We start from the raw sequence: 57,671 nt of genomic DNA, 5'->3' as shown, positions 1-57,671 counted from the left end.
GGAAACCGTATCCTTATGCATGGGCTTACGTATTGCCCAGTTCGTTCCGGTCTGCTTTACGACCATCTTGGTTTTTACACCGTCTTTCTCCACATACTTTTCATAATAATTGGTTGCTTTATTGATCACACGGAGATTCTGTTTAAAGCTTACAACAATCGTTTCCAGCTTATTCCTGGCATCAACAGTAAAACCATTCCAAGGCTTTAAAAATTTTTTCGGAACTCCCCTTTCTATTCTCTTTCCGGTTTGAGGATCGTTGTAAACTGCTTTTTCAAACTGCATCAGCTTCCTTTTCAAATCATAACGTCCGGTATCCGATTTTGCCGACTGATTGTTAAGTAGATTGACATGATCTCTGGTAGCACAGGCAATGACCAAAGCATCCATGGCATGATGGCGATGGTCTATCCTCTTCTTTGAAAACCCTTTTGAATATTCAACAGGAACGGTGGGCAAAAACTTCTGATGTCTTTCGTTCCAGGCGGTAAAGTCTTCAGAGTCGGTTAACCGGTTCATTCTTTCAAATCGCGGCAAAACCAGATCATTCCAGACATCATTCAATCCCCAATCCTGTTTTAATTGGGTAGTGATTTTTCCGTTGCCGGGAATAATGTTTTTAGAATTGACACCCTCATCCTTACCGTCTTCCTCTCTGACCATATTCGACAGAAGGCCGGAAATATACTTGCTGATGTATCGTGTATCATTAAGCTGGCGTTCTATCATCTTTTCCGGAATCTCTTCCATAAGAAGCTTATTCCTTTTACTGCGGTTATTGGCATAATGCTTTTTAACGAAATCTTCGTATTCACCTGTTTCAAAAACTTTCACTGTTTTTCCGAAACCGCATTCGACAATCGTCCCGCTGAACTGTTTGATAAACCCAAGCCCGATGTAATTGTCTTTTAGTTTATTGACTGCTGATTCACAAATAACTTTATTGCTGAAACTGTCATCAAAATACCGGCTTTGCGGAATGATATGCTCAATTTCATATTCTGGTGTAAACAGTTTATTTAACGGGATAATCTGTCCTGTATAAGGGGATTTGTATTTCTGTTCCAGCCACAGTTTATATCGTTTTAAATCTGAAGAAGAAGGCTGTGCCGTTTTGCTGATTTTCAGGATATCATCTTCAATTTCGATATCCGATTTTAAAATTCCGTCTTCATAAATTTTCAGGATTTCCTGCTGCATCGGAGAATAAGGACGGACATTTTCCACCGAATGATCATCCATCATTTCAGCCAGTAAAGCCTTAATGCGGAGATTCGTATTTTCATTTTCAGAAATCTGCCGGGTAAGACGTTCTCTTTCTTCTGCGGGAAGTTTCATCTCTCTCGCCAGTTCAACATGAATTTCACTAAAGAAATCTTTCGCCCCGTTTCCGTATTTTACCCAGATATCTTTTACTACACGAAGGGTTTCCGTAATCACTTGTTCTACAATCGGATTCCGAAGTGAATGCTGCTTAAACTCTTTTAAAAATCCTTCAAGATCATCCGCAGAATTCCATTTGCCGGTTATTGATGCTTCCGAATGCCTTCCGTAAACAATGTATTGGGCCAGCCACAATTGTAATCCCTGAAAATCATCTTCAGACTTAAGATGAAGCGTTTTTTCCCTTACTTTATCTTTAATATTTTCGTCATATTCTCCAATGATGATTTTCTGAATTCTTTCTTTTGAATTTCCATCAATAGCAGCATAATTCCAAAATTTTCCCAGACGCATGAGGGGCAAGAGTTTTTTAACGGCTTTTTCAGAAAAAGAGCCATACTCGCTTCTGAACGGCGGGAATTTCCTGAAAGCCTCAGAAAATGAATGTTCATCGAGATTATTTTTACGGGCGAATGATTTTAACGCTTTTTCAAACTCGGTTTTGTCATTTACAGAATAAATGATATGCCAGATCTTCTGTTCAATTTCTCTTGTCAGAAAATTATTAGTGATCCCTTCAACCTTGTCCAATCTTGATGAAATCATTGTTTTGGTTTCGTTGCAGGGGTATTTTTTATCTTCTACAAAATTCCATCGATGGGTTTTCTCAGTGATCTTAAAATGTTTGAGTAAAGCTTTTTGGTCAACTTCTTTTCGATTGTTCAGAAACTCAAAAAGATTTTCGTAATCTTTGGTTGTGCTTAGAAATTCTTTTGTGACGTTATCCTCATTTTCCTTTTCATAAATATTCAGATTAAAAACCCACTGCCAGATCCGGAATTCCTGATAGTAAGGGTTGGATTTCGGAATCGCCTTTAAATACTGAATATGTTCCAAACCATTTTCAACCTTGTATTTTCTGAATTCCAGCGTGCAGTTTGAAACTGAAGATTTCTGGCTTCTTAAGGGTCGCTGATAAAAAATCAGATCTTCCATCAAAAGATGAACGAAATCTTTTTTGCTCAGGCTCAGTTGATGCACTTCGTTATTGCGGTACAGTTCCCGGATACAATCGTTATAGGTATCTTCGTCCTGCAATTCTGGATGAAATTCCTTCTGTTTTTCCAGGATCTTTCTCAATTCTTCTTTATAAAATTTCCTTTCAACCGTCCGGACCAGTTTTCCTTTGATTTTCTGTTTCGGGTTTTGAAGTAAGGTTTCGTAAATATAGGTTCCTACGGTTTTATGCGATTTTTCGATTTCCTGTTCGGTTTTCTTTTTAACAAGAGTCCAGTCGTTTTCACTTGGAGCACGGAAACTTCTTTTTTCATTTCCGTCTTTATCGGTTTTAATGCTTCCGTCATCATTCAGATCAGTTGTCACAATGAAATCCCTTGTTTTATCTTGCCAGTCGAATAAAGGGAGCTTGCTTGAGCGCCTGTAAATCCATCCGTTTTCCAAAACCAGGGAATACCAGAGGTCAGTCTTTCCTTTTTGCGGTTCGTCGGCCAGTACATCCACAATTTTTAACGAATAGAATTCAACCCTTTTATTTGGATTTTCCTCCTCTTCTTCACCCCGCAGTTGATAATATCCTCTTTTCTGATTAAAATTCAGGAGAATCCAGACCAGTTCCTCTTTTCCTATTTTTTGGGAAAGTGCTTTTTTACGGAGATAATAGAGGGTCCAGTCATAAGGAACCTTTAAATCTTTTCCGCTTATCTTAAAATCTTCAAGCATTTCATTGAAGGAAGCCTGAAACAGAAATGAAAATTTTCCATCGGTATTTTCCCACGCAAGCTTAGGTTCTGTTTCCGATTTGAATTTCCCGAAACGTTTTTCAAAATCGATCTGAGCGTCATAATGCTCAGGAAGAAAATTCAGAACATGCAGGACACGGTGAAGCCGCTCTCTTCTCAGTAAAAACCGTTCACGCAACCTTCTGACACTCCTGTATCTTGTCCGTTCTGCCGTTTGAGAAACAGAATTCCCTTTACCGAAATCTCCGAGGATATCCTGGGACATTGGAATGATCCGGCTTCCCATCCCAAGTATATTACCTTGCTTATTTTTGAAATCCTGCTGAACTAAAGCCCATCCGATAGAATTTGTTCCCAGGTCCAGTCCTAATATCGTTTTCATAATTTCAGTTTTTATTAATTCTTAAATGTATAAAAATTCTTTATTACAAAAATTACGGGAAACCACAGTTGCGGGAATAAAAAATTATTCTATATTTGAATTATAATTTTGAAAGCAATTCACAATAAGGATTATTCCGTTGTGAAAACATTTAGCGCCTCGACTATCTTCGGGGCATTTTTTGTCTATACCCGCAAGTTAAATACATAAAAAAAGCCACCCTACGTATAGGGCGGCTTCATTGAGAATTTATCTAACAATAATATTATTTCTTGGCTTTTACATCCACGGCGATTTCGATGTCTTTGCTGATCATCCATTCTGCCGGGTCTGCTTCGGAAGTCCCGAACTTGATGCCCCAGTCGGCTCTGTTGACCGTGAACTTGGCCTGTACAGAGGCGGCCCCTTCGGTAACGTCTACTTTTGCAGGGAATGTTACATTCATGGTTTTTCCTGACAGGGTAAGGTTTCCGCTTACAGTCTTGTTGGCTCCGGCTATTGCATCGGCCGGGGCAGCTTTAAGATCGGTCACGCTGGTAATCTTGAAATCCGAAGTCGGGTTTTTCTTGGTATCGAAGAAATCCGGGTTCTTTAAGTGCGCTTCAAGGTCGGCAGGCTTTTTATCTTTTTCCGTTACGGAAGCAGGGTCTACCTTAAGGGAGTTCATATCGATCACGAAGTTTCCGGCAGTTACCTGTCCGCCTTCGATGCTCAGGTCTCCCGACTGTACGCTTAATGTCCCCCAACGCGGCGCCATTCCTCCTTTATGGAAGGCTTTCCAGTTCACCACGGAAGTGGCAGCGTCCACCATCAGCTTTTCGCCTTTGCTTTCTGCTACCGTCTGCTCCTGGGCCGTTTTTGCGTTTTCCGCAGATTTTTCCTTGTTACAAGAGGCTGCCAGCATGCCGACAGCCACTAATGCCATAATACTTAATTTTTTCATATGATATAATTGTTTAAAAAGTTTATTTTAAATTGGGATTGACGAGGATCTTTTACAACAGCTCCTGCCGGTACCAAAAATAGGAAACTTCATCCCCTGTGCCCGTTACCATACATCAAGAAATGAGGTCCCGGTTTTCCGAACCCAATGCTAAAATAACAAAAAGATGGTACATCCGGATACATGCCCTGTTAAAATTTGATTATTTTAGCGTTTTGAATTTAAAATGAACGCAACCCTTTATATCCGGCAGGCGCTTACGGTGCCTGAAAAAAGCATCAATGCCACTTTGAAATTACTTTCGGAAGACTGTACCATTCCGTTTATCTCGCGGTACCGCAAAGATGCAACGGGAAACCTGGACGAAATACAGATCGAGCAGGTTTCAAAGCTCAGCAAACAATTCGAAGACCTTGTCAGACGGAAGGAAAGTATTTTAAAATCAATTGAAGAGCAGAATGCCTTAAGCCCTGAATTAAAACAAAGGCTGGAAGAAAGCTTTGACCTCCAGGAACTGGAAGACCTGTACCTGCCGTTCAGAAAACGCAGGAAAACCAGGGCGGATGCTGCCAAAGAAAAAGGGCTGGAACCTCTGGCTAAAATCATTATGAGCCAGAAAGCCGGCGATCTGCAGCACGTTGCTTCAAAATACCTCAACGGCCAGGTTTCATCGGAAGAGGAAGCCCTGCAGGGTGCCAGGGACATCATGGCCGAATGGATCAATGAAAATATGTACGTCCGCAAGAACCTCCGCCGCCTGTTTCAGCGGAAAGCGGTCATCACTTCCAAGGTCGTTAAATCAAAAAAAGACGAAGAGGGAGCGCAGAAATTCTCACAGTATTTTGAGTGGGAAGAAAGCCTTAGCCGGACCCCTTCCCACCGGCTGTTAGCCATGCTGAGAGCGGAATCGGAAGGCTTTGTGAAGACGCATATCGGCATTGATAAGGAAGAAGCTGTTGATTTTATCGCGAACGCCGTTATTAAATCCGATAATGAAAGTTCGGAGCAGATTTCTTTAGCCATTAAAGATGCCTATAAAAGGCTCCTTGAACCGGCTATTTCAAATGAAACCCTGCAGGAAGCCAAAGAAAAAGCAGATAAAAAAGCCATTGAGATCTTTTCTGAAAACCTGAGCCAGCTCCTTTTGGCCCCGCCCTTAGGAGAGAAAAGGATTTTAGCGATTGACCCCGGTTATAAAAGTGGCTGCAAAGTCGTCTGTATCGACGAAAAGGGTGATTTACTCCATAATGAAACGCTCTATCCCCACGCGCCGCAGAACGAGAGCGGAATGGCGATGAAGAAGATCCGTTCGATGGTGAATGCCTATAACATCCAGGCCATCTCCATCGGAAACGGGACGGCAAGCCGGGAAACTGAATTTTTCATTAAAAGAATCGCTTTTGACAAGCCGTTACAGGTTTTCGTGGTTTCGGAAGCGGGCGCTTCCGTGTATTCTGCCAGTAAAATTGCAAGGGATGAATTCCCGAATTATGATGTGACGGTCCGCGGCGCGGTGTCCATCGGGAGAAGGCTGGCCGATCCGCTGGCAGAACTGGTGAAGATCGATGCCAAATCAATCGGCGTCGGCCAATACCAGCACGATGTTGATCAGACGCAGCTGAAAAAGGAGCTGGATTCTACGGTGATGAAATGCGTCAACTCCGTCGGCATCAATATAAATACGGCAAGCAAATCCCTGTTAAGCTACGTCTCCGGAATCGGTGAAAAAATGGCCGAAAACATCGTGGATTACCGTGCGGAAAACGGGGCTTTTGAAGACCGGAAACAATTAAAGAAAGTACCGAGGCTGGGGGAAAAAGCCTACCAGCAGGCGGCAGCCTTTATCCGGATTACCAATGCTAAAAACCCTCTGGACAATTCTGCGGTTCACCCCGAAGCGTATGGAATTGTCGAAAAAATGGCGAAAGACTTAGGGATAAAAACCGATGAGCTGATTGCCAGCAAAGAGAAAATCGCGCTGATCAATCCTGAACAGTACATCAATGAAACCATCGGTATCCTGGGCATCAGGGATATTCTGAAAGAACTTGAAAAACCAGGACTGGATCCCAGAAAGGCAGCTAAGATTTTTGAATTTGACCCGAATGTAAAAAGCATCAGAAACCTGAAAACCGGAATGGTTCTTCCCGGAATCGTCAATAACATTACGGCTTTCGGATGCTTTGTAGACCTGGGCATCAAGGAAAGCGGGCTGGTCCATATCTCACAGCTGAAAGAGGGTTTTGTCTCCGACGTCAATGAAGTGGTAAAGCTGCATCAGCACGTCCAGGTAAAAGTGACGGAGGTGGACGAGGCGAGAAAGAGGATCCAGCTGAGTATGATATTATAATAAAAAACTCATGAAAATTTCAGAACTGAAAGAAAGAAAAATAGTTCGGAGGGCAACAAGAAATTTTGACTTTGAAGGTAAGCGTATTTATAATGAATTTGAATATGATTTACCTTACAAAGTAGATTTTTATGGAAGTGACCAGAAAAGAAAAGTTGCGAAGTTTATTGATATGACTCCATTCTTTTTGGTTTTATATTTTATTTTTCACCTGCCTGTAATGTATTCCTTTATGAGTTCGATTCCTCTAGTTATGATAGTCGGAAGTATCACCGAAACTCATTGGGGAACGACTTTAGGTAAGAAACTTTTTAAAATGAAAGTAATTGATGATAATGGAAATTATCCGGAAATCTCTAAATCTTTAAAGAGAAATTTTCTTTGTCTGGCAAATTTTTATCCTAAGTTCTCAGAACGAACCATCAAAGATGTAGCAATGGGAACCCGAACTGTTATTGAGACCCGTTTAAGTATGTTTATGAATAATAAACTGTGTCATACTTATACCGTAAAAGAAAGTCAGGTTTGGAAGCTCAGAAAAATGCTTGATCAATCAATAACACAAGCATTTACGGAAATAAATCCGTGAAAACCTTCATAATATGCGGGAAATATTCAACCGCAAATCACACAGACTTTCACGGATTCATAAATAAACTTTTACAAAGGATATGGTATCGCTTTATCCAATTCAATCGGGTTATTGTACTTTCTGACCGATTCTCTCAAACGCTCATTCACTTCACGGGAATTGCTTTGTCCGACTTTTGTCCCGTCGCTGAGGTAGAATTCTTCATTGGTTTTGATTGAGCCGCTATTGTTTCTCAATGCATTGACGGGAGAATCGTAGTATTTCAGTTTTGCAGCGGTGTATTTTTCTTCATTGACCGGAACACTTTGCTCGATCACATAGCTGATGTACTGATTGACATAAGGTTTTGTCAGCTTCTGGGTTTTCACCAGGTCAAATTTGTAATTGTTTTGGTCATCATAAAGTTCAACAATCAATCCCGGAAGACCATGAAATTTATAGGGACCTTCCTGAAATGGAATATCAGAAGTAAACCAGGCAATCCAGTTTCTTCCGCCCCAGGTGGTGGTGGCTTTCTGGAGATTGAAGTCTTTCACTTTCTTTTTCTCATCCGTCAGTTTCCAGTTCTGTTTATTTTTTGACGGAAGTTTTAAAATAATATTTTCTAAAACATCATAATATTCATAATCATCTGTTCCCGGTTTATGGGTAAGAATATTCGAGGTATTAAAATCTGCGCTTTGCGGTATCGCAAGATTATGGGTAACCAAAGAGTCTCCGACAAAAAAATCGCGTGGATAATATTTTATTTGTTTCGGTTCAATATCCAGATGATAGTTTTCTTTGGCAGTCAAATTTTGTATAGAATCTTTCTTGTATTCTACATCATAAATAAAGCGGTGCGTCTGTGCATTTGATGCAAATGAAGCTAAAATAAATGCTGGTAAAAGGATGTTTTTCATAGTCTGTTATTCTGATTGATAAATTCCTGTTCTTCTCTTGAAAGTAAAATTGTAGTTTCTTTATCTTCTTTTACAGGAATATTTTCCCATATGCTTTTATTGAAATCAATTTTAGATTCCAGACCTTTTTGATCAGACTTTGAAAAACTGTTATAGACAATTTCCCGGCTGGCTTTTTTCGTATGGACCTGGTCTTTATAGAAAATAACAAAATTATCTGTATTCAAACTATTCAGGGAAGGCAGATATACCCCATCTTTTTTGTAAAATTCAAATTTTATTGTTGCATTGCCAAGCTTTCTGCTAAACTCTTTCCCATCGGCAGTTACTTTCTTTTCTGTCGGAAAATCGCCCTGCAGATAAGTGAATTCATACCCTGTAATGACTTTATCCTTTTTATTGTATCTGATTTCTCCACTGATATCAGTCCCATAACTTGATTTTATTTTACAGTTAATAACCTGCTCTTCACCATCATCAGAAATTAAATTACCGGAAAATCTGGTCGCTTTATTTCTCAAGTTCAATAACGTGCGGTAGATTTCAAAATTAAAAAAGAAATTCCCGACAATCTCATGGGAGAACTCATCCGTTTTTTGGCTGAAAATGCTGTCTGATTTACTATTTTTCAAATATTTAATATTATTCAGTTGGATCTGTACAATATCATCATAATTCTTTTTAATGCCGTTTTTCCAGTTGTACATGTTGTTTCCGCTCCACAATTTGGCCTCTGCAATGACCATAAAGTGTAATTTATCATTGTCAAAAGCCCGCTGTTTTAAGGTGATATCGTACAGCGAAGGATCGTCAAAATATCTTTTATGATAATTTTTAAAGACATCCTCGAAAATCGTCTTGATATCAACATTCACCATCTTTACCTCTTCAATATCTTTAAAGCTGGGTTTCAATTTTACCAGCGCAGTAAATGAACTGAGATTTTGTTTCTGGAAACCGGCCGCAGAGATCTCAAGATTCTTCCCGGTAGGTTCTACCGGAGCAAAACCGTCATCATTGGTGTAAACCACTTTATTCTCAAGAATAATCCGGGCATTCCCAATGGGTTTGTTGTTTTCGGCATCAATGACCTGTATTTTCTGTGCCGGGAGAAGTGTTGAAATAATGGAAAATAAAATAAAAATTCGTTTCATATAAATTTGTTCATGTTTATTAATACGACAAATATATATTTCAAATACGATACAATTCAATACGGAATGAGTTATTTAATAATAAATTATCAATATTTAACTAAAAGCCGTGAAATTTGGGAATAACAATCGGGATGTTTAAATTTTTTAACAAAAAATTTTTTCCGTTTATAAAAGAAATAATTGACGGTGTCAATGAAAGTGCAGTCAATAAAATAAGTCAGGTCATAAAAAAAACCGGCTTTTTCAAGCCGGTTTTGGAAATTAACTATTTTTTAGATTCTTCAACAGAAACCTTTCTGAAGTCTTTGAACAGTTTGCTCAGCTCTAAAGCTGATTTACGGGCTCTTGTCCCTGCTGCCTTGTTCCCTTTTTCTGCCTGTTGGTTTGCTTCGTTGGTGAAAGCTTCAAATTCTGCGTTGATTTTTTCGATAAGTTCTTTCATTGTTTCTTAAAATTTAGGCTGCAAATATAGGTTTTATGGCGGTTCCAGCCTAACAGAGCATAAAAAAAATGCACCCATTCATTAAAATTTATCGCTTTTCTGCCGTTTTATCTGATTTTCCGGCTGAAACGTAGCGATATCAGCAACGGTAAACAAAAAAAGTCCCTTCAAAAGGGCTTTGAAAATAATATGATCATAATGATGAATACAATGTTGATAAAAAACAGAAAGTCCACAGAAATCCTGCGGCCAGCAGACAATCCTAAATAGTCCTGAATCAGTGGGAACAGCGTTAAAAATCAGGCTTTAAAAATTTATAAAGTTTTATCCGTCTATAAAATATCATGCTTCAACAGTCTGCTTCAGGCCATTCCTGTCATGCCCGGTCAAATCAAACGGCAGAGATTCCGACTAAAATGGTCCGCTTCTTTCTGTGGATTCATTTGGGCATGTAAGTTGCAAATCACTTTGACTTATATTTGATACTCATTTAAAACACAAATTATGGACAACGAAAAATTTTTCAAAGTATTGGGATGGGTAGCCACGGCCACCGCTATGGCCATGTATGTCTCTTACATTCCGCAGATCCGGAGCAATCTAGCCGGCAACAAAGGGGAATGGCTGCAGCCGCTGGTGGCCGCTGTGAACTGTACCCTGTGGGTCGTCTACGGGTTCATGAAAAAACCTGAAAGGGATATGCCGATTATCATGGCCAATTCACCGGGCATCATATTCGGGCTTTTTGCCTTTATTACGGCAGTATAAAAGGCGGTGTTCATCCATACTTAAAACGATAAGAAATATCAACAGGAATGGGTTCAGAGCTTTTTAGCGGCCCCTGCTTCATTCTTCCTGATGACGGTAAGCACCAGCATAAAAAAGCCTATGGCGAAAAGGAGGTTTCCTATAAAGGTAATTGTCCCCAGCACCCCATAATACAAGGACACCTCATCCATTGGCATATGCCGGCTCCAAATCAGGTAAGGCATGAAAACGGCAAATACAGCAGTCACGAAAACAAGTATTGAGCCGGCCGTTAAAAGTATGGCTTCCGTATTGAAGCGTTTGGACGCATAATAGATACTGATGGCTGTCATGATGAAAGGAACGATCAGAGACATCATGCTGAAAGGGGAAATATTTAAATTTTCCATCGTTTTTTTATAGAGTGGAGATACAATTATGCTGCCATGATTGTATACCAATACGCCTGGACCTATCTTCCCTTTTTCATGGATGACTTCCGGATGATACGAAGCTGTTACTGAACGGGTTTCCGGGTATCCGACTTGAAAATGCTCCCGGCATTGAAAACAAGTACGGCAAAGAATATGAGTGCATAAGCCCCTGTCTGCAAGGCGCCTAACGGCTCGTGATACACCACTCCGGCCAGAACAAAGGCAATAATAGGGTTGATGTTCAGGATCATTCCCACCTTTGACGAGCTGATGCCCGTCAGCGCATACAGGTTTAACAGTAATGGGATAATGGTGTAAACGACAGCAATAATCCCGACATAGAAATAAAACTTCAATTCCGAAGGCGCAGGCCCGGAAAATGAAGGAAAAAAAGGCAGCAGGACCAATGCGGATATCAGGATGTGAACATTGAGGACCAGAAATTTATCAAACTGACCGTTTTTTTTCTGACTGACCAGATAACAGGCATAGGTAAAGCCGATCAGGCTGCTGTATACCATATCAGCCATATCTGCATAAGACAGCAGGATGCATCCCATCCCGCTCAGCATTACGGAAAACCACTGGAGTTTCGTCAGCCTGTCTTTCAGTACAAAGAACGCAAGGATCGTGGTCATGATGGGGCAGACCAGATATGCCACTGAAGTGGCCCTTACGCTGATATGGTTCATCACATAAATAAAAGAAAACCAGTTGGCGGCCAGTAAAATACTGCTTCCGACATGCAGGAAGGCAACGCTCCGCCTGGCTTTTCGCGGCAAAGACCTGAAATGCTTTAAGTTCTCCCTGAGCGCATTCCTCTTAAAAAGGACCGTGATCAACGACATGACCAGTGCACCGATGAATACCCGGTAAAAAAGGATATCCAGCGCGCTGTAGGCATGTAGCGGCTTCAGCACCAGGCTGAAAGTGCCCCAGATAGAGAATGCCAGCACCGCGGCAAGATTATATTTCAGTGTATTCAATGTTTCAGTACGGGATTCATCAGATTAAACTTACCGATTTATTATATCAGACAGTCCGGGAGAAATGGAACGCATAACCGGCGCACATCCCAGGTTCCGGACGGTCCGGCAAAGATAACCAGAAAACTGAATTAGGATAAGGTCCCCTATCTATTTACAGGATATCTATTCGGTACTCCCACGATGAACGGAATGTTAATTCTTGACAGAAAATAAATAAAACTTAAAAAAAATTTGCTTTTCAATAAATTATACGTACATTTGTAGAATAATCAGGCTACTGCCAAATGCTTCTTCTGAAATTTCAGAGTTTACTCTTTTCTATCAGTCTTCGCTTTATCAGCCGCTAAGTTTGTCATCATTATATCAGATGAATCATTTTTTTCACCTTGAACCGTTCAAGATTCTAAAAAATATCCCCATCATTTTTGTTAACAAATCGATTTAAACCCGTACTGATGTAAAATCAGCCCGGTAACGGCAAAAGCCAAAAATTTAATACAATAATTTTATAATATATTACAATGCAACAAGGAACAGTAAAATTCTTTAACGATGCCAAAGGATTTGGTTTTATTACACCATCAACAGGTGGACAGGATGTTTTCGTACATACTTCAGGTTTAGTAGATAACATTCGTGAAAATGATGTCGTAACTTACGAATTACAGAACGGTACAAAAGGCGTTAACGCAGTTAACGTACGTTTAGCATAATTTTGAAGAAAGGTTAAACTTTCTTTATTTTATTACAATAGCAGATAACAGCAGTGTTATCTGCTATTTTTTTTGTCCGGATTATCAATAATCCATCGGATGCTGAAATACTTCTTTTCAGCGGTATTTATAAGTAGGTTTTCGAACAAAACCATCCTATCCTGTTAACACCGGTGATCATAGATTATCTTTACGGTGATGTAATACAACCTAAGCCGGTATTGTTATACCTATAAAATACTTCAGATGAACCTTATAAAAATATGTTCCTTATTTTTCGTTATCTTTTTTTCCAACCGGGTTTCGTCACAGAAAACTCCGGACAGCATCGATCTGTATATTAAAGATAAAATGGCCCGGATGAAAATACCGGGACTTCAGCTGGCGGTGATCCGAAACGGGAAACTGGTTAAACTCAGCCATTACGGGCTTGCGAATATTGAACAGCAGGCTGCGACAAAAAACAGTACCGTATTTTCTATCAACTCCATGACCAAGGCTTTTGTAGGGGTGGCCGTTATGCAGCTTCAGGAACAGGGAAAGCTGAAGGTAGACGATCCTCTTTCCCTGTATATAAAAGACATGCCGGCCGGATGGGAAACCGTTACGATCAGGCAGGCACTCAGTAATGTTTCAGGACTTCCGAATAATATTGACCAAAAGGAACAGGTTTTAGGCGACGGCAGTGAAGAAAGCAACTGGGAAGCTGTTAAAAAGCTTCCTGTGGAATCCGCTCCCGGGGAAAAATTCAGTTATAACCAGACCGGCTATCTCATTTTAGGAAGAATCATCACCCGGCTGAGCGGGAAACATTTTACACAGTTCATTGAAGACGGTCAGTTCACGCCATGCGAAATGACAGTTACCCGGTTCGGGGATTCAAATGACATCATCCCGAACAGTGCCGGAGCCTATTCTACCCTGATCAACACCGACGGAAAATGGATCAATGACGGAAAGCTGCACAATATATTTGCTACTTTCCCTGTTTTCTTCAGGACTGCCACAGGAATCATTTCATCGGCTGAAGACCTCAGCAAATGGCTGATCGCCCTGGAAGACGGGAAATTACTGCATAAGAAAGAGAGCCTTGAGGAACTATTCACCACGACAAAACTCAATAACGGCCATGTTGACGGCTTTAACAAACTTACCAACGGCTATGCACTGGGGTGGCCTACGGTAGTACGGGATGAACATCCGGCAGCCGCACCGGTCGGCGGCATGCGTTCGGCTTTATTCGTTTATCCGAAAGACCGTTTATCGATTATTATTTTAACCAACCTCCAGGGTTCCAATCCCGAATGGATGATTGATGAAGTAGCCGGGTATTATATCCCGGATATGAAAGCAGAAAACGGTTTCGGACTGAGCCCGGATATGAAGCTATTGCGGAGTGGCCTGATGAGAGAAGGGTTTCAAAATATAGATTCGGTCTACAGGCAGCTTAAGAAAAAGAATAAAACGTTCAGACTGACAGAAGATGAAGTGAATGCGTGGGGCTATCAGCTACTGGGTATGGGTAAAAAGGATGAAGCTCTGTCTGTTTTCAGGTTAAATACTTTATTATTCCCTAACAGTGCCAATGGGTATGACAGCTATGGGGAAATACTTGAAACCGTGGGGCGGCGTAAAGAAGCAGTCCTCAATTATAGAAAATCGCTCGAATTAAATCCCGGGAATACGAATGCGGCGGATTATCTTAAGGGGAAATAAGCTGAAATCTTTTTCAGAACATTTTATGCTTTGAACCCTAAAATAAAAACAGCATGCTGATCATTGTTTTGATTCTGCGGATTCATCTTTCAGGATTTCAATTTCCTTTTCAGTTCGCGGAGTTTCGGAGTAATCACTTTCCGGAGGCCGTCGTGAAACTGTTTGTAGTCTTTAATGCTTTTTTCAAGCTTCTTTTTATTGGTTAAATATTCTTCATACAGATCCATTAATTCAGACGACTTTGACACAATATCCGATGTCCGGGCCTCATGGTCTTCAAGGGCTTCGGTCAGACACCGGTACACTTCGATGCGTTCGGCAAGACTGTTGTGAAACTTAGGCTCTATTCCCTGCATGTCCGCTGAAGATTATCTTGCCGTTCCGGCAAAAGGATTGTCACTCTGAAATAAGACTTTCAGCTTCTGATCATCGTCTGAAACCTGTCTGTCATGGGATGGTTTTGAATAGATCTTATGTAAAGCCGACGCCAGCAAAGTCTCTTCAGGATCACCCAGAGGCAAAAGAGGCAACATATTGTACTCGTCAACGGACACCTGCGGAGCAATCCCACTGCTGTAGCCGCCTGCTCCGGATGCATTGAAAACTTTATAGATAACGGGGTGGATCTGCCATGAAATCTTCTTGGGCTTCCGCCTGTCTTCAATGGCAAAGCCTGCCATATCTTTCCCCAGCGTCTTCTCTCCGACCTGAATCACCTGCAGGTAAGGCTTTAAATTATTGATGACAATCTCCGAAGCTGAAGCTGTACTTTCCGAGGTAAGGATATACACTTTATTCAGTCCTAATGAATTGGCATGAAGCGTATTAAAATCGAGCGCATTGGGATCGTAAGCCATCTGCTGTGAAAAGGTACGCTTCACTTCTCCCCCGTTCTTGTTTCCTTTATAGGTGATGAATGGTGAGCCGGCTGATATTCCTGAAGGGATCAACGAGCACAGGGCGGCCGCTGATGAAACCGAACCGCCGTAATTGTAACGGAGGTCAAGGACAAGTTCCTGGACGCCTGCCGCTTTAAAAGCACTGAATTTCTGATTCAGGCTCTGCGTCATGCCGTCGGGAAAATCGTAGATATACAGGTATCCTGTTTTTTTACCTGCCTCTTCAATAATTTTAGACTGAACAGGCTGTGCTAAAGAATATCCGTAATATACCGTCACGTCCTTTTCATGAACCACCGTATCATCCTGCCAGTCGCCCACCGTCAGCTGAATAACGGTCTGATCCTGAAGCGAGGAGGTCAGCGGTCCCGCATTGGAAGCTGTAATTGCGGTACCGTTGATTTTTTTTATGACCATCCCTCTTTTTAGCCCTGCATTCATTGCGGGAGAACCGGTAAGGACGAGTTTGATAACGGTAACGACCTCACCGTTTCCGAGCTGTAAAACCGCATAGTCGAAACCATACATTCCCCGTATGGAGCGCGGGTATGAGGAAGCATCTTTGGTATCCACGATATAGGAAAACAGGTCCTGGGAGGATAACAGGCTTTTGAAAAAATCTTTTACGGGAAGGTGGTAATCCGGTTTAGCAGGCATCTGCTCTGCCCAGTAATAATACCGCCTCATGCTGTCCTGAACCCATACGTTGACCGATTCGGTGCTCCCTTCGGGAAATTCCGGTAAGCCGTCATCGGTTTCACTGCACGACATTACGGCCATACCTGCTAAAACAGCCAGCAATATGCAAAATGTAAAAAATATTTTTATTACTTTCATTGTTTTACAGATAATCGGCTACGTCAATATCTCCTTTTAGCACTACTATTCCGTTCTCCATTTTCTCCTGAATCACCATCATATTCGCTCCGATGTCCTGCTTGATCTTCACCTGGATCAGGCCGGAACCGGTGTAGGGTTCCATGGTTCCCGGCTTGTATAATTCCAGATAAACCGGAGCGGAAGTACTGAAGAAATTATAGATTTTTACCGCTGTAAAATTCTCTTTCCCGATGTTGTCGAACTCAGCCAGCACTGCTCCGTTTTCTCTTTTCAGAACCCCTTTAACATTCGTCAGGGAAGAACCTGAGAATTCCCCCAAGTTGGGGAAAATAAATTCAAACCCTACTTTCCCAAGGTTTACCTGAGGTTTTACGGCATAGGTCTTCAGGAAAATCCCCGGAAGATTAAAGAAACTCAGGCTTTTGTAATCATTGATGTTATCGTATGTTATACTGTATTTTGCAACCTGGGCTCCTGTTTCGCTGTTATAGATCCCAAGTTCACTGCTTTCATCTTTATCCAGCACGAACTGAAGCTGGGTTTCTATTTTGTCGGTGTAAGAAGCTTTCCCGTTGATCGGTACCGGCGACCCGTTAAGCCTCAATTGAAGAATATCCGGCTTGGAATATCCTTTAATATTGACTTCTGCAGGTTTTTGCGCTTTATCATATACCTCTAAAGTATTATCATCGGTACAGGAAAACAGTAAGGTAAAGAGGGTCAGAGCTATGATCTTTTTCATCGAAAATATATTAGAATAATAAAATTTGAATTAAAATTGCCCCACCCGAAAGCAGGGCAATAAGGATTATAAAAAAACTAAATCGGATACGTCAGTTGGGTAAGCATACCATTATTTTAAAAGTTTTCATGGTTATTTTTTCAAAGCTATGGGCTTGCTTAAGACCAATTATTTCTTAATGAATTTCAATTTTTCTGATATTTTTCCGTCTGAAACCTCAGCGATGTAAAGTCCTGCAGAAAGTGCCGAAACATTCATGTTTTTTGAATATTTAGACATCCAGACTTTTTGCCCTGCCCTATTGTAAACCGTCACTGTGGCTGTATTTTCTTTTAAAGCCGGATTAAGCTGTAACTGTAAAGAACTGTTTACAGGGTTTTCCATTACTCTGGTTAGATTTTTAACGGTTTTTACGTCATTTGTTTTTAAAACGGATGAATAAATAGCCATTTCATCAATATTGATATTCTGCGAATTTGCAGCGCCGCCGGAAGTGATTCTGTTTGACCACATGCCCAGATAGATCTTTTTTCCTGCAAAAGCTGAAATATTGACCAAAGATTCCGCAAACTGGGTAAGGTCGGACGGCAACGTGGCCGTGGTAGCGCTGAACTTATATAATGCTCCGCCCGCATTTTGCGCCTCGGTTGCCAGTTGCTGGAAATCAGACAGTTCAGGCACCTGCTTTTGAGGCGTGCTTACGAAAATATAAATATCTCTGCTCACGCTTGCATGGGTGGATCTCTGTCTTCCGATATAACCGGCCAGTGTGATGGTTCCGCCTGCACCCGTAAGATCGATCTCAGGGGAAATGATCCAGTCGTTTTCCGTTGCAAAACCGGTGGCATTCCCGGAGGGAACCAAGTTAATGGAATGGCGGAGAACTCCTGCAGTTCCATATGCCAAAGCAGTTCCGTTATGATAGATATTCTGTCCCTGAACCCACCCGTTTCCGTTTCCGTTCACATCATGGAAAGTCCATCCCTGTAAAGAAGCCGGGGTATCAAAAGAATTGCTCCAGACAGGAAGTTGTGCCCATACGGCCTGGGATAAAAACAGAACAGAAAATAAAATTAATTTTTTCATAATACCAATTATTAAAGTTTTTTAGTTTGAAATAAAAGCAGGGAATGGCTATAATACCATCCCTGCATTTTAATTGAGCTTATTATTCTACAATTGAGAAATTATATTTTGTCCAGATACCTGTGAAATTTCCACAGTTTCTTGGTGACACATTCCATCCTCCATTGTTAAAGAATGGCTGAGATATTCCGAAAGCACTAGCTGTTGACGAAACCACCAAGTTCGCAGCAGGAATTCCTGCAGTCCCTGTACCTGTTACAGCAGTTGTGAACCCATGTACTTTGATCGAGCTGTACGTAGAAGCTGAAGATAACTGGGAACCTACCCCTTCTACCCTGATCCCTGTAGGATATCCTGTAACTACGGCGTCATTTAAAGTTAATAAACCGTTTCTTCTGATATGGATACCGTTTTCATAGGCTAAACCTTGTCCGGCAACACCTGAACCGGCTCCTATGATCGTAAGGTTATTGATTACCGGGTGCGTAAGCAATGCAGTAGCAGTACCCCCCGCATTGTTATCCAACTCGATACCGTTGGAATCAGGACTTCCGCCGCTTACTGTATGACTGGAATTATAATCTGCCAAAGAAAGTGCACAAGAGATCGTTCCTGTATAGCCATTATCAAAATCAAAATTGTCATCTTCTGCAGCAAAAGACACCAAGTTGGTAGCGTTTACCGTACCTCCGAAGAATTCGAAAGAATCATCCTGACCGTAAGAAACCTGGATGTGATCTAAAGTAGTCCCGCTTCCGACACCGGCCAATGTTAGACCATTCACCTCGTTACCGGAATTAGCACCAGCGAAATCATAACCGGCGAACTCAATACGCACGTATTTCATGATCCCTGCATTGTGATTAGAGACCGTACCTCCAAACTGGAAATCTGCTCCGGTTAATCCTTCTACAGTAGTTGTAGTCGGTACATTGGTAGGAGCAGTCCCTAATAAAACGACCCCTCCGAAATCTCCGGGAACGGCAGTAGTATCTTCATTACCATCCAGTAATCTGTAGCTGGTAAAGATGATAGGCTGAGATTCTGTACCCGTAGCATCAATTGAACCTGTTTTTGTAACGATTAAAACCCCTCTTCCTTCTCCGGAAGCGTTTGGTTTCGCTTTGATAAATGTTCCGGGCAGGATGGTTAGTTTGGCACCATTTTTCACCGCTATATTACCGTCAAGCTCTACTACTCCACTCCAGGTAGTATTGGTAGTAATATCAGCATTTACCGTAGTCACAGGAAGGGACGCTGCAGTGATATACTCAGCCGAAGCCGACTTCATATCGAAAGCGTTTGAAGAATCTGCTAAAGAATCATTCTGACAGGCAGTAAGAGATAAAACTGCTGCTGCGATTAAAGTTAATTTTTTCATTGTTAAAAATTTTATGGCCAGGCCGGTTGGTTATGTTTCAGACCTGAAGTTTTTTATATTAGAAATACCCGCCTCTGTATTTCTGCGATTTGGTTAATTTTTTACGCCTGCACCGCATGAGGAGCTGCCTTGCAGAGTTTCCCGATAATCATAAGCCGTTGTCCGGGAAAAACAGCCGGCCTCCGGTTTCTGTCTGAATCTTTACTGCTGCTGCGCATCACCAGTACTGTTGATCTGATTCATTCTCAGGCTACCGGAACCTGTACGTTGCTATACTGAGCTCTTTTCTTTATTCTTTAATGATTTGCTTAGGTTCAGAACGTGTAATTCACGCTTAATCCCAACATTCTCCCGCTGTAGGCACGGAACAGGATCTTGTCAATATTTTTGTCGTATTTGTCAGTGGCACCGGGCAGAAGTTCCCACATTTCTCTGTCTGTCTGGGAAGCTCCCTCTTTTGATACCGAATAAGAATTATAATTGTTATAAAATTCCTTCACCCTGTTGAAAAGGTTCCTTGCATTAAATTTCACTTCTAAATTCCTGTCTTTTAATAATTTATATGAAATCTGTGCATCTGCCACTGCGTAGGGACGCTGTATTTCCTCTCCGTTGTAGGCATATCCCACCGTGATATACTGATCGCCCTTGGCATTGTATAAAAAACTTAGCCCCAAACGTTCCCCGTCATACATCAGACCCAGATTATAGACATAGGGAGTCTGCCCGTAAAGCGGCCGGTCTACTTCATAAGTCTCATCTGCATCCGTTGTTTTTTCCCTGTTCTTAAAAGAAATTACCTTAGTATCGTTATAGGTGAAATTTCCGCTGATAAAAAGCTTTTCGAGGAAAGAATCCGTGGCGATGAAACCCAGGTTTTTTCTCACTTCCGCTTCAAAACCTTTCAGCTTTGCGTTTTTTGAGTTTCCGTTAAAGAGGAATAAATTCCCTTCATTTGAGATATATCCTTCCCGCTCAATGGGCCGTTCGATATTTTTGTAATACAATCCTGCCGAAAAAATCTCCCCTAATCCCGGAAACCATTCCAATTTAAAATCATAATTATTGACTACTGATGAAACCATTTCTGTGTTATAAATCAATCCGTTGGCAACAGGGTCAAAATAGGGCAATCCGGTTCTTTCATTAAACTGGGGCCGGATTACCGTTTTACTGTAGGCAAGCCTTACATTAATTTTACCGGTGGGACTATAGGTAAAGTTGGCAGAAGGCATAAACTGCCACGGCTTATCTTCAACATCTGCTTTGTCATCATTCTGCGGATCATTCGTATCCAGCTGCTGAGAAATAAGGTCATACTTAAAATACTCTGCACGCAGTCCCCAAACCAGCCTGAATTTATTCCACCGGTTATCAAACATGATAAATCCTGCATGCTGATCTACTTTCCCTTCATATTTTTCGTCTTCATAGAGTGGCCTCGTCTCCCATCCGATTCCTCCCGGTACGTATTGTGATCCGTTAAACCATTCAGAAAGCCCTCCGTGCATCTTCAGGATACCTTTGTCTCCTCCGTTGGGAACATTTCTGTTTTCATCTACTCTTAATAAAAATTTCTGCTGGATGTTGGTATTGGATTTTGATGCCCCGGCATATCCCACTTTTATATCGTTTTTGAAGTTGCCTTTATCCAGATTTAATTTAAGAGAAGCGCCGTAATTATAATCGGTCTGCCTGTTTTCAATATATCCCCTTGCGAAATCACTTGATGAATTATTAATTTCATGATAGTTTAAAATTTCATTTCCTATAAAATCATAATAGGTCTGATGCATCGTATAGTCTTTGGTGTCGGAAGAAACTCCGGTTCTTGCCGCAAACCAGTCGACGTCTACATTCCCTATTTTATGGTTTCCTTCCAGTTTATTCTGCAAAAGGGTCTGATATATAGGATAATCGGTATTGTCTGTGTAAGGTTTGTCTAACGATTTGATCTGAGAAGGGTCATTGTTCGGAATAAGTCCGTTGTAAAAATAATTGTAGGATAATTCTGCATTCCCCGGCAATCCGCTTCCGCCGGTATATTCGTTCCAGCCGGTAATCCTGGTAAGCGTATTGTCATAGATATGGGTGTAAGAATTACGGAAGGAAAGCCTGCTTTTCCCCAACTGCAATCCGAAATTCAACATTCCTGCGATGGTGGAATTATAAGAATAGGAAGCCCCTTTATTCTTAAAGTCATAAAACTTTATAGGGGCGGTTCCATGATCTTGCCATCCCTTGATGTCCTGCTCGGTCGTATCCAGCCAGTTCCCCCTTCCGGTATGGTCGATCTGAAGTTTATTCTGTTCGTTTCTTAGGGTCAATGCTCCCGCAAATCCCCATTTGTTATTATTTTTAAGCTGAAAAGTCCTTCCCAAAGCCAGCTGCATATTTGAACCTAAATCTGCAGTGGTTCCGTAGGTGGTGAAATTATCATTGGTGAACTGTTTCGACTGATCGAAAAACAAAGGATTTTCCCAGTTCATGGCTTTGAGGCCCTTCGGGAAATCCCGGGTTCCGTCGTCATACCCGAAATAATCATATTTTCCGCGCTGGCGGGTCAGAGATTCTTTAAAAGTCGAAATATCATTGTAAGAGGTTCCCATACTGACCGTGGTAAAATTCCGGCTGGGAATATCTTTCGTCCTGACTTCTACGTAGCCCCCTGCAAAGTTGGCATTCATATCCGGCGTTGCGGTTTTGCTTACCACAATACTTTCCACCATGGCGGTGGGAATAATATCGAATGAAAAATTCTGGTTATACGCTTCCGTACTCGGAAGGCTGATCCCATCCATTGCAGCCGTATTCCAACGTTCTCCCATGGAGCGGACCACGACATATTTATTATCGATTGTGGTAATTCCCGTTACCCTTTTCAGTGTTCCGCCGACATCATTATCAGGGGTTCTGGAAATCTGTTCGGCAGAAATACCGTCGCTCATCTGGGCCGCTTTTTTCTGCTGGGCCAGTAATCCCGCCTGGGTATCCGCTTTACGGGATCCCGTGATCACCACTTCTTTGATATCTTTGATCTGATCTGAAACCGGCTTCATCGCAAATGAAACGGTATTGGTTTCATGATCGCCAACTGATAATTTTTCGACTCTTAATGTGCTGAATTTGGCGGCTTTAACCGAAAGAGTATACACTCCGGACGGTAGATCGACGGCAAACTCACCGTTATTATCGGTGGTGACGGTCTTTCCGGCAACCATTACCTGGGCGCCCACCACAGGATTTCCGACTTCATCAACGATTTTCCCGGAAAGCCTTCCGTTTCCCAATACGGAAACCCGTTCGCCCTGATATTTTACCGAAATAAGATCCCCGCGCAGCCGGAAGACTACCGGAAGTCCTTCTGTCATATCTTCAAGACAGTTGTTTACTGAAATATTTTCGCACTTTGCCCCTTTTACCTTTAATTCTTTAATATCGGATTTAGAATAGGCCAGCCTTGCGCCTGTCTTTGCTGCAAATTCTTCCAACACTTCAATCAGCGGCCGGCTTGCCGGAACAGAGAATGATACTTTCTGTACCAGCTCCTGTGCCTCTGCTGCTGACGTAAAAAACAACACCGCGATGGTAAAACTACATTTCAAACTTTTCATCTTCTTTTCAGTTAAAATTTTTCTGGATATTTGTTTTGTTTTAATGTTTACAGATTTTATTATTTTAAAATATAGGTATGGTTTTCCTTCTCAACCCTCAATCCTAATATAAATGCGAGTGCGTCTATATTTTCATCTGTGCTTCCCCCTGTAAAATCTGCCGTGATTTTTTTGCCTGAAACGCCTTCAGGATATCTGATGTTGACCTGATGGTTTTTCTGTAACACTTCAACAACTTCTTTTAAAGAGACGTCATTAAAGCTCAGGGATAACAAGGCCGATGCTTTCTTCCCCGGGTTTTTCTCAGCGGCTACCGAAAGAACGGCAGCGGTTCCGGAAATTCCGAAATTGGTCCATTTCTGATGGGGTTTCAGGAAATAAACAGGTACGCCCTGAGAGGAAACCGCCACTTTACCTTCATACAAGTCTACCGCTTTATCATTGCCCGACTGGGAAATCTTAAAAACCGTTCCCAGGACCTTCGTGCTGAAGCCGTCAGCGTTGACAATAAACGGATGGGTTTTGGATTTTGCTACGGAAAATATAGCATCTCCTTTTAAAGCAACGATCCGGGTTTCGGCCGGGAAAGATTTTTCTACCGTAAGCTCCGCACCCGGAAACAGGTTTACGGATGAACCGTCTGCCAGATATACTTTTCGGTTGACGGATTCTGCGATATAGACATCCGGCTTAAAGAAAGTAAAATAGGTAAAAATTCCCCCTAAAGATAACAGGAGCAGGATAACCGCCGCAACCCGGTATAAGTATGGGATAAAACCGATTTTATGATCTGTTGTTATGGCTGACTGGGCAAAGTAAGGCTCTAAAGCGATCAGAATCCTTTCCTTGGATTCATTGATGTGATTTTGATCCAGGTCTTTTTCAACATGCATTTTCCATTTTTCCAAAATCTCAGTTTCTTTCGGGGAAATCTTTTCTCCTGAAACTTCCCTTTGCCAAAGTCTGAAAACCAATGCCTCCGCTTTTTTATATTTTAAACTCTTCATAACCTGTTTAATTCTGAATTCTCTTCGTTTACTATTGATAAGACTGCGAAAACAAAAAACTTCCCCGGAACCTTTTTAACATCTTATTCATATTGAAACCCGGTTGTTAACAATTTTGGGCATTCCCGGTGCTTTATCAACATTGACGTCATATTGGCGTACGATTTCCCGGAAATAATTAATGTTGGATTTACGAAAGTTCACAAAAAGTTAATTTTACATTAGGTAATTTTGCGGGGTAATTATGAGACCGACAGATCAGACTTTACTGAATACCATACAATCAGGTGACCGTCCTTCTTTCATGCTGCTGTATGAAAGATACTGGGACCGCCTGTACGGTTTTGTCTTTGGCAGGACGAGGAATAAAGAAACGGCAGAAGAAATCCTGCAGAATCTGTGGATTAAAATTCTAGAAGATCCCGGCAGCATACAGACCGATGACTCGGAAAGCGCAAAAGGCTATTTATTGCGCCACCTCCACTACAGGATCCTTGATTTCTATAACCAGTCCAAAAAAGACCCGTCAACCGTAAGCATTGACGAATCAGACCTTCCGATCGAAATAACGGACACCGAATATTTTGAGATTCTTGAAGAACATGATATTTCAGCTTTATTCGGAATGATCGACCAGGTGGTTTCGAAACTTCCGGCTACCGAACAAAAAGTATTTGAAATGAGAATCCGGGAAAACAAATCCGTTGATGAGACCGCAGAAGCGCTGGGCCTAAGCAACAAGACAGTGAGCAACAAATTAAGCAAAACGCTCGGCGAAATACGCGAACAGCTGAATCCCGATTACCAGTCCTCCAAAAAGTTTATTACCCTATTGATGCTGATGGAGATCATTGCCAAACAATAAGGCCATCTTTAAATACTTCAGATCCGGCATGGTCAATATTATCTTAGAGGGAAAAAAGACGTAAGTTAATATATCTCTTTTCACATACACAAAAGTTCAATATATTTGTGATTAGGATAAACTTCATCCGTACATCGATTAACCAACCATCATTTCATGAGAATATACTTTGGATCTCTAGCTTTACTGGTATTACTTCCGTTAAAAATATATGGACAGCAAAGCCCGTCTGCTGACGAATTATTTGTAAAGGCAAGGACAGCCGCATTTGAAAACAAAGATTATACGACCTCTATTACACTGGCTAAACAGGCACTGGAAACAGCGCCCAACTACACTGATATTTCCGTTTTTCTGGGAAGGGTATACACCTGGAATAAAGATCTGGAATCAGCCAGAGCGGTTTTCGACGGACTTGACAAAAGGGCGGTTCAGGATGAAGATTATTTTATTGCCTATGCTTCTCTGGAATACTGGAATGACCAGTACCCCAAAGTCATTGAGATTATTGACAAAGGCCTGGCCTATCATCCCCAATCCGAAGCCCTCTGGCTGTTAAAGGCAAAAACCTATTATGCCGACAAGAACTATGATGAATCTCAAAAAGCCCTTAAAACTCTTTTGGCGATTAATCCGAAGAATACGGAAGCCAACAGCCTGGCTGTTAAAATAAACGAACTTACTTCTAAAAATGCCATCAGCCTTACTTATAATTATTCCCATTTTGACCGGCAGTTTGATGATGACTGGCACATTGTAGGGCTGAGCTATAAAAGGGTGACGCCCATCGGATCCGTCATCATCAGAGGAAATTATGCCAATAAATTTGCACAGGACGGAACACAGATCGAGCTGGAGGCCTATCCAAGGATATCCAATACGTTCTATCTGTATGTAGGCGGGGCTTATTCCAATGATGTCGGGCTGTTTGCGAAATACCGCACAGGCGTTTCCCTGAATGCCAACCTCCCGCACAGCTTCGAGGCAGAAATCGGTTACCGGCAGCTTTACTTCAGCAACAGCATCTGGATGTATACCGCTTCGGTAGGAAAATATTATAAAAACTTCTGGTTCAATCTCCGGACCTACATTACTCCGGACAGCAAGAATATTTCGCATTCCTATACGGGAACCGTGAGATATTATACTAAAAGTGCCCAGGATTATGTTGCCTTCCAGATCGGAACGGGAATCAGCCCGGAAGAAAACCGCAACAATCTTCTGGAAAATGAAACCTTTAAGCTGAAGACCTTTAAAGTAGGCGCCGAATATAATTTCTCCGTAAAGACCAATGCCTTTTCTCTGGGAGCCATGTATTATAACCAGGAATACCGCCCGAATGAAAAAGGAAACCAGTTCGATGTTACATTAGGCTATACGAGAAAGTTTTAGAATGCGGTTTATTTTGATCTTCTTTTCTTCATAAAATTGATCATCACTGAATCCGGCATCAGTTTACCGGAAGTATAAAACCTTGAGTTCATGCTTTTGAACCGCCTAAACTGTTTGCTGACCTTTTTCAGGGCGGCAGCGTCCTCATCAGGTTCTTCATCGGAATTGGCAAGGGTAAACAGCTTATCATTGTGGAGATAATATTTCCCGGAAACAAAATCGACCATCATGTCTTTGCTCTGCATAATCGGAATGTCTGCCTTACTGATCTCCTGATCAGGAGAAAAACCTCTCCCCATCCACGTCACGGTTGACGGAGTCTGTATTTTGTAATTATTTCTGTAAAAAGCCAGAACGGAAGGGGCAATATCAAAATGACTCGTCGTTTTATGGAAACGTTTCGGTTCCTTCAGCAATGGAGAATAGATCATTAACGGAACATGGAACCTGTCAATATTGGACTGCAGGGTAATTTCCGGCATACTGTGATCCCCTGTAATGACAAAAATGGTATTTTCAAAATCAGCGCGTTTACGGTAATTTCCGAAAAAGCTTTTCAACGCATCATCCGCATTAAGCATGGAAACCAGCTGATTTTTAAAGCCGGAAGCCCATTTTTTCTGTTCCGGAGACAGAAGATCCGACTGTAATCTCTCATTATACAGTTTTTCATAATACGCTCTTTTATTGATCAGAAAAGGGTTATGGGTGGAAAGCGTAAGGAGCATATTGAAATAAGGTCTTTCCTGTAATTTCTGCATTTCCAGCATTTTGCTGAAGACCGCCTGGTCTTCATATCCCCAGCTTTCGCCGTTATTAGCCGGAAGCTTCCGGTAAGGGCTGCTGAATGACGGTTCATCTACAATATGGTCCACCTTGCTGTATTCCAGGAATTCCCGGTACCGGTCAAACGATACGTGGCCGCCGTAATAGAATCCTGTTTCGAATCCGTTTGCTTTCAGGATGTTATACAGGTTAAAGTTTTCCGGGGTCTTGCCGATTTCCAGAAACCCGTTTTTCCCGAAAGGAAGCGACCCGGTAATGGAGGGCAGGGCCCCGAACGTCCTTCCTGCCGAGCTTAAATTGTTTTCCCAATACAGGCTTTTATAAGACAGAGAGTCCAGAAAAGGGGTGAAATTCCCGATGTATCCCTTAGGGGAAGTATAGGCATGACCGAACCCTTCCAGGACTACCAGGACCAGATTGGGAATCTTCGGAGACCGGTTAAAATGGCTCCCCAGAAAGTCCGGCGTCTTCTCTTTCCGCCAGAAAGGAAATGCGTCGTTCAGCATTTCAGGATCTGCGGAAAAGTCTTCTGTATCCCCCCATAACTGGGCAATTTCCGGATGGTCATTGATAAAATTATCTTCATTGGAAGTAAAGAAATAAGTCCATTTGCTTTTGGCAGCCGTCTGGCTGAATGTATTGGCATGGCTTAATTCATCGGACTGTACCATATGGCCCGGAACAAAAAAAGCAATTAAGCCAAGGGAAAGGAATGCAGCACCTGCATATACTGATCTGAAAGCAGACCTTCCCGCAAACCATAACGGCGTGACTGATACTGCGATCAAAATTCCCAGCAATGCAAAATTTTTGAAATTAAGCATCCCGCTTGCCTTCATGATCTGTTCTATTTCATCCCTGCTGTAGTATAGAAAGTCGGCCCCGAGCATATTCTGGGTCTCGGAAAAATATAAGAACAGAATATACTGTATAATGGTGACAAAACCGAGCACGACCAGGGCCATGGTCCTTGCCCAGCCCTCTTTTATAAAATTAAGAATGAGATAGATGATACCTAAACCGAATATGAGTCTGAAAGCAAATAAAATATTTTCGATGAACAGGCTGGTTATAACGGCATTTGTATCCAGCCCCGGAAAGGAATAACGGTACCAAAGCCATTCGGCGACGGTTCCCAATAAAAACAATACCAGGAAAACCACAGACAGCATCCCCCATTTTTTGAGCCCGTCCTGAAGCATCGCTGAAATCCTTTCTTTTAAAGGTAAATTTTTGGTATTCTGATTAAAGCCCTGCCTTGTCATTTCGCCCCATCCGTGGGATTTTTTAAAATAATCTATAAATCCGCTCACGCCTGCTTTAACCACAATGGGATGAAAGTAGAAAGGCTCTGAAAAAGCAGTCGCGATCAGGGAAAAAAAATCTTTTCTTTTGGTATAGACCTGATAGCTGACGAGGTCTACCAGTATGCCATAAATAGAATACAGGAAGCCCATTGAGACAACCAAGGCAAACAGGATGAAAAAAAACTGCCAGTTAATGATGCCCAGCAAAAGAAAAACAATAAAAATAATGTAGCCTAAAAATTCCACCAACGGGCCCAGAAACTCAAAAAAGAACCAGTAAGGCAGGCTTACCATTCCCAGTTTGCCGTATTTCGGGTTAAACATCATTTTCCGGTGCTTCCATAGGGTTTCAATGGTACCGCGCATCCAGCGGTTCCGCTGCTTCTTAAGAATATCCTTGCTTTCCGGAACTTCCGTCCAGCATAAAGGATCAGGAATGGTCAGCACTTCATAAGGTTCTCCCCTTTCTTCCATATATTTCCGCATACGCACGACCAGCTCCATATCCTCGCCCACCGTAGTTTTATCATAACCGCCGCATTCCAGCACGATTTTCCTGTCAAACACGCCGAAAGCACCGGATATCAGAATCAATCCGGAGGCCCGTGACCAGGCCATCCTTCCGAGTACAAAAGCCCGAATGTATTCCAGTGCCTGTGTCCTTCCCAACAGTGTTTTGGGCATATTGACACTCACGACTTTGCCATCTTCAATGACACAGTTATTGGCAAGACGGATCACCCCTCCACAGGCAATATATTTTTTATCAGTCTGCTCCAGAAACGGTTTGGCCAGCTTTAAAATGGCATCCTGCTCCAGGATACAGTCTACATCAATGCACACCAGATATTCCCCGGAAGAAACATTGATTCCTACATTTAGCGCATCTGCTTTCCCACCGTTTTCCTTATCCACCACAATAAGTTTTTTAAAAGCCGGGTTTTTGCTTTTATATACTCCTTTTATGGCATTGGTCTCAATTTTTCCCTGAACGAAAAAAGAGATGCATTCCAGCTCATAGGCTTCGATCAGCTTCTGGATGGAATCGTCTTTGCTTCCGTCATTTATAATAATAATTTCAAGATTATGGTAATACAGGGACAATAAAGACCTTACATTCTCCACAACGGTCATTCCTTCGTTATAAGCCGGGGCCAGCAGGCTGAACGTGGGAGCATTGGGATTGGCCGCGATCAGGCTGTAGTCGGTGAATGTATTTTCTTTTTTATACCGGAGCACAGCTCCCAGCGCATAAATCCCTACCCAGCCATAAATAATCGCTACGGCCGTTCCATACACAAGAAATAACCATATGACAACTTCATAGATAATGTGTGAGAATTCTAACATACTTTTTCCTGGAGTGCGTATTTAACAATTTGAATTAATTCGTCAGATGAAGATTCATCCTGAGCCAGTTGTGAAAGATATGGATGGTGCCCCAGTGAAAAAAGAGCTTCTGCCGCCTGGACCTTGATTCCCGGATCGGTATTTTCTGACAATTCTTCCTTAAGCAGATCCGTACAGTACTGGTCTTTTGAAATCTTCATCACGCGAAGAATTTCAAGCTGCACCTCAAGAGGCTGATTTGGATAGACTTCAGTAAGGAATTGGATGGTTGAAGGGTTTTCAAGGGACAAAAGCGTCTGTACAGCCTGTACCCTAACCTCATCAGACGGATGCTCCAGCAGACCGACCACATCAGGGTAAAGGGAAAGCATCTGGAATTTCCTTAACAGCTTAAGGGTAAAAATAATAACGGAGTCATTCGTGCTTTCCAGCCAGTTCCCGATGGCTGAGCCGGCATGTTCCGGTATGCTGGTGATGGAGAGGAGCAGCCTCATCTGCTGCCATTCTGAAATTTTAACTGAAGCCGTATTCAGGAATCCAAGCCCTTCGAAGCCTTTAAAGCTGACCATAGCATATTGTGCTTCCTGGTACACCTTTACAGAAGGATGTGATACGAAAGAAGCAATTTTGGGAAGGGCTTCCCGGGCATCCATTACCGTAAGCTCCTGTATTCCTCCGGCAATCAGGTAGGGTTTTTTATGATCCAGCTTCTTGAAGGCTTCACGCTGCAGGTTATACTGTGTAAAAAGGTTTTTAATTTTGTCTTTTGCAGCTCCCGAAAATTTCTTTTCGGAATCCACCAGACTGTGCAGAAATAAATTTCTGAATGAAGAATTGACCGAAAATGCTGCAAACCCGGGATCAGCAGGCACTTCTTCGTCCTCATACACGATAGCTTCGGAAATTTTCCGGTTGATCACCTTCAGCCAGCCAGCCATGCGCACAGATTTTTTATACTCGAAAAAACCGTAAATAAGCACCCCGATAATCAGCGAAAGTACCAATGATAACATTACGATAAAGACAAGAAAAAGAAAATGTACAGAAGTCGTTAACAGCATTTTTATCTATTTGGGGATAAATCTTTTAATCCTTAACATTAGTTCATTGGGACTGAACGGTTTCACGATAAAATCAGAAGCCCCCAGGCTGAAAGCGTTCAGCACTACTTCTTCCTGTCCCATACTTGACAGCATAATGACCGGGATCTGTTTTCCCATCCCCTGTATGGCGGAAAGTATTTCTATTCCTGAGGCAAAGGGCATCATGATATCGGTAATGGCAAGATCAACATCTTTTTCCTTTAGGGTTTCGATGGCTTCCTTACCGTTACGGGTCAGGATAACCTCATGGCCCTCTTTTAATAATTTGTGTTCTATGGTTTTTAGAATCAGTTCATCGTCTTCGGCGATCAGAATCAACATAGTTTTCTTTTTATTTTATTAAACCTTTTATCAAATTCAATCCAATTGATATTTCTTGTATAATTTCCTGTTGCGCAGAGAGAAAATCTATGTCCCCGGCCGCTTCTTTTTCCCAGTGTGAAGCCGTTTTTGCCAGTTTTACAAGGCCGGCCGTTCCGGCGGTGCCTTTAAGTTTATGAAGAATCGTCTTCAGTTCATCCGCATTCTTTTGTGCAACGGCCTCTTTTACATTGTCTTCCGCCTGTTCAAGCTGCTGGATGACCAGGTTCAGAAACATTATTTTAAAATCTTCATCATCTTCTCCCGTCTGCTCATTGAGAACATTGATATCGAAATAAGCTTCCTGTTTTACAGAGGCTTCGTTTTCTTTGGTACCGTTTGAAACATATTTTTTCAGCATTTCCAGAAGGTCAGCCTGCCTAAGGGGTTTCGGCAGAAAATCATTCATCCCTGAATCCAGGCATTTTTCTTTTTCCCCGATGATGGTTCCTGCCGTCACTCCGATGATCGGAACATCCGCATATGCCGGCAGCAAACGAATCTGTTTGGTGGCTTCAATACCATCCATCACCGGCATCTGTACGTCCATCAGCACAAGGGAAAAACGCCCGCTTCTGCAGTGCTCCAGAGCTTCCAGGCCATTCACGGCTTCCGTGAGCTGTACATCCGGGATGAGGGATTTCACCATCCTGTTGTTGAGGACCATGTTTACCGGGTTGTCATCCGCCAGCAAAACCTGAAGCCCTGATGTAAATGAAGAATATTCTGTTTTTTCCGGTTCTGCTATGGATATTTCTTTCTCATTGTCTTCCACCGCACGCCTCAGGGTTTTGTATAATTCCTCAGATTTTATAGGTTTCAAAAGGAAATACGAATTTTCTTCCTGGCGGAAAGAGTTGATGACATCGTGTTCTTCCGAGGAAGTATGAAGGATAACCAGGGGAGAAATCTCGTTCTTTTTATCAAATAACTGTTTGATTTTTTCAATGGTTTCAAGCCCGGAAATAACCGGCATATGATAATCCATCAAGATAACATCGAAACGCTCTCCGGCCAGGAGGATCTGCAGGGCTTCCATTCCGTTGGCCGCCAGTTTAGATTCAATATGCTTATAAGCCAGCATATGCTCAAGGATAATCCTGTTGGCTTCATTGTCATCAACAATAAGCACTTTTTTAATTTTCAGTTCATCATCGTCGTTCAAAGAAGATAATTCATAAGGAACTTCGATATCAAAGAAAAATACGGAACCTTCCTCCAGCTTGCTGGTTAATGAAAGGTGGCTTCCCATATATCTCAAAATATTGTTTGAAATGGTGAGGCCTAGCCCAGTACCGCCATAGCGCTTGCTGATGGAGCTGTTCTCCTGGGTGAACGCATCAAAAATATGCTGCTGTTTCTCAACCGGGATCCCGATTCCCGTATCCCGCACTGAAAACCTCAATGTGATGTTTTCTTCATTGCTGCTGAGCTTTTCCACTTTCAGTTCGATCTCCCCTTTTTCTGTGAATTTTACGGCATTGCCCAAAAGGTTGATAAGAATCTGCTTTAAACGGGATTCGTCAAGCAACAGCGTTTTCGGCAATCCCTGCTCAATGTTCAGCAGCAGTTCAATATTTTTTCTCTGCGATTGGTAAAGAATAACATTGATCACCTGGCTTACCAGGTCATATACATCAGATTTTTCAATGAGAAGATCCATCTTCCCGGATTCTATTTTAGAAAAATCAAGAATATCATTAATAATGGTCAGCAGGTTTTCTCCCGATTCGTTAATATAATTAAGATACTGCGTCTGCATTTCATTCAGCGGAGTCCGCAGGAGAAGGTCGGAAAATCCGATGACCCCGTTCAGCGGCGTACGGATTTCATGGCTCATGTTGGCCAGGAATTCAGATTTGGCTTTGCTGGCAATATCGGCTGTTTTCTTTGCATTTTTAAGCTCTTCATTGGCTTTTACGATATTTGTAATATTCTGTACAGATACCACGACCCCGCCGATCACTTCATCTGAAATATACCACGGGCCTACCCTGACACTGTAATTCTGGGGCTCTTCTTTATGTTCAAGCTCCAGGGTAAAGTTTTCATTTTTATACGCATTGCCTTTTAATGCATCTCGGTATATGGATCTTCGTTCTTTCGGAACATTCGGTGAAATCGTAAAAATATTTTCTCCGATAAGTTCAACATTGTTCATATTGAATTCTTCCTTCCATTTGCTGCTTACCGAAACATAATTAAGGTCTTTGTCAAACATGGCCACCGCAACGGGAACGTAAGTTGCAAACGACTGCATCATCGCCTCGTTCTTAGCCAGCTCGAGATACATGTTTTTAAAGGTATCAATATCCTGAATGATCCCGAATACCCTTTTACAGACCCCATCTTCAAATTCAGGAATTCCTTTCAGCCTTACCCATATGGTAACTCCGTCATTGCGGACAAGCTGCAGTTCTTCATCATAGGGAACCCCTTCTGATATCGCTCTGTCCAGTAAAAATCCTATTTTTGCCCGGTCTTCTTCCTTGAAAAAACGAACGGCATTTTCAAAATCCGGGTTAAAATCCGGGTCTACTTTATGAATTTCTTTTGCCGTCTGTGACCAGAATACGGAATTATCTTTAAGGTTCAGTTCCCAGCCTCCTACCTGTGCAGTAGAACTGGTCTCTTCCAGTATTTTTTTTACATGAAGAAATTCCCTTTCCAAAGTCATTCTTTCGGTGACATTCAGGGCTGTACTGACTACATAAGATTCGCCGTTTTTATTGATTTCTACCAGGTTATGGTACATCCAGATCAGTTCTTCACCATCTTTTGTTGTGAGGATCATGGTCCCGAAATCTTCCTTATTGTCATTGATACGCTGCAGATATTGCTCAAGCAAAGGCCAGTTGGCTTCAGGTACCAGATCTTTTAGATTCAATCTGTTCACCTCTTCTGCAGAGTACTTCAGGGTTTCCCGTCCTTTTTCGTTAACTGACAGAATATTGCCTTCCATATCATGCATACTCATTAAACCGATCGCATTTTCGAAAAAACTTCTGAAACGGCGTTCAGAATCCTCAAGCTGCAATCGTTCCTCGATATGCTGGGTAATATTGATTCCGAAACAGAAAATTTCAGACTGGTTCCGGTTTCGCTTCAGATGCCATTCTATAATGACAGGAGCTGCCTCGTTGATCTTTGTAGAAGTGGTAAAAACCAGTTCTTCATCGGTTTTCAGATTTTCAATATCCAATACCAACGCCGGGTCCTGTTCTCCTATAAGCGTCAAAAAGTTGACATGGAACGCATGATCCCGGTGGATGCTGAATGTTCTTTCAAAAGCAGGATTAATATCATTAAGTATAAACTCATTATCCAGCACACAGATCAGATTATTGGAAATATTATAGGTCTGCTGAAAATATTCGGCCTGAATATTTTTCCTTTTGCCCATAAACAGCTTTGTAATGATCTTTCCCAGTTTTTTAAGCGTTCTGACCTGATCCTCTGATATATTTTTAGGCTTATAATCTATCACGCAAAGCGTTCCCAGTGCAAAACCTTCATCATCAATCAGCGGAACTCCCGCATAAAAACGGATTCCGCCTTCCAGAATCAGGGGATTACTTGACGATCTTTCATCGGCAAGCGTATCATTGATGATAACGATATCCCCGCTCGCAATGGAATACTGGCAGATGGTGTCTTTCCGGTCTACGCTATCGATAGACATGCCTACACAGCTTTGTATGGTCTGGATCTGGCTTTCCATTACGGTAACCAATGCACTCGGACAGTCAGTAACCAGACAGGCCGTTTCTGCAAAAATATCTAATTCAGGATCTTTGGGTAAGTTTAAAAGACCGAACAGTTCCAGTCTTTTTAGTCTTTCATCTTCGTTACCGGGGACCGGATAATTATTCATATTGTTAATCAGCTTTCATTATAAGGTTAAATATACTAAGAAAATTATTACTACAGCTATTTTATGTTAAGTTTGGATTTATATCCCGTAAATATGATTAATGCATAATCAGTGGTTCTGTCCGGATATTGCAAGCCTTTTTATAGGAATCATATGGTTCGATATAGCTTTAAACAAACTTAAAAATGACTGCAACAGATCATTACCGTTGTTCACATATTAAACATCCGGATGTTCATAAGAGCCTGTTATTATTTGGTTCAAAAAAATTTCCCGCAAATTATGGAAATCCTGCGGATTTTTATGTGCATTTAAACCTGATTTTTAGCCGTCAGGATATCTGCAATGTCTTTTAGTGATATCAAACCTGAAAATTTATTCAGGATTAGTAAATGATACAACAATTTTGTATAATTTAGCTCATGATAACATTAAAAAAATTTCAATCATTTTACTGCCAGCCTGTTATTCCTGCAACAAAAAACAGCAATACCGGACTGGGCCCTCAATATCAGGCCTGATCTTCAAAGATCAGAATGATTCAAAATTTATAATTTCTGATAAAAAATAAATAAGAATGAGAAATCTAACTTCCATCGCCATATTGATTTTGCTGCTTTCCTTTTCTTTTGTGAAAGCCCAAAAAATTTCCGACGGCGAAACGGTTGACCTGAATGGACTGGCCGTGACCTTCAGTATTTTGAATAAAGAATCGGTAACTGCCGGCGGGAAAAACTTTGACCGCTACAAAGTCTCGGCTAACCTGGTCAACAATTCGCCGAAAACCTTCAATATGAGACTAAGCAGCGCGCCTCAGATTGTCCTGAATACGGCACTGGTGGAATTAAACTGCATCAATGCCACAGGCGCAAAACTAACTTCCAAAAAACTGGATCTGAAAATGAAGCCTCAGAATGTAAATGTCACCTATTGGGCCTATACAAAAGAAGGCAAATATGAAAGTGCGGTCATTCCGATTGTTGCAGGGTATTATCTGGACACTGGAGATACGGTAAGCGACACTGCCGTTTTCATGGTTCCTGCAGGTGAACAGCCGAATGTTTCGGTGAGAAAACTTCAGTAATACGTCTCATTAAAGAATATTGAAGGGGGGAAAATTTGCCCCTAATACTTTTTGCCGGTATCGGGTACGGAAAGTCATAGAATCCATAACCAGCCGGAGAAGCAGCGTATTGGCGTAATCTGCAACTGTTGATTTTAATAACCAGCAACAAGTGTTTCTGCAGACAATAAATATCTTATTCCCTTGATAGATATGTTTTGAGATCAAATGGCAGTTCATATCCGGAAAGAAAGACATGTAGGTGTACAATTACCATTCAGATTTTTATCAATCCTAATGATACGATAATGATCATTGTGAATAAAAATGCGGCGAATAAGTAAACAACATAGCTTAAAATGCTCCTTGCAAGAACTTCCTTCATTCCCATTTTGCTGAAGAACTGTTTATTCGTCCAGAAGATCAAAATAAAATCAATCAAAAAAAGAAAGTCTGAAATCACCCTGAAACCTGACCGGTCTTTGACAAAATATAAAACCGGTAAAAAAAGGATGTGAACAGATAACCTTTGCGAAGTTTTAAAGGCTTCAAAAATAATGAATTCATAAAAATTATAGCCGGATTTTTTAAATACAAGCCAGGTCGTCAGGGCATATAAAGGAATGGTGGCCACAACAAACCAGTAATAGTGCTCAAAAACCTTTTCCAGTATCAATCCGGAAGACTCATCAAGGCCGGAACGGTTATTCAGGTCAAGCAGATGATAAATAAGAGCATAGATCGTGGCAAGGATAATGACCATTGAAATGGGCCTGAAATGGCCTATCCTTTTCCCTTCAATATAATCTTCGATAATATAACCGGGTTTCTCAAAAAGTTTTTTTAAAGAATACCCGATACCTTTGTCATAATGTAAAATGCCGTGCTGAATATCTTCCCACAGGAATTCAAGACCAATACGATACGTTTTTGCAGACTGCCCGCATTGGTTACAGTATTTCCCTTCGAATACATTTCCGCAATTTTTACATTTTGTCATACGCTGAGTTTTGATTTTAGCAGGTTGGTTATTCTGTAGTCCTGCCGTATCTATTTTAATAAAAGTAAAAATACTATTTTCTCAGAAATGTAATGCGGTTGAATGTAATGAAATTAAAGATTTCTGGCAAACACATTTCCCTTACCCTAAAATGATTGTTACTTCATGTAATGAATATGTAATTTTATCAACAGAAATTAACGCTAATCCAATCATTTTCATTACTGAGCTCTATTCAGCTTAATCAATGATTTCATCATTTTACGATGTTGGATCAAAGACAAGAGATCAGTAATAAAAAAGCAGATATAATCATGAAATACTGTCCTGATCCAGAAAAGCCCATATCTTATTAATCTGTCATTTAATTTGACTCTGACGATCCATTGTGGTATATCATATTCAGGCGATTTTTGTATTTTTGTGCTCTAAAATCTAAACCGATACTATGACCGATCCAGTGGCGCCCCTAAGTTCTGAGCAGCTCATCAACGTTCTTTCTTCCATCCATACGGCCACAGCTGTGCATGTTGGTGAAGACGCGAGGATTGAATTTGCAAATCATGCGATGTTAACGATCTGGGGCCGGGATACCGGAGTTATTGGCAAAGGCCTGGTTGAGGCCATGCCCGAACTTTCCGGTCAGCCGTTTCTGGAGATGTTTGCACGGGTATGGCGTGAAGGCATAACGATCTCGGGAAATGATACCCCTGCAGAAATATTGGTAGATGGAATACTAAGCACGTATTACTTTGATTTTGAATACCGTGCCGTGAAAGACGGAAGCGGCCGTGTAATAGCCGTTTTACATACGGCTACTGATGTAACGGAGCGATACCTGAACAAGCGCGAACTGGAAGAGGCAGCCCGTAACAGGGAATTGCTCCTTCGTGAGCAGTCCCTGAACGAGGAACTGGCGGCGACCAATGAAGAGCTCAATGCGACTAATGAGGAACTCCTGACAAGCAGGGAACAACTTTCACGCATGAACATTGAACTGGAATCCATGGTGGACGATCGCGTGAAGGCGTTTATCGAAAGTGAAGAGCGCTTCAGGTCTATGGCTGACAACACAGACGTGCTGATAGCCGTAAGAGACGAGACAGGGCAGCTGATCTATTTTAACAAGGCCTGGGCAGAGCTTACCGGGAGAACCGCAGATAAACTGATCAGCAAAGGATGGTATGATCTGATCCATCCCCTCGACAGGCAAAAATTCATTGCTATTCATCAGCAGGCATTTACCCGAAGAGTTTCCTACAGCGATGAGATCCGGATACTCGGATCTGACGGATCATACCATTGGCTGCTGAAAAAAGGAACGCCAAGATTTCTTTCCGACGGGACCTTTGCAGGATATATCAGTTCCTGCATTGATATTACCCAGCGGAAACTGGATGAGCAGCTGCTGCAGGATATGAATGAAGAACTGGCAGCCTCCAATGAAGAGTTTGCAGCCCTGAATGAGGAACTCGCCGCCACCAACGAAGAGCTGGCAGAGTCCAATGACGAACTGCTGATCAGTGAAGCGCGGTTCCGCAACCTGATCAATCAGGCGCCGTTTGCCATCTGTGTGATCAGGGCGGAGGATCTGATCGTAACGGAAGTCAATAAAGGGTATCTGGAGTTGGTGGGCAAAACCCGTGAACAGTTAGAAAACCAATCGATCTGGGTGGCTGTGGCTGAAGCGGCGCCGGTGTATGCACCGTTAATGCAGCAAGTCATTACCACCGGCGTGGCTTTCCATGGAAGAGAGCATGAACTGATATTGAACCGGAATGGCATGGCTGAAACGGTATTTGTAGATTTCGTGTATGAGCCGGTAACAGACTCAAAAGGCACCGTAACATCGATTATGGTGGCAGGCAACGATGTAACGGATAAAGTGCTGGCCAGAAAGCAGATTGAAGATGTTGAGGAGCGTAGCCGCCTTGCCATTGAAGCGGCAGAGATCGGAACCTATGAACTCAGCTATGAAGACTATTCAGTAAAAGGTTCAAAGCGCTTCGATGAAATATTCGGGGTAACCAGCCCTGTTTCCAGAACACAGGTACTGGCTGCTTTACATCCTTTGGACGCCCATCTGAGTGATCAGGCCCATAGCATTGCCCGAAAGACAGGCAAGCTGTTTTATGAAACCCGCATTTTGCTTGAAGGAGGCTCTGTAAAATGGGTACGCCTGCAGGGAGATGTTCATTATGATAGAGATGGTAACCTGAAAAAACTGCTCGGTACCGTGATTGATATTACCGGTTCCAAACAGCTTCAGCAACAGAAGGATGATTTCATTTCAATCGCCAGCCATGAGCTTAAAACGCCGCTTACCAGCCTGAAGGCTTCTTTACAGCTCCTGGACCGCATGAAGGCCAGCCCGACCCCCATTATGCCAAGGTTAATTGAGCAATGCAACAGGAGCATGGAAAAGATTTCCGAGCTGGTGGAAGAATTGCTGAACGTGACAAAAATAAACCAGGGGAAAGTCATACTGAACAAAAAGAAATTCAGTTTAGCGCATATGGTAGAGGAATGCTGTACCCATGTAGCGCAGCTGGGCACCCATGAGTTGATCGTGGAAGGGGAAAGAAATCTCGAAATCGTGGCCGATGAAAACAGGATAGAGCAGGTCGTTACGAATTTCATCACCAATGCTGTAAAATATGCCCCGGACAGCAGACAGATATTCCTGACGATCGAAAAACTCAGTGATTCAGTGAAGCTTTCTGTCAGGGATAACGGGCCCGGCATTCCGGCTGATAAGCTGCCGCACCTGTTTGACCGCTATTTCAGGGTCGACCAGACAGGCATACAGGTCTCAGGGCTGGGATTAGGATTGTATATCTGTTCGGATATTATCCAGCGCCATGGCGGAAAGATCGGCGTAGAAAGTGTTGAGGGCATAGGAAGCACATTCTGGTTCTCGCTTCCTAACCAGTTTTAATACATTAGATTGTGACTTCTCATTAATTTAGATGTAAATCAAAAATTGAATATTGATGCTGTCGGCGTTACCGACAGCCTGGAATTAATATAGCAATAAAGTGGCACTTTACATCATCAATTGTGCTTGATAAATACTTTGAATACTGAGCCTTTTTCCGGCTCACTTTCCACTTCTATTCTACCGCCGGCCTCTGTCACCATGGTATTCACCAGATATAATCCAACACCGGAACCTTCGTTAGTAGTCCTTATCCGCTTGAACTTTTCAAAAATAATTTTCTGCTCCTCCTTGTTCATGCCGATCCCATTATCAGCAACACTGAGTACAATATATTCTTTTTCTTTGGTGCTTGTAACGGTAATCTCAGGTTTACGATCCACACTCCTATATTGGATCGCGTTACTCAGCAGGTTGTAGACAATACTTCGCAGCTTTCGTCTGATAAACGTAACTTCTGAACAATTATTCAGGTCCACAGTAATCACTGCTCCGGATTCCTGAATTTGCGGGGCAAGGGTCAGCCTCACATCTTCCAGAATATTCCCAAGGTCAATCAATTCTTCAGCAGTCTGCTCACGCTGCTGCTTCCAGCGGGAATCAATAAGATCGCCGATTACTTTCTTCATACTCCCCAGACTGTTTTCTACATTATTGAGCAATGCTGGAAACTTTCCCATACTTTTTTCCGGCAGTCTTTTCAGCATTTCAATAGCCAGTCCGAGTCCATGGATAGGATTTTTAATATCATGTGGTATCAAGCAACAGCTCATGCTCAGAAACGAGCTTTTCCTGCTCTTTCAGATCACGAATACGGGAAGTGATATCAACAAAAGTGATGATGACGCCATTGGTTTTATTTTCTTTACGAATGACATACGGCAGAATGTTCATCTGATACCAGCCAAGATCTGTTGTCTGTATCTCCTTTTCCAGAATTTTACCTGTAGAAATAACCACTTTAATATTATCAATGATTGAGGGATAACGAAAGTGTTCTTCTATCTCTTCTAAGGGCTTGCCTATAAACTCCTTTTTCAGGTTAAACTGCTTCATCGCAGGAGGGGTGAATTTCCGGAGCTTCAGATTAGCGTCTACAAAAAGCTGAGGGATAATCGTATTGCTAAAATAGTTCTCTAACTCTTCATTGAGTTCGATTAACGAGGTTATTTCTTGACTTTTATTCTGCATGTGAAGCCGGGATATTTCGTATTTTTGACACTGCTAAAGTACACATAATTAAAATAACAAAAAGGTAAAGGATAGGCCCGGTTTCAATAGGCATATCTGTTTCAACCCGGTGTTCTGAGCAAGAGATCCGAGGGCGCAGGTAGATATCGTACAGACGGCCAACTGAACCTTTTACTCACAGAAATACTTTAACTATAATGCATTCATGATTATCCATTCCCTACTCAATTGTTCCACAGTCACAATTTTCTAGATACGGATTTAATATATTATCTGTCGTCATGCCTGAGAGATCGGCATAGAAATGTTGAAGGCATAGAAAGCACATTCTGGTTCGCCCTGCCCGATCAATATTAATTTAAAGTATCTGAGTATCATTAATTTGATTGGTGATCATTAATCCAGAGAAAGAAAAATATTAAAAAGCCATTGTCGTATATTTAAAGCCTGTAAATTTGAGTAGCCGATGGAAAAAGACCCCAACATACAATTCTACAATGAACTGTCGGAAGATTATCATTTAATTTTCGATAGCTGGGAAGATGCTGTAAGGATGCAGGCATTGATTTTCCAACGTATCATTACGGAATACGCCAAACCGGATGCAGCTAATGTCCTTGACTGTGCCTGCGGTATCGGCACACAGGCCATCGGGCTCGCCGCTCTTGGCTATCAGGTATCCGGCACCGACCTTAGCCCGAAAGCGATCGGGCGGGCAAAGGCGGAAGCTCAACAGAGAGGGCTGTGTATTTCTTTCCATGTTGCCGATTTCAGGACACTGGATAAGGATATCACCGGTTTATTTGATATCGTCATAGCTTGCGATAATTCACTGCCTCATTTACTGGATGACCATGATATGCTGATGGCGGCGAAAAGCATTTTAACGAAAATGGAATCCGGAGGCTTATTTATCGCCAGTATCCGGGATTATGACAAAGTCTTGGAAGAAAAACCGGAAAGCACACAGCCTACGGTTAAAAATACAGGGGGCCGGAGAACCGTTTCGTTTCAGGTATGGGACTGGATCAAAGAAGATGTTTATACCGTCAACCATTTTACATTAAAAGGTAAAGAAGAACAATTTGAAACTATTGTACGCAAAACAAAATACCGGGCCTATCGCAGAAATTATTTAGCTAAGATATTTGAAACTGCAGGATTTACAGACCTACGCTGGCTTATGCCTGAACAGTCGGGTTACTATCAGCCCATACTGATCGGAAAAAAGGGTTAGTTCCTGTATGTTTTAACTTAATCGTCCATTAAATTATTCTTATCCTGATTCAGGTTAAGGAGGTTATATCACCTTTTTCGATCACCTTTTTTATTTGATCTGATTTGATCTGCCCTATTCTGATATTCATTGAAATTTTAATGATATTATATCAGGATTTAATCTTTAAAATTATTTTCCCGTTTTAATACCTTTTCCGACAATTCTTACTCTTAAAAATCCGAATTGAAAACTTTTAATAACTCGGTCTGCTGCATCACTTCATTTTTACTGCTGATAAGATTATAGTTGGCCTGAAGCCAGTTGTTCCGCACGACAAAAAACGTATAGGCATCCATTAATCCCTCTTTATATTTCTCCTCGGATTTCCGGAAGGATAATTTCTGATTTTCGAAATTGGCCTGCAGTAAGGTATATTTTTCTTCGGAATTCCGGAACTGTGCCTTGATGGAATTGATGCTTTGGATCAGGTTATTGATGATGATTTCTTGATCATAGCCGGAATTGATGACATTGAGTTTTGCGATCTCGACATTATTCTTCACCTGCAGTCTGTTGAAAACAGGAATATTAAGGCTGAACCCAACCTGCTGATTTTTATTCCTTCTGAACTGGTCTGAAAATGCATCAGCCGGTTCGCCGAGAGCTTTGCTGTAGAAAGTTGACCAATTATAAGCACCGTTCAGTGTTGGCAGATAAGCCGACCTTGCGATAGAGACATTTTTTTGCTGGGCTTTTATTTCTGTCTGAACCGATTGATATGCCGGATTTTTTTCTAAAATATTTTTCACAAAATCAGGGTCGTCGAAGCCGGAACGGGAAAGATTTTCTTCTTCCATTTTAAAGTCCAGAGAGTCTTTTGTTAATGCCAGGGCATTCAGTAGATTAATTTTAGAAAGATCCCTGGAATTCTTTGCCGTTACCCATTGTTCCTGTAAAGTTCCGAGGTTGGCTTTGATGTCATACACATCACTTTTCGGCCGGTTTCCGATCTCCACTTCTTTTTCGGTACGCCTGATCTGATCCTCGATTCCTGAGATCTGAGTTTCCAGAACATCCAGCCAGCTTTTACTGTTCTGATAGGTAAAGAACATTTGGATCACGTTCAGTTTTACCTCATTCTGTGCCTGCTTCATCCTGAAAACAGAGCTTTCTTTATTGATTTTTGACAAAGAAATATTAAGGTAATTCCGCCAGTTCATCAGTTCCCAATTGGCCTGAGCATACACCTGGTCATATTGCGTATTGAGAGATCCTCTTTGATTGGTCGTCTGATCGATCGTAGATCCGAAGCTGTAATTGTGATTAATGCCTGCTTCAACCGACGGAAGCAGCATTCCTTTAGCGGCAGAAATCTGACGTTCGCTTTTTTGAATATTAACCGAAGATTGCCTGACCAAAGGATGATGGGAAGATGCATATTCCAGGCATTGCTTCAAAGTCCAGCTTTGCTGAGCCGGGAGAAGGTTTACGAGGAGTAAAAAAAACAGTTTTTTCATAACAGGTTACCTTTTACAATTTTAGTTTTCAGGGTACGGAATTGCTTTATCCGGTTCTATCGGATTGTAATTCTTTCTGATGATCTCCTGAAGGAATTTTCTTTTCTGATCCAATTGTTCCTGGCTTGTGATCTTTTCGCCTCTGATAACCACCGTTCCGCCATTTTTCAGAGCGTTTTTCATATCAGCAACCGGGTCGTTATAATAATCCAGCTTGACTTTTTGAAACTGTTTCAAAGTAACTTTTACAGGTTGTTTTCCGTAATGGGTTTCCAGAAAATTGGTGGTCGCAAAAGTCTCCGGAAGATTGATGCTTTTCGACAATGTGTAAATGTAAATGCCTTTGTCGTCTTGCAATTCGAAGATCAGTCCGGGCAAACCCCGGAATTTGTATGGCCCTTCCTGAAAAGGAACCGCATTGCAAAACCAGGCTGTCCATTTTCTTCCGCCAAAGTCGGCGGTTGCTTTCTGCAAAGAATATTCTGCGCTTTTTTTGCTCTCGTTTTGTATTTTCCAGTTTATCTCGTCTTTGGAATCAATGACAAAATAATCGAACATACTGTTGTGAAAAGCTTTATTTTCACTGGTATTGGTTTTCCTCAGAATCAATTGGTCAGACTGCGTAGTGTTCTGCCGGTTTTCTCCGGTTTTCTTGCTGATAGAATCGTTTCTGAGGAAATCATAATCGTAGAACCTGGTATAATCCTTATCGATGTCCAGAACCATATTCATTTTATTAATTTGATTATCCCGCTTTATACTCAGTTCATAAATATATCTGTGGGTTTGTGAAAAAGATAATCCGAATGTCAGTACCGCGATAATTAAAAGTTGTTTTTTCATTTTGATTTATTTTTTATAACCCTTCAAGGTTTTTGAAACCCTGAAGGTTAGAAAACCTGTCATTCGTATTTGAGATATTTTACAAGGTTGATTTTTGTGGCACGGTAAGCCTTGAAACTTACTACCGAAAAAGTGAGAATCAGCAATAAGATCATGCTCAAAACGTAAGGCCATACAGGCATATCGATCCGGTAAGAGAAATTCTTGAGCCATTCATTCATTGCATAATAACTCGTAGGAATGCTTAGCAAAACGGCAAAGAAACAGATCAGAAGAAATCTTTTCGTAAGATCCCAGATAATGGTTTTCCCGTCGGCACCAAGTGTTTTTTTGATGGCCACATCTTTCAGTTTTTGTTCTATTAATAATGATGACAAGGCGAATAATCCCAGCAGTGCAATGACCAGAACCACAATATTGAGTATCGTGAAAAGCATCTGTTGTTTCTGAAATTTCTCAAAGGTTCTTGCAAATTGTTTGTCTACAAATTCATAATCGAAGGGATAGCCGGGTTCTGCTTTTGTGAGCCAGAACTCCTCGATTCTTTCTAATGTTCCATTAATATCGTTTCCGGAAAGTTTGATCTGGAGATTTTGCATATTATTTTTGACCCAGTTTCTGTCATAATTGAACATTACGACCGGATCTACAGGCTTATCTACACCAGTGACATAAAAATCTTTAACAACACCCAGGATTTTATATTTCTTCTTCCCTTCCCAGCCCGGCAAAATTTCTTTTCCTAAGGCCTGCTGGGCATTCCAGCCCATTTTTTTAACAAATGTTTCATTGGCAATAGCACCGGAAATTGTATCAGAAGCATATCGCAGATCCAGATCTCTCCCGGCAACAAATTTAATTTTATAAAATCTGAAAAAATTATAATCAATGCCGCCAACACCAACTGAGCTGATACTTTTTGTGGTATCAATAGCATTTTTTACAGAAGAGGAATTGTTAAGCCCATTTCCTATATTAAAAACAGAACTTGTAATATCCTGTACTCCTGCAATCTTTGAAACTTCATTTTTTAGGCGAAGGTATTTTTTGGAAATATAATCGTCCTTCCAATCGGCTTTTTTGAATTGGATTCTTATCACCTGATCACCTTTAAAACCTAAATCCTTTTTCATCATATACCCAACCTGAGTATGAATGATCAATGAGCAAATGATGAAAAATGAAGAGATAATTAATTGTAAGGTCAGAATTGAATTTCGTAACCAAACGCCTTGTCTGCTTCTGGCAAAATTACCTTTCAGTGTGTTGATAGGCTTGAAGTTGGAAAGATAAATAGCAGGAATTAATCCGGAAATCAATGAAAAAACCAGCAATAACAAACCTGTATAGATGAAAATCTGCCCGTTATCCAGTTTGATATCCTTGCCAAGAAACCTGTTGTAAGAAGGAAGAAGAAGCTCGACCATTGCAAAAGCAATAATATAAGCTACAAGACAGATCATAAAGGTCTCGATCAAAAACTGCAAGATCAGCTTCGATTTTGTGCTTCCAACCACTTTTCTTATTCCGACTTCTTTTGCTCTTTGAGATGCCTGCGCTGTTTTTAAATTAATAAGATTAATGCCTGACAATAACAGAATCAAAGCCGACAAACCCAACAAGATCATAATTGATTTTTTATCTCCTTTATCTACACCTTCGCTTTTTGCGTCCAGTTTCATTTTGCTGACCGGCGTGAGAGAAACTTTTGACTTATTTTTTTCGTCAATCTTTTCTCCCCATTTTTTCATCGTTATTTTTTCATTTTCCCAAAGGAGATTCGACAGTTTTCTTTCAAGATCCTGAACATCGGTTCCGGGTTTCAGTTTGAAATATCCGACGTAGCTGTAATTGGTCCATTGGTCATCATACTTGTTCTTATTCAAAAAACTAGGATGTTTCATTACAAAACCAGGACGGAAAACTGTGTTGGAATTTGGCAGCTTGTAGACAGCACTTACAACATAAGACTTGTTTTCAGAATCATCTAACTGCAATTTTCTTCCGATACAGCTGTTGAAATCATCTCCAAAAAGAACTTTTGCTGTTTCTTCTGAAATGGCAATTTTCCCGTCGCCGTTGACAGCGTTTTTTAAATCTCCTGCCACTTTTTCAAAAGGAAAGAACTCAAAAAAATCATCCGTAACTTTCGCATTAGTGGTAAAGACAGATTTGCCACCGGATATTAATCTGATTTTGTAATCCTTCCACAAATTTACAATGGCAAAATTCTCTATCTCATCAAATTTTTCTGTCGGTACCGCCAGTTCCGGGTAACTGGATGTAATCAGATTTCCAAAAGCAGCATTGCTATTTTCCACCAAATAAATATTCTCTTTATTCGGAACCCAATTTTCATAGGATTTCTCATCCTGCCAATGGATAAATATTAATAGGAAAACACACAGGCCGACACTGAGTCCCAAGACATTGATGATGGTGGAAAGCCAGTTTTTCCGGTAATTGATGAATGCTATTTTGAGCCAGTTTTTAATCATAGATGATGAATTATAAGTGATAAATGATGATATTAAGTCTTCCGGATTTTACTCGTATTTCAGGTATTTTACAAGATTTACTTTTGTGGCTCGGTAGGCTTTGATACTTACCACTGCGAAAGTCAGTAAGAGCAGAACCATAAGACTCATAACAAATGGTAAAACAGGCATATCAATCCGGTAAGCGAAATCTTTCAGCCATTCATTCATCAGGTAATAACTGACCGGAATGCTGATTAAAACAGCGATTAACGTAATCCAGAGGAATTGTTTTGTAAGTTCCATTATCAAACTCCCGTCTGATGCACCAAGTGTTTTTCTGATCGCAACGTCTTTCAGTTTTTGTTCGATCATTAATGATGACAAGGCGAATAATCCTAATAATGCGACCATTAAAACCATTGCATTCAAAATGGTAAATAATGTCTTTTGTTTTTGATATTTTTCGAAGGTCTTTGCAAATTTCTGATCGAGGAAATAATAATCGAAAGGATAGCCTTGCTCTACATGATTCTGCCAGTAAGTTTTCAGTCTTTTCACCGTTCCTTCTATATCATTCTGGTCGATTTTTAATTGGATATTATAAACATCGAATCGTTTCCAATCGGTTTCTTTGTAATGAAAAAACACAATTGGCTCTATTGTAGTTTGTAGATTTTTAATATTAAAATCTTTTACAATTCCTACGATGTGATAATCTTTCTGATAGTCAAACCCGGGATGGAATACACGCTTCATAGCTTCCTCATCATTCCATCCAAATTTTCTTACAAAAGCCTCATTGACTAAAACATTGCTTATGGTATCTGATGCAAGGTTTGGGTCGAGCCAGCGTCCTGTTTTAAGTTTTACATCAATAAATTTCAGGTAATTATAATCCATCGATCCGTGCTGGGCTTGTATGCTTTTATCCATATAATCCATATTGGAATCGCTTGATCTTCTGCCATTTCCAGGGACAGCTTCCCCGTAAGAAATATCGGTCACGCCTTGGATCTTTTTCATTTCGTTTTTAAGCCGTTCATATTTTAGCCAGGGTTTAGGATTTTCTTCGCTGAAGTTGATCATCATAATCTGTTTTCCGCTATATCCAAGATCCTTATTCATCATATATTTCACCTGCTGATTCACGATCAATCCGCCAATAATGAAGAATGAAGAGATGATTAACTGCAAAGTCAAAATCCCGTTTCTGAGCCAGATTCCGTTTTTACTTCTTGCAAAATTCCCTTTCAGAGTTTCAATTGCTTTGAAGTTTGAAAGATACATTGCAGGAATCAATCCTGAAATAACAGTTACCGTAATGACCATTGCAAATGAGTAAAAGAAAATATGCCAGTCGGTCATTTTCATTTCTTTGTCATAGAACTTGTTGAAGCTTGGCAAAAGCAGTTCTGTCAAGGCTAAGGAAAGCAAGTAAGAAGCAAAACAAATGATAAAAGTTTCCAGCAAAAACTGTAAAACAAGGCTCAATTTCGTACTTCCAATGGCTTTTCTCACGCCGATTTCTTTTGCACGTTGAGAAGCCTGGGCTGTTTTTAGATTGATAAAATTAATCGCCGACAAGACAACAATCAGAACTGAAAGTGTAAACAAAATCATCAAAGTTTTGAAATCAACCGGACCAAACCAAGATGCTTTTGCGTGGAGTTTGATTTCATCCAATGGTGTAAGAAGACTATCCGTCGGGCCGTACAAATCGAGATATTGTTGCGGCGTCATTCCTGAAGAGTCTTTATCCAAACTTGCACGATATAGAAAAATATCTTTTATAAATTTTTCTCTTATCTGCTCAAGATCTACCTCTTTTTTAAGCATAAAAAAGCAGCCGTAGCTGAAATTTCCCCATTGGTTTTCATCGTTTTTCATTGGTTCTACTGGCTTTAGAAGAAACTCTGGTTTTATCTGGCTGTTTTCTTTTGGTAATTCATAAACTGCGGTTACAACAAAATTTTTATTATTGAACTTGAGACTTTCGCCGGCAACATTAGTTTTACCAAACAGATTTTTGGCGGCAGTTGTCGAGAGTGCAATATCGCCACCACCTTTCAAAGCATTTTTGTAACTCCCGTCAACCAGTTTGAATGGGAAAAATTCAAAAAAATTATCAGAAACATTCATTCCCCCTTCTTGATAGAATGTTCTATTTTTAGTGGTTATTTTAAAACCCATTCCGGAACTTTTGAACAAGACATAATCCTCAACACCTGGAATAACTACTTTGGCACGATTTGCTATCGGAATGGAAATATTGTTACCATAAGAATTCTCTTTTTTATTATAAGTCTGGAAATAATAAATATCGTCTTTCTTCGGATTCCATTTTTCGAAAGATTCTTCGTCATTCCAATGCATTAGAATGAGCATAAAGCCTGTCAATCCGATCGTCAATCCAAATAAATTGATGATGGTGGAGAGCCAGTTCTTTTTATAGTTGATGAAGGCAATTTTGAGCCAATTGTTTAACATAAGTGATGTTTTATGATTGATAAACGATTTTAAAAACCTCAGAGAAACAGCAATCGTCTGGATCTCTGAGATCAGTTATAAAATGGTTGAATGAATGTTTGTTTTAATAGAATCTGATTACTCAAAATTCTTAGCGTCTGCCTTTTCAAAGACATCCTTTCTTTGGGAAGAATGCTCTTCTGAGAAGATTTCGCCGTCTTTCATATTCACGATTTTGGAAGCGTAACCAGCGTCATAAGAAGAGTGCGTCACCATTGCGATTGTAGATCCTTCCCTGTGAAGCTCTGCCAAAAGGTTCATCACTTCGTTTCCGTTGGAGCTGTCAAGATTTCCGGTCGGTTCATCAGCAAGGATCAATTTTGGTTTTGTGACTAAAGCTCTTGCAACGGCTGCTCTTTGCTGCTGGCCGCCGGAAAGCTGTTGTGGATAATGTTTTGCTCTGTGAGAAATGTTGATTTTTTCCATAATTTCTTCCACTCTTCTTTTTCTTTCGGAGGAAGAAACACCGTTATAAATCAAAGGAAGTTCTATATTTTCAAAAACCGTCAGCTCATCAATCAGATTAAAATTCTGAAAAATGAAACCGATATTTTTCTTTCTGATGTCAGATTTTTTCTTTTCACTCAGACTGATTGTTTCCGTATCACCGAATTTATAAGATCCCGAAGAAGCACTGTCCAGCAATCCCAGAATATTAAGGAAAGTAGATTTTCCACAGCCGGAAGGCCCCATGATGGCTACAAACTCACCTTCTTTTATGCCCAGGCTTACGTTGTTTAGTGCATTGGTTTGTACATCTTCGGTTTTATAAACTTTTGAAAGGTTCTGAATATTGATCATTTTAATTTAAGTTTAAATTTCTATATTTTAGGTTCTGTATTTTGAGTCTGAGATTTTAAGTCTCTCATCTATCAGTCTATTGTCTCACATCTAAGATCTCATATTTCTTAAGTTCCGTATAATCTGATGTAATCACAGTTTCGCCCTGTTTAAGTCCGGAAACCACTTCATAATACATTTGGTTTTCTCTTCCCAGGCTGATATTTCTTTTTTCGGCTTTATTATTTTTCAGGACAAATATCCATTTTCCGTTCGTGTCTTTGTAGAAATTTCCTTTCGGAATCATCAGGCTTTGCGTGTCTGCAGATAATTTCAGTTTCACTCCGAAGGTCATTCCGATTTTCAGATTTTCCGGTTTTGCATCAATGAAGTTCAGCTCCACAGAAAACTGCCCGTCTTTTACTTCCGGAAGAATTTTGGTGATGATGACTTCAAATTGTTTTGTATTGCTTTCCAGGCTTCCCTTGATCCCGCTGGTGAGTTTATTGATATAATATTCATCCACTTTCGCAATCAGTTTGTAACCGCCCATCAGATCCACTTTTCCGATGCTTTCACCGGATGTCAGGTTTTGTCCTAATGAAATATTAAAAGACGACAATCTTCCGGAAACCGGCGACATAATAAGAAAGTTATTTTTATTCGACTTAAGAATATTCAGGCTTTTGTCCATTTGGCTGATGGAATTATTGATGGCAGAAAACTGAGCGTTTCTGGACATCTTTTCACTTGAAGCCCCTTTTTCCACAATTACTTTTCTCTGTTTCTGATAATTCAGGTTTTGCAGTGCCACATCATAGTCTGTTTTCTTGCCAATTTCTGCTTCATAAAGCCTCTTCTGGAGATTGAAAGACTGCAAAGCGGTATTATAATCGTTCTGAGACTGTAATAATTCTTTATCCTGATTGAATTCCTGATTTTTAAGTTCAAGAAGCGAACTTCTCATCTGGCTGATCTGCTGCATAATGCCGGTTTCCTGATTCAGATAATTGAATTCCGTATTCGGATTGTAGACCCTTGCGATCGGCTGACCTTTCGTTACCATTTGTCCGTCCTCTGCAAAAATTTCTTTTACGGCGCCGCCTTCCAGAACATTTACCAAAGATGAATTGAGAGATTGCGTCTGCGCTGTTACCATCAGCATATCTTCAAATTTCCCGTTTGTCACTTCATCCGCCTGAATGTCTTCCAGCTTTACGTTATATGTTTTTTTCTGATTGAGGAAATACCATCCGAAGACCAAAACCGCCACAGCGGAAACAATGATAATGGATATTAATTTGAGTTTAGACTTCTTTTTTACTATTTTCGTATCCATATTCAGATAACCTATTTACTTACAGACTATTACACAATGCAGGTGCCAGAGATTTATCAACAGGTAACCTCCTGAAAATGTGGTTAAATATGATTTTGTTAATTTTAAGACTGTTCATTATCGGACACCATTTGTACGAAAACGGACAATTTTTATAAATAATGAATGACCATTGATCAATGATTTTATATTTAATACGTATTCGGAACAATGTAATACTATTTAAAATATTAAATTTAAAGCTGAGCGCTAATTGGAATGATGATTAAAACTATGGCTAAAAAAATAAAGAACACAGAATCCCCAGCTCATCAAATAGGATTTCCCAGCGAAAAACTATTTACCGACTTATTAGAACTGATAGAACAAAACCGTCATCAGGTGGCAATGCAGGCGAACAGCACGCTTACCATTTTGTTTTGGCAGGTTGGCAAACGCATCAATGATGACATCCTGCAAAACCAAAGAGCGGAATATGGAAAACAAATTGTGCCGACAGTGTCGGCACAATTGGAACATACTTACGGACGTAATTTTACGGAAAAAAATGTGAGAAGAATGATGCAGTTTGCCGATATTTTTTCTGATATGCAAATTGTCGTTACACTGTCACGACAATTGACTTGGTCGCATTTTTTAGTTTTAATTCCTTTGAAATCAGAGCAAGCAAAGCAATTTTATGCGCAATTGGCAATTAATGAAACACTTGGTGTAAGAGAACTCCGGAAACAGATTGCCAATAAAGCCTTTGAAAGAACTGAAATCGCCAACATTCAGGCAAAGCAAAACGACAATTTCCCCATCAACACATTCAAAGACCCCTATCTTCTGGATTTCCTCGGACTGCAAAACGGCTATCTTGAAAAAGACATCGAAACAGCTATTCTCCACGAATTGGAAAAATTTATTTTAGAATTAGGGAAAGGGTTTGCATTTGTAGAACGCCAGAAGCGAATGATCATAGACGGAGAAGACTTTTATCTTGATTTGTTATTCTACCATCGGTCATTAAAAAGATTGGTTGCCATAGAACTCAAGCTGGGGAAATTCCAGGCAAAACACAAAGGCCAAATGGAATTATACCTGAAATGGCTCAATAAAAACGAACGTCAGGAAGGCGAAGAAACCCCAATCGGACTGATACTTTGCGCCGAAAGCAGCAAAGAACAGGTGGAACTCCTGGAAATGCACAAAGACGGGATTATGGTCGCCGAATACTGGACACAACTGCCTTCCAAAAAAGAACTGGAAAGAAAACTACATACCGCTCTCATAGAAGCAAAAGAACGTTTTGAACGTAAAAAACTGCTTTAATTTTTATTGAATAAAGAAATGCGAAAAAAAGAAGCTCATATTTTAATTGTTGATGATGACGAGGATATTTTATTTTCGGCGAGAGTCTGGCTCAAGAAATTCTTCACAGAAGTCAGTTGTCTCAGTCAGCCAAAAAATATTCTGAAGTTTTTAGCCGAACAACAAGTTGATACGGTTCTTTTGGATATGAATTTCCGGAAAGGCTTTGAAAACGGACAGGACGGACTGTACTGGATGAATGAAATCAAAACCCTGGAACCTCACCTTCCTATTATTCTGATGACGGCGTACGGCGAAGTGGAACTGGCTGTGGAAGCCTTGAAAAACGGGGCTTCCGATTTTATCCTGAAACCCTGGAACAATGAGAAATTATATGCTTCCGTCAATCTCGCCGTTGATGTTTCCCGGAAAAATAAAAAACTGAACCAATGGGAAAACGTCAGCATCAAAACCACTCAATATCAATTGGATACACAGTCATTTGCAATGCAGGAAGTGATGGGCCAGATCACAAAAGTGGCTCCGACAGACGCCAATATTTTACTTTTAGGAGAAAACGGAACGGGAAAATATGTTCTTGCGGAACACATTCACGAATTATCGGAAAGGAAAAACCAGCCTTTTGTCCACATTGATCTGGGAAGCCTTTCCGAAAACCTTTTTGAAGCAGAATTGTTCGGTTATAAAAAAGGTGCTTTTACCGATGCCAATCAGGATTACTCCGGTAAAATTGAAAATGCACAGAACGGAACGGTTTTCCTGGATGAAATCGGGAATCTCCCGCTTCATCTTCAAACCAAATTATTGAGCCTGATCCAAAACAGGAAGTTAACGAGAATCGGAGAAAATAAGGAACGGAATCTGGACGTACGGTTTATTTTTGCGACCAATGAAAATCTCAAAAAAGCAGTTGCAGAAAACCGTTTCAGGAAAGACCTCTATTACAGGATTAATACCGTTGAACTTCAGATCCCGAGTCTGAGGGAACGTTTGGAAGATATTCCGACTTTAGCCGATTATTTCCTTGAGAAGTACAAACAGAAATATCATAAATCAGATTTAGCTTTGAATGAATCTTTAATTAATGAACTCACCATGTATTCCTGGCCGGGAAATATCCGCGAACTGGACCATTGCATCGAAAGAAGCATAATCCTTTCCAACGAGAAAAATCTGAAATTATTAATGCCTCAGGATGAAGAATCTGAAAAGCCGGTCATCAACCTCAACATTGAGGAAATGGAAGAAATGCTCATCAGAAAAGCATTAAAAAAACACCGGGGAAATATTTCTCTTGCTGCAGAAGATCTCGGATTATCAAGAGCGGCACTGTACCGAAGAATGGAAAAATTTGAATTATAAAGGGTCTGGGAATGAAAGTCCGAAGTTAAAATCTACACGGAAATTCAGTTCCGGAAAAACGGTTTAAAAAAGGATAGAATTCTATGGTTCAAAATCTGAATTGTACATGAAAAAACAACAAGTTATCGGGTTATTATTTATTCTGCTGACGGTTATCAGCGGGATCTTTGCCTTTCATTTTTACTCTAAGCATCAGTGGATCAACTTCGGCTTATTTACCGTAATGGGTATCGGCAGCATTATTCTGGCTCAGAATTTTGCCTTATCTTATATTCAGAAAACTGAAAAACTCTTGCTGGCCATCCGGAAAAAAGACTTTTCTCTTTTCCCCGAAACCGAAGAGAATGATCTGGTTCACAATACCGTAAAACTGTATTATCAAAGCAAGGAAGAACATCTGTCTCTATCTTCTTACAAGCTTCTTTACGAAGAGATTCTGAATCAATTGGAAATAGGATTGATGATTCTTTCTGAAAAAGACCACGAATGGGAAATTTTTTATGTAAATCCTGTTTTTCTGGAAATATTGCAGATTCCAAAATACAATTCCTGGGAATTATATCAAGCCAAAGCACCCGATTTTTATCAGATTATTGAGCAGACCCATTACGAAAACTCACAGGAATTCTTCGATATTTCGATCAATGAAAATGTGAAACAGTCATTTTCCCTGCGGACTAAAAAAGTGCAGAATATTAAAAACCGATTCTGCATCATCAGTCTGGAGTCTGTCCAGAAAATCATTGAGCAAAAAGAAAAGCTCGCCTGGAACAATCTGATGAAGGTAATCTCGCACGAACTGCTCAATACTTTAACCCCGGTAAACAGTCTGATCCAGAATCTGGAATATATTGCCAACCAGGATAGGGTTGAAAAAGAAGACCAGCAGGAAATGAAGGAAAGCCTGATGATCATCAATTCAAAATCCAAACAATTGCTGAATTTTGTAGACGATTACCGACAGGTTGCCGAACTGCCGAAACCGGTTTTCAAAACCGTTTCTGTGAAGGATATTGTTGAATCGGCACTCCGTTTCCTGAAACCTGAATTTGAAAAGAATACGATTACGGTCATTAATTCGTTGGAAAACCAGATGGTTTCTGCCGACCGGAAAATGATTGAGCGATGTTTAATTAATTTATATTTGAACGCCATGTATGCTGTTGCAGACCGGTCAGAAAAAATTATCAGAACAGAAATCAAAACTTTCAATAAACGGATTCTTTTAAGTGTGGAAGATAACGGGATCGGCATTTCAAATGAAATCAAAGACAAAATTTTCCTTCCGTTTTTCACAACCCGGCTCAGCGGTTCGGGAATTGGTCTGACCCTCAGCAAAAGCATCATCGAAGCTCATAAAGGATATCTGAATTACAAACCTTTGGAACAGGGAAGCCGTTTCGAGATTTGGTTTGTAGAGTAATTCACTTCTACTTACTTGTTTTTAATAATACACGCTGTCTTATTCAAAAATAATTTCAAGGATCAAACTGAAAAAATAGAAATATATCCAATTTTTTTCAGATAAACTCTTCCGAATTAATCATGCCGCAGCCTCATATTTGTGATCATATTTTTATGTAAATTTACTTATCAAACTTATACCATGAAGACTTCTATTATGAATTTAAAAACATTAACGGTAGTATTCCTGCCCTTTTTCTTCTCTGTTTCGGCTACGGCACAAAACAACGACTGGGAGAATCCTAAGCTTATTGATCAGGGAAAAGAAAAACCGCATGTCACCTTCGTATCCTTCGATCGTCAGCAGGACGCCCTTTCCGATGATTATACCAAATCCGATCATTATAAATCCCTTAACGGGCAGTGGAAATTCAGCTATACCGACCAGTATAAAGACAGGCCTGCCGATTTCTACAAAACTACACTCAACGATTCCGGATGGGCAAATTTGACCGTACCTTCCAATTGGGAACTGAACGGTTTCGGCATCCCCATCTATACCAATGTCACCTATCCGCATCCCAGAACCCCGCCGTTCATAGGTCCGGACAACCCTGTAGGCACATACCGAAAAACATTTACCATACCGGAAAACTGGGATCAGAAAGAAGTATTGCTTCATTTTGGCTCTATTTCAGGATGTGCATTTATTTATGTAAACGGGGAGAAAGTCGGGATGACCAAGGCTTCCAAGACCCCTGCGGAATTTAACATCAGCAAATACCTGAAAAAAGGACAAAACCTGCTCGCCATACAGGTATTCCGGTGGCACGACGGGAGCTATCTTGAAGATCAGGATTTCTGGCGTCTGAGCGGACTGGAGCGGGACGTTTACCTGTATGCCTTACCAAAGCTGGCGATATGGGATTTCTTCCTCAAAGCAGATCTTGATGCCAAATACACCAATGGACTGTTCAGCGCCGATATCGATCTCCGCAAATTCAAAGGGAATGACCTTAAAGGCGGCAGCTTAACACTCAGCCTGCTGGACAAATCAGGAAAAGCCATTTATAACAAACAGGAAAAATTCAGTGTAAATGCAGACAGCATTCAAACCCTGAAATTCCAGTCGACCATTAAAAACCCATTGAAATGGAATGCCGAAACACCCAATTTATATGATTGTGTACTCACCCTTAAAGATCAAAATGGAACAGCAATCAGCACTATTGCTTCAAAAATAGGATTCCGTAAAGTAGAGATTAGGAAGGCAAGACTTCTGGTTAATGGAATGCCGGTCTCCGTCCACGGGGTAAACCGCCATGAGCACGATGATGTCACAGGCCATACCACCACGAAAGCATTAATGCTGAAAGACATAAAACTAATGAAAGAACTGAACATCAATGCTGTGCGGCTTTCCCATTATCCGAACGATCCGCTGTGGTATAAGCTGTGTGATCAATATGGCTTGTACCTCGTTGATGAAGCGAATATCGAGACTCATGGTATGGGTGCGGAACTGCAGGGCGGGTTTGACAAAACGGTACACCCGGCCTACCTTCCGGAATGGGTACCG

Annotated in this window: 41 protein-coding genes (2 of these 41 only partly in view); 14 read left to right on the top strand and 27 right to left on the bottom strand. The window is 41.0% G+C overall.

Translation table 11 applies throughout. The features are described 5' to 3' along the window. Together cas9 and H561_RS0121775 are read right to left on the bottom strand one after the other, a co-directional pair. Positions 1-3,525: the 5' portion of a type II CRISPR RNA-guided endonuclease Cas9 gene (cas9, locus tag H561_RS23155; RefSeq protein WP_051349496.1), read on the bottom strand. It extends 792 nt beyond the left edge of the window; only the first 3,525 of its 4,317 coding nucleotides appear in the window; its start codon is at positions 3,523-3,525; its stop codon lies beyond the left edge, outside the window. Between the two features lie 265 nt (positions 3,526-3,790). Next, on the bottom strand, positions 3,791-4,468 hold the full coding sequence (locus H561_RS0121775; RefSeq protein WP_027388861.1) for a YceI family protein: 678 nt from the start codon (positions 4,466-4,468) through the stop codon (positions 3,791-3,793). Positions 4,469-4,694: 226 nt separating this feature from the next. On the opposite strand from H561_RS0121775, the gene H561_RS0121770 reads away from it, so the two are divergent. Further along, positions 4,695-6,818, top strand: a complete 2,124-nt coding sequence (locus H561_RS0121770; protein WP_027388860.1) for a Tex family protein — start codon at positions 4,695-4,697, stop codon at positions 6,816-6,818. Between the two features lie 10 nt (positions 6,819-6,828). Continuing rightward, on the top strand, positions 6,829-7,407 hold the full coding sequence (locus H561_RS0121765) for an RDD family protein (RefSeq protein ID WP_027388859.1): 579 nt from the start codon (positions 6,829-6,831) through the stop codon (positions 7,405-7,407). Between the two features lie 71 nt (positions 7,408-7,478). On the opposite strand, the gene H561_RS0121760 is transcribed toward H561_RS0121765, so the two are convergent. The 3 genes from H561_RS0121760 to H561_RS0121750 all read right to left on the bottom strand — a co-directional run bounded on the left by H561_RS0121760 (position 7,479) and on the right by H561_RS0121750 (position 9,911). Beyond that, positions 7,479-8,312, bottom strand: a complete 834-nt coding sequence (locus H561_RS0121760) for a GLPGLI family protein (RefSeq protein ID WP_027388858.1) — start codon at positions 8,310-8,312, stop codon at positions 7,479-7,481. Next, positions 8,309-9,466 carry a carboxypeptidase-like regulatory domain-containing protein gene (locus H561_RS0121755; protein WP_027388857.1) on the bottom strand — a complete coding sequence of 386 codons (1,158 nt, stop codon included), beginning with the start codon at positions 9,464-9,466 and terminating at the stop codon, positions 8,309-8,311. The genes H561_RS0121760 and H561_RS0121755 overlap by 4 nt, the downstream gene beginning before the upstream one ends. 268 nt (positions 9,467-9,734) lie before the next feature. Continuing rightward, positions 9,735-9,911 (bottom strand): histone H1, encoded by a 177-nt coding sequence (locus H561_RS0121750; RefSeq protein ID WP_027388856.1) that lies wholly within the window; start codon positions 9,909-9,911, stop codon positions 9,735-9,737. Positions 9,912-10,415: 504 nt separating this feature from the next. On the opposite strand from H561_RS0121750, the gene H561_RS0121745 reads away from it, so the two are divergent. Continuing rightward, entirely contained in the window at positions 10,416-10,679 is a 264-nt protein-coding gene (locus H561_RS0121745; protein ID WP_027388855.1) for a SemiSWEET family transporter, read from the top strand. Positions 10,680-10,732: 53 nt separating this feature from the next. Here the strand turns inward: H561_RS0121745 and H561_RS0121740 are convergent, their stop codons facing one another. Then, the gene (locus H561_RS0121740) at positions 10,733-11,068 is read right to left on the bottom strand and encodes a hypothetical protein (protein WP_027388854.1); all 336 of its coding nucleotides are present in this window, start codon (positions 11,066-11,068) and stop codon (positions 10,733-10,735) included. 107 nt (positions 11,069-11,175) lie between these two features. Next, positions 11,176-12,078 carry an EamA family transporter gene (locus tag H561_RS0121735; protein WP_027388853.1) on the bottom strand — a complete coding sequence of 301 codons (903 nt, stop codon included), beginning with the start codon at positions 12,076-12,078 and terminating at the stop codon, positions 11,176-11,178. Positions 12,079-12,602: 524 nt separating this feature from the next. Here H561_RS0121735 and H561_RS0121730 point away from each other — a divergent pair. Beyond that, a complete protein-coding gene (locus H561_RS0121730) occupies positions 12,603-12,794 on the top strand; it encodes a cold-shock protein (RefSeq protein WP_027388852.1) in 192 nt (63 codons plus the stop codon). Positions 12,795-13,040: 246 nt separating this feature from the next. Then, on the top strand, positions 13,041-14,510 hold the full coding sequence (locus tag H561_RS0121725) for a serine hydrolase domain-containing protein (protein ID WP_027388851.1): 1,470 nt from the start codon (positions 13,041-13,043) through the stop codon (positions 14,508-14,510). 89 nt (positions 14,511-14,599) lie between these two features. Here the strand turns inward: H561_RS0121725 and H561_RS0121720 are convergent, their stop codons facing one another. The 7 genes from H561_RS0121720 to H561_RS0121685 all read right to left on the bottom strand — a co-directional run bounded on the left by H561_RS0121720 (position 14,600) and on the right by H561_RS0121685 (position 24,079). Then, positions 14,600-14,866 carry a hypothetical protein gene (locus H561_RS0121720; protein ID WP_027388850.1) on the bottom strand — a complete coding sequence of 89 codons (267 nt, stop codon included), beginning with the start codon at positions 14,864-14,866 and terminating at the stop codon, positions 14,600-14,602. 12 nt (positions 14,867-14,878) lie between these two features. Next, the gene (locus H561_RS0121715; protein WP_081411718.1) at positions 14,879-16,246 is read right to left on the bottom strand and encodes a S41 family peptidase; all 1,368 of its coding nucleotides are present in this window, start codon (positions 16,244-16,246) and stop codon (positions 14,879-14,881) included. 4 nt (positions 16,247-16,250) lie between these two features. Then, positions 16,251-16,991 carry a hypothetical protein gene (locus H561_RS0121710; RefSeq protein WP_027388848.1) on the bottom strand — a complete coding sequence of 247 codons (741 nt, stop codon included), beginning with the start codon at positions 16,989-16,991 and terminating at the stop codon, positions 16,251-16,253. Between the two features lie 168 nt (positions 16,992-17,159). Further along, positions 17,160-18,077, bottom strand: a complete 918-nt coding sequence (locus tag H561_RS0121705; RefSeq protein WP_027388847.1) for a T9SS-dependent choice-of-anchor J family protein — start codon at positions 18,075-18,077, stop codon at positions 17,160-17,162. An 82-nt stretch (positions 18,078-18,159) separates the two neighbouring features. Then, a complete protein-coding gene (locus H561_RS0121700; protein WP_027388846.1) occupies positions 18,160-19,458 on the bottom strand; it encodes a hypothetical protein in 1,299 nt (432 codons plus the stop codon). 314 nt (positions 19,459-19,772) lie between these two features. Next, complete coding sequence (locus H561_RS0121690; protein WP_027388845.1) at positions 19,773-23,072, bottom strand: TonB-dependent receptor; 3,300 nt, start codon at positions 23,070-23,072, stop codon at positions 19,773-19,775. A 59-nt stretch (positions 23,073-23,131) separates the two neighbouring features. After that, the gene (locus tag H561_RS0121685) at positions 23,132-24,079 is read right to left on the bottom strand and encodes a FecR family protein (RefSeq protein ID WP_228372331.1); all 948 of its coding nucleotides are present in this window, start codon (positions 24,077-24,079) and stop codon (positions 23,132-23,134) included. 244 nt (positions 24,080-24,323) lie between these two features. Between H561_RS0121685 and H561_RS0121680 the strand changes: the two genes are divergently transcribed. After that, on the top strand, positions 24,324-24,944 hold the full coding sequence (locus H561_RS0121680; RefSeq protein ID WP_027388843.1) for an RNA polymerase sigma factor: 621 nt from the start codon (positions 24,324-24,326) through the stop codon (positions 24,942-24,944). Positions 24,945-25,100: 156 nt separating this feature from the next. After that, the gene (locus H561_RS0121675) at positions 25,101-26,336 is read left to right on the top strand and encodes a YaiO family outer membrane beta-barrel protein (protein WP_027388842.1); all 1,236 of its coding nucleotides are present in this window, start codon (positions 25,101-25,103) and stop codon (positions 26,334-26,336) included. Between the two features lie 8 nt (positions 26,337-26,344). On the opposite strand, the gene H561_RS23150 is transcribed toward H561_RS0121675, so the two are convergent. The 4 genes from H561_RS23150 to H561_RS0121655 are packed head-to-tail and all read right to left on the bottom strand — an operon-like array spanning position 26,345 to position 35,116. Next, on the bottom strand, positions 26,345-29,779 hold the full coding sequence (locus H561_RS23150; RefSeq protein WP_034763044.1) for a sulfatase-like hydrolase/transferase: 3,435 nt from the start codon (positions 29,777-29,779) through the stop codon (positions 26,345-26,347). Next, positions 29,773-30,840, bottom strand: coding sequence for a HEAT repeat domain-containing protein (locus tag H561_RS0121665; protein WP_155845882.1), 1,068 nt, complete (start codon positions 30,838-30,840; stop codon positions 29,773-29,775). Before H561_RS0121665 ends, H561_RS23150 begins: the two co-directional genes overlap by 7 nt. A gap of 6 nt (positions 30,841-30,846) precedes the next feature. Then, positions 30,847-31,203 carry a response regulator transcription factor gene (locus tag H561_RS0121660; protein ID WP_027388840.1) on the bottom strand — a complete coding sequence of 119 codons (357 nt, stop codon included), beginning with the start codon at positions 31,201-31,203 and terminating at the stop codon, positions 30,847-30,849. A 10-nt stretch (positions 31,204-31,213) separates the two neighbouring features. After that, positions 31,214-35,116: a response regulator gene (locus H561_RS0121655; protein ID WP_027388839.1), complete on the bottom strand. Its 3,903-nt coding sequence runs from the start codon at positions 35,114-35,116 to the stop codon at positions 31,214-31,216. Positions 35,117-35,693: 577 nt separating this feature from the next. Here H561_RS0121655 and H561_RS0121640 point away from each other — a divergent pair. Then, positions 35,694-36,200, top strand: a complete 507-nt coding sequence (locus H561_RS0121640; RefSeq protein WP_027388837.1) for a hypothetical protein — start codon at positions 35,694-35,696, stop codon at positions 36,198-36,200. A gap of 256 nt (positions 36,201-36,456) precedes the next feature. Here the strand turns inward: H561_RS0121640 and H561_RS0121630 are convergent, their stop codons facing one another. After that, positions 36,457-37,179, bottom strand: a complete 723-nt coding sequence (locus H561_RS0121630) for a DUF3667 domain-containing protein (protein WP_027388835.1) — start codon at positions 37,177-37,179, stop codon at positions 36,457-36,459. Between the two features lie 448 nt (positions 37,180-37,627). Here H561_RS0121630 and H561_RS23540 point away from each other — a divergent pair, with 448 nt between their 5' ends. Next, entirely contained in the window at positions 37,628-40,117 is a 2,490-nt protein-coding gene (locus tag H561_RS23540) for a PAS domain S-box protein (RefSeq protein WP_051349495.1), read from the top strand. Positions 40,118-40,233: 116 nt separating this feature from the next. On the opposite strand, the gene H561_RS24360 is transcribed toward H561_RS23540, so the two are convergent. Together H561_RS24360 and H561_RS24355 are read right to left on the bottom strand one after the other, a co-directional pair. Continuing rightward, positions 40,234-40,824 carry a sensor histidine kinase gene (locus H561_RS24360; protein ID WP_394330860.1) on the bottom strand — a complete coding sequence of 197 codons (591 nt, stop codon included), beginning with the start codon at positions 40,822-40,824 and terminating at the stop codon, positions 40,234-40,236. A 40-nt stretch (positions 40,825-40,864) separates the two neighbouring features. Beyond that, entirely contained in the window at positions 40,865-41,308 is a 444-nt protein-coding gene (locus H561_RS24355) for a PAS domain-containing protein (RefSeq protein WP_228372329.1), read from the bottom strand. Between the two features lie 466 nt (positions 41,309-41,774). Between H561_RS24355 and H561_RS0121615 the strand changes: the two genes are divergently transcribed. Next, positions 41,775-42,545 (top strand): class I SAM-dependent methyltransferase, encoded by a 771-nt coding sequence (locus H561_RS0121615; RefSeq protein WP_027388834.1) that lies wholly within the window; start codon positions 41,775-41,777, stop codon positions 42,543-42,545. A gap of 212 nt (positions 42,546-42,757) precedes the next feature. Here H561_RS0121615 and H561_RS0121610 read toward each other — a convergent pair whose 3' ends face one another. The 6 genes from H561_RS0121610 to H561_RS0121585 all read right to left on the bottom strand — a co-directional run bounded on the left by H561_RS0121610 (position 42,758) and on the right by H561_RS0121585 (position 52,012). After that, entirely contained in the window at positions 42,758-44,044 is a 1,287-nt protein-coding gene (locus tag H561_RS0121610; protein WP_027388833.1) for a TolC family protein, read from the bottom strand. 21 nt (positions 44,045-44,065) lie between these two features. Continuing rightward, a complete protein-coding gene (locus H561_RS0121605) occupies positions 44,066-44,887 on the bottom strand; it encodes a GLPGLI family protein (protein ID WP_027388832.1) in 822 nt (273 codons plus the stop codon). A 59-nt stretch (positions 44,888-44,946) separates the two neighbouring features. Continuing rightward, entirely contained in the window at positions 44,947-47,385 is a 2,439-nt protein-coding gene (locus tag H561_RS0121600; RefSeq protein ID WP_027388831.1) for an FtsX-like permease family protein, read from the bottom strand. A 48-nt stretch (positions 47,386-47,433) separates the two neighbouring features. Continuing rightward, positions 47,434-49,854, bottom strand: coding sequence for an ABC transporter permease (locus tag H561_RS0121595; protein WP_027388830.1), 2,421 nt, complete (start codon positions 49,852-49,854; stop codon positions 47,434-47,436). A 117-nt stretch (positions 49,855-49,971) separates the two neighbouring features. Next, positions 49,972-50,694, bottom strand: a complete 723-nt coding sequence (locus tag H561_RS0121590; RefSeq protein WP_027388829.1) for an ABC transporter ATP-binding protein — start codon at positions 50,692-50,694, stop codon at positions 49,972-49,974. Between the two features lie 76 nt (positions 50,695-50,770). Beyond that, positions 50,771-52,012 (bottom strand): efflux RND transporter periplasmic adaptor subunit, encoded by a 1,242-nt coding sequence (locus H561_RS0121585; protein WP_027388828.1) that lies wholly within the window; start codon positions 52,010-52,012, stop codon positions 50,771-50,773. Between the two features lie 273 nt (positions 52,013-52,285). Between H561_RS0121585 and H561_RS0121580 the strand changes: the two genes are divergently transcribed. The 4 genes from H561_RS0121580 to H561_RS0121565 form a co-directional block, all read left to right on the top strand. After that, positions 52,286-53,326 carry a PDDEXK nuclease domain-containing protein gene (locus H561_RS0121580; RefSeq protein WP_051349502.1) on the top strand — a complete coding sequence of 347 codons (1,041 nt, stop codon included), beginning with the start codon at positions 52,286-52,288 and terminating at the stop codon, positions 53,324-53,326. 18 nt (positions 53,327-53,344) lie between these two features. After that, a complete protein-coding gene (locus H561_RS0121575) occupies positions 53,345-54,688 on the top strand; it encodes a sigma-54-dependent transcriptional regulator (RefSeq protein WP_027388826.1) in 1,344 nt (447 codons plus the stop codon). A gap of 106 nt (positions 54,689-54,794) precedes the next feature. Then, positions 54,795-56,111, top strand: a complete 1,317-nt coding sequence (locus tag H561_RS0121570) for a sensor histidine kinase (protein WP_027388825.1) — start codon at positions 54,795-54,797, stop codon at positions 56,109-56,111. A 183-nt stretch (positions 56,112-56,294) separates the two neighbouring features. Further along, positions 56,295-57,671, top strand: partial view of a glycoside hydrolase family 2 TIM barrel-domain containing protein gene (locus tag H561_RS0121565; RefSeq protein WP_228372328.1) — the start only. It continues 1,764 nt past the right edge of the window; the window shows 1,377 of its 3,141 coding nt (coding positions 1-1,377); the start codon lies at positions 56,295-56,297; its stop codon lies off the right edge, out of view.

It is taken from the genome of Chryseobacterium gregarium DSM 19109, assembly GCF_000430845.1.
Lineage (GTDB): Bacteria > Bacteroidota > Bacteroidia > Flavobacteriales > Weeksellaceae > Chryseobacterium > Chryseobacterium gregarium.
This window is presented reverse-complemented; position numbering and strand designations above follow the sequence as displayed.

Bases quoted from the DNA above. Each gene is read 5' to 3' on its own strand.
- H561_RS0121775 (WP_027388861.1), bottom strand. From the start codon at position 4,468: ATGAAAAAATTAAGTATTATGGCATTAGTGGCTGTCGGCATGCTGGCA.
- H561_RS0121770 (WP_027388860.1), top strand. From the start codon at position 4,695: ATGAACGCAACCCTTTATATCCGGCAGGCGCTTACGGTGCCTGAAAAA.
- H561_RS0121765 (WP_027388859.1), top strand. From the start codon at position 6,829: ATGAAAATTTCAGAACTGAAAGAAAGAAAAATAGTTCGGAGGGCAACA.
- H561_RS0121760 (WP_027388858.1), bottom strand. From the start codon at position 8,312: ATGAAAAACATCCTTTTACCAGCATTTATTTTAGCTTCATTTGCATCA.
- H561_RS0121755 (WP_027388857.1), bottom strand. From the start codon at position 9,466: ATGAAACGAATTTTTATTTTATTTTCCATTATTTCAACACTTCTCCCG.
- H561_RS0121750 (WP_027388856.1), bottom strand. From the start codon at position 9,911: ATGAAAGAACTTATCGAAAAAATCAACGCAGAATTTGAAGCTTTCACC.
- H561_RS0121745 (WP_027388855.1), top strand. From the start codon at position 10,416: ATGGACAACGAAAAATTTTTCAAAGTATTGGGATGGGTAGCCACGGCC.
- H561_RS0121740 (WP_027388854.1), bottom strand. From the start codon at position 11,068: ATGGAAAATTTAAATATTTCCCCTTTCAGCATGATGTCTCTGATCGTT.
- H561_RS0121730 (WP_027388852.1), top strand. From the start codon at position 12,603: ATGCAACAAGGAACAGTAAAATTCTTTAACGATGCCAAAGGATTTGGT.
- H561_RS0121725 (WP_027388851.1), top strand. From the start codon at position 13,041: ATGAACCTTATAAAAATATGTTCCTTATTTTTCGTTATCTTTTTTTCC.
- H561_RS0121720 (WP_027388850.1), bottom strand. From the start codon at position 14,866: ATGCAGGGAATAGAGCCTAAGTTTCACAACAGTCTTGCCGAACGCATC.
- H561_RS0121715 (WP_081411718.1), bottom strand. From the start codon at position 16,246: ATGAAAGTAATAAAAATATTTTTTACATTTTGCATATTGCTGGCTGTT.
- H561_RS0121710 (WP_027388848.1), bottom strand. From the start codon at position 16,991: ATGAAAAAGATCATAGCTCTGACCCTCTTTACCTTACTGTTTTCCTGT.
- H561_RS0121705 (WP_027388847.1), bottom strand. From the start codon at position 18,077: ATGAAAAAATTAATTTTATTTTCTGTTCTGTTTTTATCCCAGGCCGTA.
- H561_RS0121700 (WP_027388846.1), bottom strand. From the start codon at position 19,458: ATGAAAAAATTAACTTTAATCGCAGCAGCAGTTTTATCTCTTACTGCC.
- H561_RS0121690 (WP_027388845.1), bottom strand. From the start codon at position 23,072: ATGAAAAGTTTGAAATGTAGTTTTACCATCGCGGTGTTGTTTTTTACG.
- H561_RS0121685 (WP_228372331.1), bottom strand. From the start codon at position 24,079: ATGAAGAGTTTAAAATATAAAAAAGCGGAGGCATTGGTTTTCAGACTT.
- H561_RS0121680 (WP_027388843.1), top strand. From the start codon at position 24,324: ATGAGACCGACAGATCAGACTTTACTGAATACCATACAATCAGGTGAC.
- H561_RS0121675 (WP_027388842.1), top strand. From the start codon at position 25,101: ATGAGAATATACTTTGGATCTCTAGCTTTACTGGTATTACTTCCGTTA.
- H561_RS23150 (WP_034763044.1), bottom strand. From the start codon at position 29,779: ATGTTAGAATTCTCACACATTATCTATGAAGTTGTCATATGGTTATTT.
- H561_RS0121665 (WP_155845882.1), bottom strand. From the start codon at position 30,840: ATGCTGTTAACGACTTCTGTACATTTTCTTTTTCTTGTCTTTATCGTA.
- H561_RS0121660 (WP_027388840.1), bottom strand. From the start codon at position 31,203: ATGTTGATTCTGATCGCCGAAGACGATGAACTGATTCTAAAAACCATA.
- H561_RS0121655 (WP_027388839.1), bottom strand. From the start codon at position 35,116: ATGAATAATTATCCGGTCCCCGGTAACGAAGATGAAAGACTAAAAAGA.
- H561_RS0121640 (WP_027388837.1), top strand. From the start codon at position 35,694: ATGAGAAATCTAACTTCCATCGCCATATTGATTTTGCTGCTTTCCTTT.
- H561_RS0121630 (WP_027388835.1), bottom strand. From the start codon at position 37,179: ATGACAAAATGTAAAAATTGCGGAAATGTATTCGAAGGGAAATACTGT.
- H561_RS23540 (WP_051349495.1), top strand. From the start codon at position 37,628: ATGACCGATCCAGTGGCGCCCCTAAGTTCTGAGCAGCTCATCAACGTT.
- H561_RS24360 (WP_394330860.1), bottom strand. From the start codon at position 40,824: ATGCTGAAAAGACTGCCGGAAAAAAGTATGGGAAAGTTTCCAGCATTG.
- H561_RS24355 (WP_228372329.1), bottom strand. From the start codon at position 41,308: ATGCAGAATAAAAGTCAAGAAATAACCTCGTTAATCGAACTCAATGAA.
- H561_RS0121615 (WP_027388834.1), top strand. From the start codon at position 41,775: ATGGAAAAAGACCCCAACATACAATTCTACAATGAACTGTCGGAAGAT.
- H561_RS0121610 (WP_027388833.1), bottom strand. From the start codon at position 44,044: ATGAAAAAACTGTTTTTTTTACTCCTCGTAAACCTTCTCCCGGCTCAG.
- H561_RS0121605 (WP_027388832.1), bottom strand. From the start codon at position 44,887: ATGAAAAAACAACTTTTAATTATCGCGGTACTGACATTCGGATTATCT.
- H561_RS0121600 (WP_027388831.1), bottom strand. From the start codon at position 47,385: ATGATTAAAAACTGGCTCAAAATAGCATTCATCAATTACCGGAAAAAC.
- H561_RS0121595 (WP_027388830.1), bottom strand. From the start codon at position 49,854: ATGTTAAACAATTGGCTCAAAATTGCCTTCATCAACTATAAAAAGAAC.
- H561_RS0121590 (WP_027388829.1), bottom strand. From the start codon at position 50,694: ATGATCAATATTCAGAACCTTTCAAAAGTTTATAAAACCGAAGATGTA.
- H561_RS0121585 (WP_027388828.1), bottom strand. From the start codon at position 52,012: ATGGATACGAAAATAGTAAAAAAGAAGTCTAAACTCAAATTAATATCC.
- H561_RS0121580 (WP_051349502.1), top strand. From the start codon at position 52,286: ATGGCTAAAAAAATAAAGAACACAGAATCCCCAGCTCATCAAATAGGA.
- H561_RS0121575 (WP_027388826.1), top strand. From the start codon at position 53,345: ATGCGAAAAAAAGAAGCTCATATTTTAATTGTTGATGATGACGAGGAT.
- H561_RS0121570 (WP_027388825.1), top strand. From the start codon at position 54,795: ATGAAAAAACAACAAGTTATCGGGTTATTATTTATTCTGCTGACGGTT.